This window comes from Actinoplanes sp. NPDC049802 (genome assembly GCF_040656595.1).
Taxonomy (GTDB): domain Bacteria; phylum Actinomycetota; class Actinomycetes; order Mycobacteriales; family Micromonosporaceae; genus Actinoplanes.
In genome coordinates this window covers 1-56,231 of the sequence record NZ_JBFAMR010000006.1, presented here as the reverse complement: position 1 = coordinate 56,231, position 56,231 = coordinate 1, and the positions used below count along the sequence as shown (strand labels likewise).

Sequence of the window (56,231 nt, the reverse complement as noted above, 5' to 3'; positions counted from 1 at the left end):
GTTCCGATCGGGCGCGCAAGCACCCGCTTCAACCATGAAGCCGGACACTTGTGTTGTACTGGGACATCGGCCCGTACGATGCCGGTGGTTGCGCTCTCAGCCTTGCTGATACAGTGCTCCGCTGGCGGCCTCTACGGCTGCCCAATGATGTGTGCCCGAAGTTCCGGGATACCGCAACCCAGAGTGTGGCGACCACGCAGGAGGATCAGTTGTTGTCCGCCTTCTCGAGCGCGCTTCGGACGCCTGACCTGCGGAAGAAGCTACTTTTCACGGTAGCGATTGTGGGGATCTACCGGCTCGGTGCCACATTGCCCAGCCCGGGCGTGTCCTACGCCAACGTTCAGGCATGTCTCAAGCTCACCGAGTCCGACACGAACGGCGTCCTCAACCTGCTGAACCTCTTCAGCGGTGGCGCGCTCCTACAGTTGTCCGTGTTCGCGCTCGGCATCATGCCCTACATCACGGCGTCGATCATCCTGCAGCTGCTCACCGTGGTGATCCCGCGGCTGGAGCAGCTCCGCAAGGAGGGTCAGTCCGGTCAGGCGAAGATCACGCAGTACACGCGTTACCTGACGCTCGGCCTCGCCGTGCTCCAGGCCTCGGCGTTCGTGGCCCTCGCCCGTACCGGTCAGCTGTTCAACAACATGTGCGACCAGGACGACCCGGCGTACCAGATCATCCCCGAGAACACCGGCATCCCGATGTGGCTCACCCTGAGCCTCCTCGTGATGACGATGACGGCCGGCACCGGCGTGGTCATGTGGCTCGGCGAGCTGATCACCGACCGTGGCGTCGGCAACGGCATGTCCGTCCTGATCTTCACCTCGATCGCGGCCCGCCTTCCCGGTGAGGGCTGGAGCATCAAGGAGACCAGCGGCACCGCCAAGTTCATGCTGGTGATCGGCCTGGTCCTGGTCATCATCGCGCTCGTCGTCTTCATCGAGCAGGCGCAGCGCCGGATCCCGGTGCAGTACGCGAAGCGCATGATCGGCCGGCGCATGTACGGCGGCACGTCCACCTACATCCCGCTCAAGGTGAACCAGGCGGGTGTCGTCCCGGTCATCTTCGCCTCCTCGCTGCTCTACCTGCCGCAGCTGTACCTGCAGTTCTTCGACCAGAACAACCTCAAGGACTACCAGGTCTGGATCCAGAACTATCTGGCGAACCCGACCCACTGGCTGTACATCGCGGTCTACTTCCTCCTGATCATCTTCTTCACGTACTTCTACGTGTCGATCACGTTCAACCCGACTGAGGTCGCGGACAACATGAAGAAGTACGGTGGTTTCGTTCCGGGTATCCGCCCGGGCAAGCCGACCGCCGACTACCTGGACTTCATCCTCAGCCGGATCACCCTGCCGGGTGCGCTGTACCTTGGCCTGATCTCGGTCCTGCCGAACTTCTTCTTCATCTGGCTCAACCAGGCTCAGTACCAGAACTTCCCGTTCGGTGGTACAGCGGTGCTGATCATGGTGGGTGTGGGTCTGGAGACGGTGAAGCAGATCGAGAGCCAACTCATGCAGCGGAACTACGAAGGGTTCCTCCGGTAGTGGGTACGCGGAGCCGGAGGGCTCTGGCGTCGGTGGGCGTGGTTTCTCAGGACCGAAGCGAGGCGATGTAGGTGCGGCTGGTACTGGTGGGCCCTCCAGGGGCCGGCAAGGGGACCCAGGCAGAGTTCATCGCCGCCCATCTCGCCGTACCGAAGATCTCGACCGGGGACATCTTCCGGGCGAACGTGTCGCAGGGGACGCCGCTGGGTGTCGAGGCCAAGCGCTACATGGACGCCGGGCAGCTGGTCCCGGACGAAGTGACCATCAACATGGTGCGCGACCGGCTCGCCGAGCCGGACGCGAGCGACGGCTTCCTGCTGGACGGCTTCCCGCGTACCGTGCCGCAGGCCTCCGCGCTGGACAAGCTCCTCGCGGACCTGGGCACGGCGCTGGACATCGTGATGGAGCTCGTGGTCGACGACGACGAGGTCATCCGGCGGCTGTCCGGACGGCGTACCTGCCGGGGCTGCGGGAAGATCTGGCACGTGGAGTTCGACCCGACGAGCAAGCCGGACACCTGCGACCGCTGCGGCAGCGAGCTGTTCCAGCGCGACGACGACAAGGCCGAGACGATCGCCAACCGCCTCGTCGAGTACGCGGACAAGACCGCGCCCCTGGTCGACTTCTACGGCGCCCAGGGCAAGCTGGTGGGCATCGACGCCACCGGGCCGGTGGAGGACGTCACCGTGCGCGCGATCGACGCTCTCCGGTCCTACGGCGGCTGATCCGCCGACCGAGTCACCGAGCCGCCCCGGGGCCTCCCGGGGCGGCGCCATTTTCAGAACAAGAAGGTTAGGCTCACCGCCATGCGCCGCCAAGAGCTGAAGATTCAGCTGAAGACTCCCGAGCAGATCGAGAAGATGCGGGCGGCCGGTCTGGTCGTCGCCGCGGCTCTGGACGCGATGCGCGCAGCGGTCGCTCCGGGCGTCTCCACCGCCGATCTGGACGCCATCGCGGAGAAGACGATCCGGGACGCGGGGGCCGTCCCGTCGTTCAAGGGCTACCACGGCTTCCCGGCGTCGATCTGCGCGTCGGTGAACGAGCAGGTGGTGCACGGCATCCCGAGCGCGGGCCAGGTGCTCCGGGAGGGTGACCTGATCTCTCTGGACTGCGGTGCGATCCTGGACGGCTGGCACGGCGACTCGGCGATCACGGTCGGGGTCGGCGAGACGGACCCGGCGCTGCTGCGGATGGCCGAGGTGGCCGAGGACGCGATGTGGGCCGGGATCGCGGCGGCGGCGCGCGGAGTCGCCAACGGCCGGGGCCGGCTGACCGACATCTCGTTCAACATCGAGCGGTCGATCCGCAAGGCGGGCCGGTACGGGATCGTCGACGGTTACGGCGGCCACGGCATCGGTACCGAGATGCACCAGGACCCGCACGTGCTGAACCACGGCAAGCCGGGTCGCGGCATCCGGCTCGAGGTGGGCCTGGCGCTGGCGATCGAACCGATGATCACGATGGGCTCGCCGCGGACCGCGGAGCTGGAGGACGGCTGGACCGTGGTGACCCGGGACGGGTCCCGCGCGGCGCACGTCGAGCACACCATGGCGCTGCTGGCGGACGGCGTCTGGGTGACCACGGCGCCGGACGGCGGCCGGGCCCGTCTGGGTGAATTGGTGACCGCCCGCCAGCCGTAGGACCGGTGGCCGCCGCCTGCCATGCTGGGACGCATGGGGTACAAGGGGATGCGGGCCGGGGACGGCGACCGTCAGAAGGTCGCGGACCAGCTGAAGGCGGCGCTCGAGGAGGGCCGGCTGGACCTGAGCGAGTACGACGAGCGCGTCCAGCGGGCCTATGCGGCGAAGACCTACGGTGATCTGGACGGCCTCCTCGACGACCTGCCCGGCACTGTCCCGGTGGAGAAGTCGCAGGTCGTACCCCGGCAGAAGGTTTCCGCGCCGGCTGGGAAGCCGGGCAGGAAGCATGACGACCGGCCCGGTTATGTGGGCATGCTCGGGGTTTTCGTGGTCTGCACCCTGGTCTGGGCGATGGGCAGCCTGGGCTCGGGTGATCTCCAGTACTTCTGGCCGGGCTGGGTGCTGATCCCGGTCGTGTTCTCCTTCTTCGCGCACTTCGGCAAACGCCGCCCCTGAGGCGATATGGTCGAGTTGTCCGTCGCGAACACGCCCGACAGCGGGTTACGCAACCCTCGGTTTGGCGTCGCTGTTACGGGCGCGTAGACTGGCTCGCTGGCGCGTAGCGTCTACTCACTCATGTCCTCAAGCGCTTCGAGGACGGGGGGAGCCGCGGCTGGTTCGGGTCGTCATGACCCGGATACGACGTTACGAAAGCCTGCCCCAAGAACCCGATGTCAGGTAGCGGAGGACATGCCTAAGAAAGACGGAGCCATCGAGATTGAAGGCCGAGTGATCGAGCCCCTGCCGAACGCCATGTTCCGCGTTGAGCTCGCCAATGGTCACAAGGTTCTGGCACACATCTCTGGGAAGATGCGCCAGCACTACATCCGCATCCTTCCCGAGGACAGGGTCGTCGTCGAGCTTTCGCCGTACGACCTCACCCGTGGGCGCATCGTCTACCGCTACAAGTAACCGAGGGTCACGGGGTTTCCCAACCCGTCTGACTGAGAGTTAAGGCAAACCGTGAAGGTCAAGCCGAGCGTCAAGCGGATCTGCAACAACTGCCGGGTCATCCGGCGGCACGGCCGGGTCATGGTCATCTGCTCCACCGACCCGCGTCACAAGCAGCGCCAGGGCTGAGTCCAGCGCAGGATCCGCACCACTGAAGAAGCTCGTCCCAGTCGTGGTCGACCACGACTGCACCCCCGGTCGGAGGCCGGGGCCCGCCCGGGCAGGTGGGGTGGGACGGGCACAGACCTCCGCGATCACAACGAGGAGTACGCCCAGTAATGGCTCGTCTCGTCGGCGTCGATCTTCCCCGCGAAAAGCGGATGGAGATCGCGCTCACTTACATCTACGGCATCGGCCGTACCCGTGCCGTCGAGGCACTGACCGCTACCGCGATTGACCTGAACAAGCGCGCCAAGGACCTCACGGACGAGGAGCTGGTCCAGCTCCGCGACTACATCGAGGCCAACTTCAAGGTTGAGGGCGACCTGCGCCGCGAGGTCGCCGCGGACATCCGCCGCAAGGTCGAGATCGGCTGCTACGCCGGTATCCGCCACCGCAAGGGTCTGCCCGTCCGGGGCCAGCGGACCCGTACCAACGCTCGTACCCGCAAGGGCCCGAAGCGCACGGTCGCCGGTAAGAAGAAGCCCGGTCGGAAGTAATAGGAGCGCACTGACTTATGCCACCGAAGGCACGCGCTGGGGCCGCTGTAAAGAAGGTCCGGCGCAAGGAACGCAAGAACGTCGCCCACGGGCAGGCGCACATCAAGAGCACCTTCAACAACACCATCGTGTCGATCACCGACCCGACCGGTGCGGTCATCTCCTGGGCGTCTTCCGGGCAGGTCGGCTTCAAGGGCTCGCGCAAGTCGACCCCGTTCGCCGCGCAGCTCGCGGCGGAAGCGGCCGCCCGTCGCGCCATGGAGCACGGCATGCGCAAGGTCGACGTGTTCGTCAAGGGTCCCGGTTCCGGCCGGGAGACCGCCATCCGTTCGCTGCAGGCCGCCGGCCTTGAGGTCGGGCAGATCTCCGACGTCACGCCGCAGCCGCACAACGGCTGCCGCCCGCCGAAGCGTCGCCGGGTCTGAGGAGGATCTGACATGGCTCGCTACACCGGAGCGGACTGCAAGCGGTGCCGCCGCGAGAAGATGAAGTTGTTCCTCAAGGGCAGCAAGTGCGACGGGCCGAAGTGCCCGTTCGAGTCGCGTCCCTTCCCGCCCGGCCAGCACGGCCGTGGCCGGACCAAGGAGACCGAGTACCTGCTCCAGCACCGCGAGAAGCAGAAGGCCCGTCGTGCGTACGGCGTGCTGGAGAAGCAGTTCCGCGGTTACTACGAGGAGGCCGTCACCAAGCCCGGCAAGACCGGTGAGGTGCTCCTCCAGATCCTCGAGTCCCGTCTCGACAACGTCGTCTACCGGGCCGGCTACGCCGCGTCCCGCGACATGGCCCGGCAGCTGGTCAAGCACGGCCACTTCCTGGTCAACGGCGTCAAGGTCGACATCCCGTCGTACCGGGTGAAGGAGAAGGACATCGTCACCCTGCGCGAGAAGTCGAAGGAGCTCACGCCCTTCGTCGTCGCGCAGGCGCAGGCGGGTTCCCGCCCGGTGCCGGCGTGGCTCGAGCCGATCCCCAGCGAGATGAAGATCCTGGTCCACACGCTTCCGGCGCGCGGTGTCATCGACACCCAGGTCCAGGAGCAGCTGATCGTGGAGCTCTACTCCAAGTAACAGGGTTGCCCGGCGCCTCACCCAGGCGCCGGGCAAGACGGACGGCCATCAAATAGCGGGTGGCCCGACAGAAAGAAGAACAGCGTGCTCATCAGCCAGCGGCCGACCCTCTCGGAGGAGTCGCTCAGCGAGACCCGCTCCCGGTTCACCATCGAGCCTCTGGAGCCGGGCTTCGGCTACACCCTCGGTAACTCACTGCGGCGGACCCTGCTGTCGTCCATCCCGGGCGCGGCGGTCACCAGCATCAAGATCGACGGCGTGCTGCACGAGTTCACCACGATCCCCGGTGTCAAGGAGGACGTGGTCGAGCTGGTCATGAACGTCAAGGAACTGACCGTCAGCTCCGAGCACGACGAGCCGGTCAGCATGTACCTGCGCAAGCAGGGCCCCGGTGACGTGACCGCCGGAGACATCCAGCCCCCGGCCGGTGTCTCGGTGCACAACCCGGATCTGAAGCTGGCGACCCTGAACAGCAAGGGCCGGCTGGACATGGAGCTGACCGTCGAGCGCGGTCGTGGCTATGTCACCGCGGCGCAGAACAAGAACGCCGGCGCCGAGATCGGCCGCATCCCGGTCGACTCGATCTACTCGCCGGTGCTCAAGGTCACCTACCGCGTCGAGGCGACCCGTGTCGAGCAGCGCACCGACTTCGACCGCCTGATCATCGACGTCGAGTCGAAGGCGTCGATCTCCCCCCGGACCGCGCTGGCCTCGGCCGGCTCGACCCTCGTCGAGCTCTTCGGCCTGTGCCGTGAGCTGGACGAGACCGCCGAGGGCATCGACATCGGCCCGTCGCCGCAGGACGCGCAGCTCGCTGCCGACCTGGCCCTTCCGATTGAGGAGCTGGACCTCACCGTCCGGTCGTACAACTGCCTCAAGCGTGAGGGCATCAACTCGGTGGGCGAATTGATAGGGCGTACCGAGGCCGACCTTCTTGACATCCGGAACTTCGGTCAGAAGTCGATCGACGAGGTCAAGATGAAGCTCGCCGGAATGGGCCTGGGCCTGAAGGACAGCGCGCCGTCCTTCGACCCCGCGCACGTGGTCGACTCGTTCGGCGACGTGGACTACGACACCGACGACTACCGCGAGACCGAGCAGCTCTAAGAGCTCGGCTGCGCCACATTTCAAGGAGCATCGGAAATGCCCACGCCCACCAAGGGTGCCCGCCTCGGCGGCAGCCCGGCTCACGAGAAGCTCATCCTGGCCAACCTGGCCACCGAGCTCTTCCGGCACGGGAAGATCAAGACCACCGAGTCCAAGGCCCGGCGGCTTCGCCCTCTGGCTGAGCAGCTGGTCACGAAGGCCAAGCGCGGCGACCTGCACGCCCGTCGCCGGGTGCTGACCGTCGTGAAGGACAAGGACGTCGTGTACGCCCTGTTCGAGCAGATCGCTCCGCGGTACTCCAACCGCCCCGGTGGGTACACCCGCATCACCAAGATCGGCCCGCGCAAGGGTGACGCCGCTCCCATGGCCGTCATCGAGCTGGTCGAGGAGCTGCAGGTCGCGGCCACCACCTCCGGCCCGTCGAAGGAGGCCCGCAAGGCCGCCGCGCAGCAGGCCAAGGTCGAGGCTCTCGCGCCCGAGGAGGAGGTGCCCGCCGGCACCGACGCCGACCAGGACGCCGAGCCGCCGGTCTCCGCCTCCGGTGACAAGGGCGCCGAGGGAGACAAGGCCGAGGGCGACGAGCCCAAGGCCTGAGTTCGATCACCGAGAAGCCCGGCACCCCCTCTGGGTGCCGGGCTTTCTCACTGCAAGACCATTCATTCGTACGGGCGAGGACGGAAATGACGGAGACGATTCGGCTGCGCCTGGACGTGTCGTACGACGGCGCCGATTTCTCCGGCTGGGCCGCCCAGCCTTCACGGCGTACCGTGGCCGGGGTTTTGACCGAGGCCTTCGCCCGCCTGCTGGGGCCGGAGACGCCGCTCGGGCTCACCGTGGCCGGCCGCACCGACGCCGGCGTGCACGCCACCGGCCAGGTCTGCCACGTGGATCTGCCGCTCGAACGCTGGACCGAGCTGTCGGCGTCGCTGCTGCGGCGGCTCGCCGCGCTGATGCCGCCGGATGCCCGGGTGCGGGCGCTGGCGCCGGCCCCGGACACCTTCGACGCCAGGTTCTCGGCCACCTTCCGGCGCTACGAGTACCGCGTCTCGGACACCCCGTGGGGGCCGGAGCCGCTGCGCCGCCACGACACCCTCGGCTGGGTGCGGCCGCTCGACGTGGACCGGCTCAACGCCGCGGCGGCCGGGCTGGTGGGCGAGCACGACTTCGCGGCGTTCTGCAAGCGCAAGGAGCACGCCACCACGATCCGGGCGATCAACCGGCTGGACTGGCGCCGCGACCCGGACGGGATCTGTGTGGCGACCGTGCAGGCGGACGCGTTCTGTCAGGCGATGGTGCGCAGCCTGGTCGGGGCGATGCTGACGGTGGGGGACGGGCGCCGCGACCCGGAGTGGCCGGCGAAGCTGCTCACGCTGCGGCAGCGCTCCAGCGACGTGGTGGTCGCACCTGCGCACGGGCTCACATTGGTGGCGGTCGGCTACCCGGACGAGTCGGAGTACGCGGCCCGCGCCGAAGCCACCCGTCGCCTGCGCGCGTGAGAACCCCCGGCTGGTGGTGAGCGCTGTGGCCAACTGTTGTTTTCGTGCGTGATTTCCCGGCCGGCTTTCAGTGTTCTCTCGCGGGGTTTGAGGCAGTTCGGAGGGGCCGGCTGAAGGGGGTCACGTGGCTCGGCGGGACACCACGGTCTCGCTCAGGTGAACGTCCAGGAGGTCGTGGGTGAGCCGGTCGACCTGCGGCTCGTCGGCGGCGACCAACGCGCCGACCGGGCCGGTGATCACGCAATACATCAGGTAGTGGCCGCGGGTGCGCCACACCACCGGGGTGCCCGCGCCGGCCGGTTCGCCGGACATCTGCGCGAACCCGCCGTCACCCGACTCGACCAGCTGACGGACCTGGTCGCCGACCGCCGACGCGCTCGCGGCGTCGGGCAGGTTCAGCATGCCGGCGGTCACCCGGTAGTCGGCGTAGGGAACGGTGAGATCGGCCCGGACCGCTTGCGCGCATCCGTACCGCAGCAGGGTGGAGCGCAGGGCGCCGGTGGCCGCGAGTGTGCAGTCGGCGGTGAGGCCGGTCTCCCGCACGCCGAAGGCGGTGGAGCCGGTGGGGAAGACCTCGGCTTCGGAGAGCGGTTCCGGATCCACCGTGCGCGAGGCGATGAGCTGGTCGATCTCGGCGGCGGCGAGGCGGCGTGGGGTGGAGTCACGGTCGTCGGCGACGAACAGGACGCCCAGCATCACGCAGATGCCGAGCACGATGAGCGCGGCCAGACCGCGGGTCACCAGGTGAGCGGTCCGATACGGATCATGCCAGGCGTGCCGCCGGAGCCGGGCCGGCCGTCGATGCCGGCTCGGCCCGGGAAGCCGTGTCAGGCCGGGGGTGGCGTGCCGCATCCGCCCAAGCTAGGCGCGCGAGCTGATCCATTGACGCACAGTGCGTCCGTCACCCTGTCTGCCCCGGTTCGTTGTGTCGATTTCGGGTGCGGAGCGAACCCGAGGTTCACACACGGAACCCCGGCGAGCGGGTGGTCACCCGTCGGCGGGAGACTTGGCCGGTGAGCGCCGACCACTACTTCTCCGCCGAGCCCGACACGCCGATGCGACGGGGCGAGATCGAGTTCAACGTCGCCGGCCGGGACTACCGGCTGGCCGTCGCCTCCGGGGTGTTCTCGGCCGGACGGCTCGACCCGGGCACCGCGGTCCTGCTGCGCAAGGCCGGCCTGCCCGGCGCCGCCACCGAGGGGACACTGCTCGACCTCGGCTGCGGTTACGGCCCGATCGCCTGCGTGCTGGCCAGTGAGGCGCCCCGGACCACCGTCTACGCCGTCGACGTCAACGCCCGGGCCCGTGACCTGGCAGCCGAGAACGCCGAGCGGCTCAGTCTCGCCGACCGGGTGCTGGTGCGGGCGCCGGACGAGGTGCCGGACGACGTCACCTTCACCGAGATCTGGAGCAACCCGCCCACCCACATCGGCAAGGCCGGGCTGCACGCGCTGCTGGAACGCTGGCTGCCCCGGCTCGCGCCGGACGGCGTCGCCTGGCTCGTGATCAACCGGAACCTCGGCGGCGACTCGCTGCACGCCTGGCTCACCGGGCTCGGCTGGACGGTCGAGCGGACGGCCAGCCAGAAGGGGTTCCGGGTGCTCCGGGTCACCGGAAAATCGGGAGACTGAACCGAGGTCGCACAGGGAGGATGCCCGGCATGGGTTACGTGGATGTCGCCGGCGCCGGTTTCGTGCTCCCGGACGGGCGGGAGCTCTTCACCGACGTGTCGTTCCGGGTCGGCGAGGGCGCGAAGGTGGCGCTCGTCGGGCCCAACGGCGCCGGCAAGACCACCCTCATGCGGATGGTGGCCGGAGACATCCCGGTGCAGAGCGGCGTCGTCGCCCGATCCGGTGGGCTCGGTGTGATGCGGCAGTTCATCGGGATGATCGGCGATGACCGTACCCTGGAGGATCTTGCGCTTTCCCTGGTGCAACCGGCGCTCCGCGCGGCGGGCGAGCGACTGCGCACGGCCACCGCGGCCCTCGACGAGACCGAGAAGACCCAGATCGCGTACGCGAACGCGCTCGCCGGCTGGGGCGAGGCCGGCGGATACGACGCCGAGGTGCTGTTCGATACGGTCGCGGTGTCCATTCTCGGCAAGCCGTGGGAGGAGACGCGGCACCGGATCGTGCGGACCCTCTCCGGCGGCGAGCAGAAACGGTTCGCCCTCGACCTGCTGCTGCGCGGCTCCGACGAGGTGCTGCTGCTCGACGAGCCGGACAACTTCCTCGACGTGCCCGCCAAACGCTGGCTGGAGCAGCGGCTGCGCGAGTCGCCGAAATCGGTGCTCTACGTGTCGCACGACCGGGAGCTGCTGGCCCAGACCGCGGACCGGGTCGTCGCCGTCGAGGGCGGCGGCGCGTGGACGCATCCGGCCGGGTTCGCCTCCTGGCACGAGGCCCGGGGGCACCGGCACGAGCGGCTCGAGGAGAACCGGCGGCGCTGGGACGAGGAGCACGAGAAGCTCAAGGAGCTCGTGCTCACGCTGCGGAACAAGGCCGCCTTCAACGACGGTCTGGCGTCGCGGTATCAGGCCGCGCAGACCCGGCTCCGCAAGTTCGAGGAGGCGGGGCCGCCGCCGCTGCCGCCCAAGGACCAGGCTGTCAAGATGAACCTGCGCGGAGGGCGGACCGGCAAGCGGGCGGTCATCTGCGAGCAGCTCGAGCTGGAGAATCTGACGTTCCCGTTCGACCTGGAGATCTGGTACGGCGACCGGGTGGCGGTGCTGGGCGCCAACGGCACCGGCAAGTCGCACTTCCTGCGTCTGCTCGCGGCCGGCGGCAGCGACCCGGATCTGGAGCACAAGCCGGTCGACGGGGCGCCGCTGGCGTATGTGGCGCACGACGGGGTGGCACGGCTCGGCGCGCGGGTCCGGCCGGGGCACTTCTCGCAGACCCACGACCGGCCGGAGCTGCTGGAGAAGACGCTCGTCGAGATCCTGTGGCGCGGTGACGAGCACCGGTCCGGGATGGACCGGGCCGGCGCGATGAAATCCCTCAACCGGTACGAGCTGGCGGCGCAGGGCGACCAGCGGTTCGGCACGCTGTCCGGTGGGCAGCAGGCCCGGTTCCTGGTGCTGCTGCTGGAGCTGTCGGGGGCGACCCTGCTGCTGCTCGACGAGCCGACCGACAACCTGGACCTGGCGTCGGCGGAGGCGCTGGAAGAGGGACTGAAAGCGTTCGACGGCACCGTGATAGCCGTCACCCACGACCGCTGGTTCACCCGGTCCTTCGACCGCTTCGTGCTCTTCCGCGGCGACAGCGAGGTCGTCGAGGTGCCGGAACCCGTCTGGGACGTGCGGTGACGCCGGGACCACGGTGACCGGTGGGACACAGGAGTCTTATCTCACCATCGACGTCCGGTAGCGCGGAACGTCACGGACCGGTTAGGGTCCGGTTACAACCAACCCCACGGGAGTCCGGGCACCGGGCTGAGAGGGGGGCTGACGCCGCCCCCGACCGTCGAACCTGATCCGGGTAATGCCGGCGCAGGGAGGAGTGCTTCGTGCACACTTCGTTTCCTCGCATCCATGTCATCACCGACTCGATCGACGTCGTCCGCGGCGTCGCGGGACAGCCGGAGATCGCTGTCCAGATCCGGGTCAAGAGCAACGACGCCGAGGCGTACGCGCTGACCGTCGCGGCCATCGACGTCTGCCGGCCGATGGGCACGATCGTCCTGGTCAACGACCGGGCCGGGGTCGCGCTGGCGGCCGGCGCCGACGGCGTCCACGTGGGCGCCGACGATCTGCCGGTCGAGGCCGCCCGGCGGGTGCTCGGGCCAGCCGCGATCCTCGGCGCCACCTGCCGGAACCCGGAGGCGGCCCGGGCGGCCGTGCGGGACGGCGCCGGCTATCTGGGCGCCGGCCCGGTCTTCGCGACCGCCACGAAGGACGGGCTGCCACCACCGCTCGGCCCGGCCGCGATCGCCGCCGTCGCCGCGGCGGTTCCCGGCACACCGGTCCTCGCGATTGGCGGCGTCACCGCGGAGAGGGTGCCGCTGCTCGCCGCGCACGGTGTCGCGGCGGTCTCCGCCTTCGCGGCGGACCCGAAGGGTGCGGCCGCCGCGTTCCTGGAGGCCCTGCGATGAGCATCGCGATCGTCGGTGGCGGCATCATCGGGCTCGCCATCGCTCACGAACTGCGTCGGCGCGGCGCCGACTGCACCGTCTACGACGCCTCCACACCGGAGTCCGAGGGCGCCTGGCACGTGTCCGGGGGGATGATCGCCGCGGGCCGGGAGTCGGCCTTCGAACACCCACAGCTGGCCGGCCTGCTCGCGGCCTCGTCCGGTCTCTGGCCGGAGTTCGCCGCCGCGCTCGGCCCGGGCATCGGCTACGACGAGGCAGGCTCGCTCGGGGTGGCGCTGACCGCGGACGACGTCGCCGTCGCCCAGCGTGTCTGGCGCGTCCAGCAGGTGCCGGTGCTGCGCGGCAGCCGGCTGCGGGAGCTGGAACCGGCGCTGTCCCCACGGATACGTGCCGGCGTGCACGCCCCGGCCGAGCGGCAGGTCGACCCGCGCCGGGTGATGGCCGTGCTCCGCTCCCGGCTGGCGAACCGGATCGTGCCGAAGCGGATCACCACAGTGGACGAGGTCGACGCGGACACCGTCGTGGTGGCGGCCGGCTGTGACACCGCGGCCCTCACCGGGCTGCCGATCCGCCCGATCAAGGGTCAGGTGCTGCGGCTGCGGGGTGAACCCGGTCTGCTGCGGCACGTGGTGACCGGTTTCGCGGACGGGCGATTCGTCTACCTGGTGCCGCGGGACACCGGCGAGGTGGTGGTCGGCGCCACCCAGGAGGAGCTGGCCGACACCACCGTCACCGCCGGCGGGGTGCACGACCTGCTGCGGGCGGCCCTCGACCTGGTGCCCGGCCTGTCCGACCACGAGCTGGCCGAGACCGCCGCCGGACACCGCCCCGGCACCCCCGACAACGCACCGATCCTGGGCCGGCTCGACGGTGACCGGCGGATCGTCGTGGCGTCCGGTCACCACCGCAGCGGGATCCTGCTCGCCCCGATCACCGCTCGACTCATCGCCGACCTGGTGCTCACCGGCTCGGCGGATCCCCTGCTGGAAGCGTTCGCACCCGGGAGGTTCGGATGAAGCTGACGATCAACGGAGAGACGCGGGACCGGTCCGGCGCCTGCTCGGTGGCGACCCTGGTCGCCGAGATCATCGCGGCCCAGCGTGGGGTCGCCGTGGCCGTCAACGGAACGGTCGTGCCACGGTCCTCGTGGGCGCAGGTCGACCTGGCGGACGGGGACCGGATCGAGGTCCTCACCGCGGCGCAGGGAGGATGACGATGTTCCTGCCGGAGAACGGGCTGATCCTCGGCACGGGCGGGGCGCACAGCCTCGCCGCGCTGGAGGAGGCCGTCGTCGCGTCCGAGACCACACTGGTCACCGTGGCGCTGCGCCGGGTCGACGCGGCCGGGCCCGGACTGCTGCCGATGCTTGACCGGCTCGGCGTGCGGGTGCTGCCGAACACGGCCGGCTGCTACACCTCCGGGGACGCGGTCAAGACCGCCCAGATGGCCCGGGAGGCGTTCGAGACCGACCTGATCAAACTCGAGGTGATCGGCGACGAGCGGACCCTGCTTCCGGACGGCGTCGAACTGCTGAAGGCCGCCGAGATCCTGGTGGCGGACGGGTTCACGGTCCTGCCGTACACCAGCGACGACCCGATCCTGGCCCGCCGCCTCGCCGACGCCGGATGCGCCGCCGTCATGCCGGCCGGATCGCCGATCGGCTCCGGTCTGGGAGTCTCCAATCCGCACCACATCGAACTGATCGTGCAGAGCGTCGACGTGCCGGTGGTCCTCGACGCCGGCATCGGCACCGCCTCGGACGCCGCCCTCGCCATGGAACTCGGCTGCGACGCGGTCCTGATCGCCAGCGCCATCACCCGCTCCGACGATCCGGCCGCGATGGCCGCGGCGATGCGGCACGCCGTCACCGCCGGCCGTCTCGCCCGCGCCGCCGGGCGGATCCCACGCCGCTTCCACGCGCTGGCGTCCACCCAGGACGACGGGCTCGCCGAGTGGTGACCCCCGGCGGGCTCGTCGTGCTCACCGATCGGCGGTCCGCCGCCGGGCCGTTGCCGCAGGTGGTCGCGGCGGCGGTTCGCGGCGGCGCGGCGTGGGTCGTTCTTCGTGAGCGCGATCTTCCGTACGCCGAACGCGCGGCCCTGGCCACCGAGTTGCGATCGCTGCTGCCCCCGGGCCGGTTGATCGTGGCCGGGCCCGACCCGCTCGGCGGCACGGCCGTGCACCTGTCCGCGGCCGATCCCCGCCCGGCCGGGATCCCGCTGGCCGGCCGCTCGTGGCACGGGACCGAACCACTGTCGGATGTGGACTACGTCACGTTGTCGCCGGTCTATCCGACCGCCACCAAACCCGGCTACGGGCCGCCGCTCGGCCCGGCCGGTGCGGCCGCCCTGATCGCCGCCGTGCCGGGTTCCCCGCCCCTGCCATGGCTGGCGCTCGGTGGCATCGACTCGGCCGAACGGGCCGCCGAGTGCGCGGCCGCCGGGGCCGAGGGGATCGCGGTGCTCGGCGCCGTGATGCGGGCCGCCAACCCGGAACAGGTCGCCCGCCAGTTGGCGGGAGCGTTCGCGGCGGCGCAACGGAAGGCGAGCGGCCGTCCGGGCGCGAGGGCCCCACGGTCGGGTGCCGGCGGCGGCCCGGTCGCGGGTGTGGGTTTCGTGCAGTCGAGTGCCGGCGGTCGTCCGGTTGCGGCGCAGTCCGCCGGAGTGGGGGCCGTCGACCGCGGCGCCCGCACGGGGGCCGGACGGCCGGAGCCGCAGCCGGGCGCCCGTCACCTGATATCGACCGGCCGTCGATTCGAGGAGACGATCCGATGACGCCGCCGGTGGTGCTGACGATCGCGGGCTCGGACTCCGGCGGGGGCGCCGGGATCCAGGCCGACCTGAAGACGTTCGCGGCGCTCGGCGCCTTCGGGACGTCGGTGATCACGGCGATCACCGCGCAGAACACGCTCGGCGTCACGGCCATCCATCCGGTGCCGGCGGAGATCGTGGCGGCGCAACTCGACGCGGTGCTGTCGGATCTGCCGGTGGCCGCCGTGAAAGTCGGGATGATCTCCGATCCGGACGTGGCGAAGGTGATCGCCGCCCGCTCGGCGCAACTGCCCAACCTCGTCGTCGACCCGGTGCTCGTGGCCACCGCGGGCAGCCGGCTCGGGGAGGTGGGGGTCGTCGGGGTGCTCACCGCGTACCCCTGCGTCTTGACACCGAACCGGCACGAGGCCGGCGCCCTTCTGGGACGGGTGATCGAGACGGCCGAGGAGATGATCTCGGCGGCGGCCGAACTCGCGGCGCGCGGACCGCGTGCCGTCGTGGTGACCGGGAGTGAGCTGGCGCTCGACGTCCTGCATCACGCGGGGGAGATCACGCTGCTGCGCGGCGAGCCGGTGGCGACCGTGAACAACCACGGCTCGGGCTGCACGTTCTCGTCGGCGATCGCGGTGCGGCTGGCGGCCGGCGACCCGGTTCCGGAGGCGGTCGCGGCGGCCAAGGAGTACGTGAACCGCGGTCTGCGTGGTGGCGCTCAGTGGCGGCTCGGGTCGGGTCCCGGGCCGCTGGATCACTTCGGCTGGTCCGTCTAGATCTTCCCGGCGGGGCGGCTTCCGTGGATGCCCGCTGCCATCTGCCGCCGGTTTCGTCCTACTTTGGGAGGTATCGTGAGGCGTAAGGTCTACGTGGAAGGGACCCGCCCGGACATCCGGGTGCCGTTCACCGAGGTGGTGCTCACCGGCGACCATCCGCCGGTGCGGCTCTACGACACATCCGGCCCCGGCAGCGAACCCGCCGTCGGACTGCCGCCGCTCCGGAAACCCTGGCAGACCGGCCGCACCCAGCTCGCCGACGCGCGAGCCGGGATCATCACACCCGAGATGGAATACGTCGCGGTCCGCGAAGGCGTCTCACCCGAGACCGTCCGCGACGAGATCGCGGCCGGCCGGGCCGTGCTGCCGGCCAACAAGAACCACCCCGAATCCGAGCCGATGATCATCGGGTCGCGGTTCCTCGTGAAGGTCAACGCCAACATCGGCACCTCGGCCGTCACCTCGTCCATCGACGAGGAGGTGGAGAAACTCACCTGGGCCACCCGATGGGGCGCCGACACCGTCATGGACCTCTCCACCGGGCCGCACATCCACGAGACCCGCGAGGCGATCGTACGGAACTCGCCCGTGCCCATCGGGACCGTGCCGCTCTACCAGGCGCTCGAGAAGGTCAAAGGCGACCCGCTCCGGCTGTCGTGGGAGATCTTCCGGGAAACCGTCATCGAACAGGCCGAGCAGGGCGTCGACTACATGACGATCCATGCGGGCGTGCTTCTGGAGTACGTGCCGCTCGCCGCCGAACGGGTCACCGGGATCGTCTCCCGGGGCGGGTCGATCATGGCGGCCTGGTGCCTCGCCGAACACCGGGAGAACTTCCTCTACACCCACTTCCGGGAGCTGTGCGAGATCTTCCGGGAGTACGACATCACGTTCTCCCTCGGCGACGGGCTGCGACCCGGGTCGATCGCCGACGCCAACGACGAGGCACAGTTCGCGGAACTGCGGACACTCGGAGAACTGACGTACATCGCGTGGGAGTACGACGTACAGGTGATGGTCGAAGGGCCCGGGCACGTGCCCATGCACAAGATCAAGGAGAACGTGGATCTCCAGCAGGAGCTGTGCTCGGGGGCGCCGTTCTACACCCTCGGGCCGCTGGCCACCGACATCGCGCCCGCCTACGACCACATCACCTCCGCCATCGGGGCGGCGATGATCGGCATGTTCGGCACGGCGATGCTCTGCTACGTCACACCCAAGGAACACCTCGGGCTGCCCAACAAGGAAGACGTCAAAGCCGGGATGATCGCCTACAAGATCGCGGCGCACTCGGCTGACCTGGCGAAAGGGCATGCCGGGGCTCAGGAGTGGGATGACGCGCTGTCCCGGGCCCGATTCGACTTCCGGTGGGAGGACCAGTTCGAGTTGGCGCTCGACCCTGATACGGCCCGCTCCTACCACGATGAGACGCTGCCGGCGGCGCCCGCCAAGACGGCGCACTTCTGCTCCATGTGCGGGCCCAAGTTCTGCTCCATGCGGATCAGCCACGAGATCCGGGCGGCGGGCATGAAGGCCAAATCCGAGGAGTTCGTGGAGGCCGGTGGGCGGGTCTATCTGCCGGTCACGCCTACGGTCTAGCCCGTCCGGTCCGCCGGGTCTGCTTCGGGTGCGCACGGTCGGCGGTTCGTGTGCGCCGACTGGGGACATGCCCCTGGCCCGGGCGCACGGTGTCGTTTCCGTGCGCGCCCGTCAGGCGTCCTCGTCGTAGTTCTGGAGGCGCTTGTTCGCCGGCAGGAAGTCGTAGATCGGCTCCCGCGGCGGCTCGGGTGGTTTCACGGCCTCGTTACGGGCCGCCAGGTCCTCCATGGCGGCCCGTTCGGCCACCGCCTTTCGCCTGGAGCGCTTCTGTGCGGTGCGTTTCTGCGGGGTCCGCTTCTTCGGCTCCGGCTCCGGCTCGGCGTCAGCTTCGGACGGCTGTTCGGGCGCTGGCTCCGGGGTATGCAGCGTCTCGGACGCGGCTTCCTGCGCCGCCGGCCCGGCGTCCGGCTCGACAGTGTGTTCCTTGTCGGCTGTGGGTTCTTCCCCGGGCGGCGGGGCTGCCGCGGCTCCGATCTCGGCCGGTGGTTCGCTCGATTCCGGCCAATGCTCCCTCAGGGCCGGGAGACCCTCGTTCTCGGCCGATTCGATCGCGGCGGTGAGCATCGCGGCATGGGCGGCGGCGGACGGGTGCTCGATCGTCGGCTCGGGAAGTTGAGCCTCGGTGGGCGGGATCTCGACCGTTTCCGGCGTTACTTCCCCGGTCGGCTCCGCGGGCGGCTCCGGCTCGGGGGCGGGCTTCGGCCTGGCGCGGCTCGCTCGCTTGGCGGGGGCCTTCTTCGCGGCGATCGTCGCCGGGGCGGCTTTCGGGGCGCGCTTTCGCGGGGTGGCGGCCTTCTTCGCGGCCATGACCGGCTCGGGCGCGTCCGTGGTCGCGGCTTCGGTCGTGAGTTCGACCGGCTCGTCGTCGGGGACCTGCGTCGCTTCCGGTTCAGGTTCGGCTAGGGCCGGGCGCTTTGTGGCCTGTGTGGATTTCGGTGCTGGTGAGGGTTCTGGGGCGGCGTCCGGGGGCAGGATCCGGTAGCGGTAGAGGATGCCCTCGTCGCGGACCACGAAATCGTCGGCGCCGTCGGGGCGGGTCCAGGTGAGGATCATCTGGCCGTACTTCTCGGCCAGCTTCACCAGCGCGGGGAAGGTGTCGACCACGACGACGGGCTTGCCGGGCGGGCTGGCCATCGGCTCCACCGGAACGATCAGATGCGGGTAGCGGCGCTGGATCTGGGCGCGAGTACGAAGAGGGACATGGCCGAGCGCCATCCACGCGACCATGCCGGCGCTGACGAGGGTGACGAGGAGTAGATACACGGCGTACTTACGAGCCTGTGCCGCCGTCATCACGTCGTGCCCGAAGGCGCCGATCCGCCGATCCTGCACCGAGGTGCCCACGGGCTTACTGGATTGATCGACTACCAGGCTCTCCGGTCCGCTTGCCAGCGACATCTGGAGCGGGGCCAGGCTGAGGGCGAGCTGCGGCTCGAACAGAGTTCCGTCGCTGTGCCGAACTTGCGTGGTGATCGTGAGCGTAATGACGCCCAGGTCAGCGCCGATCGCCTCCTGCGCGGCCTTCACGCGTTGCTCAAGCGTGTCCAGATCGAGCTGGACGAGACCGGTGTAGCTGTCGGCGGTGAACTGCTGCGGCCGGGACAATTGCAGTGTCTGGTGCCAACCGGCCTGGGAAGACAGCCTGGCGCTGACCTGTATGCGCCCCGGCTCGCCTCGATAACTGAAGTGAAGGTCTACGAGGTTGGCGAGCTTGCGGAAGATCGGGTCCGGAGAATAGGCGATGGTGCCGTCGTAAGCGGCGGAACGGGGAACCTCCGCCGTATAGGAGAAGGTCATCGACTCGCCCGCCTTGCCGGCGCTCGTCACGGACTCGGTGGTCGGCTTCATCCACCCGAGCACCCCGAGGGCCAGCCCTAGGACGCCGCAGACCGCGGTGACGAGAGCCAGCACCCGAAGGGCGGGATGCAGACGGCTGACCGCTTTGAAGACGGCCGCCGCGGTAGCCCATGAGCCGCCTCCGCCAGACATGCGCTTCACTCTTTTCTTACGTCGGCCGCGAGCGATGTCCCTTCGGCTTTTCGCCACGCTCGCCCCGCCGCCCGCGACAAGGAACCCGAGCATTCCCAGACCGGTGGGGCTGAGTACCGGCTGAAGCCATGTGCCCCCATTCGGGATATGCAGGATCGCCTGGCCGATCAGTTCATCGGCGGTCGGCTCGAACGGATCGATGAAATCGTTGTTGTCACCCTGCAACACATAGCCGGCATCAGCGTCGCCGCCGGTGATGCGGTGCAGTACGTCGATGCCAGCGCTCGGACTATGGTATGCCGCGATCTGACCGACTTCGTAGGAATCGGCTTTCGTGAGGAAAACCAGGTCACCAGCGTGATAAAGGGGCTGCATGCTGGCGCCATGCGTTATGACGTATGAGATGCGACCGGTGCTGATGGCCCACGCACCGATGGCCGCCATCATTGCGATGGCGGCCACGGCGATGCGTCGAACCTTGACGGGAATGACTACTCAGCCCCTGAACCTCGGCTGAAGGGTGCTCCCGTCATGTGTAGCGCGAGTTAGACGACGGAAATGTCCAATCGAGTGAGCTGGCCGTCGAAGGTTCCCGCGCTGGGGGTGCAGTTCGAAGTGAAGGCGGTCGCGTGGATGGCGGCACAGGTGAAGGTGGCGCCTCCGGACGACGCAACGAGGCCGTTCAGCGTGACGGTGGGCGTCTTCCCCGCAGTGGCGTCAGCGAAGGTGAGGAGGAGGCTGCTGAGCTTGGTGTTGGTGCCGTCGGCCACCCAGGTGTAGGCGATGTCCGTGACCGTTGCTCCGCTCACCGTCTGAGAAGCGGCGCCGCCGATGAACTTGGTCGTGGTGGCGCCGTTGGCGCCGCCGAGAGCGACACCCCCACCAGCCGTGAAGGCGGTGGCTCCGGCGGCGACGGCACCGGCGACGGCGACGCCGCCGACCAGCTGAACGATATTGCGCATATGTGTGGTTCTCCCCTTGGTCGGTGGCCCAGCCGGCCTCGTAGGCCCTGTGGCTTTGCGTCCCCGGCTTGCGTCGGGTTTGCGTTTGTCGGCCGAGCGGATGCTCGAGTCTCGCTTGTGCCAGGTTTGTTCGGTCGTGAGCGAGGGCGGCTAAGCGTTAGGGCCGACTTTTCCGAGGGGGTTCCGCGCTTTCCGCACTTGAGCTCCGGTGCGGTGCTACCGGGTAGCGGGACGGTCTTCGAGAACGGGACGCCGACGCCCGTCCCGGGCTGAAGCACGGCGCGGCGGCCGCCTTGGGACGGTCGCCGCGCGTACCCGGAATGGGGTTTAAAGCTTGTAGAAGGTGACGTAGTGGTCGGGGGTGAAGTAGGCGACGCGGGTGCTGCGGTTGACGACGATGCGGTAGGCGTCGCGGGCGGCGCCGCGGTTGCGGGAGTAGACGTCGTATTCGCTGTACGTGGCGGACGGGAGCTGGCCCTCGCGGTTGTAGAACCGGCCGCCGGTGTAGTTGTAGTTGCCGTACGGCCAGGAGTACCAGCCGGCGGTCGTGGGCAAGCCCAGCGACTGCCAGCCGGTGAACGCTGTGCGGGCGGCCGAGCAGCGGCTGATGGTGCAGCTGTTGTAGACGGCGGCGTGGGCCGCGTCGGTCGTGGTGGGGGCCACTACCGCGGGGGCTACCAGGGCGGTGCCGGCCAGGGCGAAGACCAGGGCGAGGTTGGAGAAGAGCCGGCCGATGCGGGTGATCATGATCGGACTCCGATACCGTCGAGGGGGAACCGGGACATCGATCATCGTTACCGCTCGGTAGTGGTGGCGGTACCTCCCAAACCCATCATTTCATCGGTGTTGGCCGATGTTTTACGGGGCGGAAACCCAGCTTGACAGGGTTTACCGCGGCGAAACCGCAACCGGCCGCCGGGCATCCCTCTCGGTCAGGGCGGGTCAGTTGCCGAGACCGTTCACCCAGTCGACGTAGTCCTCTTCCCGGCTACCCTGCCGGCCGCGCTGAGCGGGCGCGGGCGCGACCGGCGGCGGGGCGATCGGCTGCGGGTGCGGCAGCGGGGCGCTGATCGGGGTCGGCTCGGGGGTCAGCGGGGCGCGGGACGCCACCCGGGGGTGCTCGGCGGTGTCGATGCCGACCCGGGGACCAGGCTGACCGGTCGTGAAACCGTTGAACGAGCCGCTGTCGCCGGTCAGCGCGGCGGACGCGGAGGTGGCCGCCACGGGTGCTGCGGTGGCGTCTCGCCGCGTTCGCCAACCGCGCCGGAGGCCGGCGCCCACGCCGCCTTTCGCCGGCTCCTGCCCGGAGAAACGGGGCTCGCCGATCGGGTGAGCGGCCGTGTCGGCGGCCGGTGCGGGGACCGCGGGGGAGGGTGCCGACGCGCGCCCGGCGACCGGCGGCTGCGGCTGGCCCTGGCCGAACGGCGACCCGGTGCCGGAGGTGAACGGTGAGGCGGCCGTGCCCGCGGCGGCGAGATCCCGCAGCGGGTGCGGCCGGTCGTCCACCGCGACCGAGAACACCCCGGTGTCGGACGGCCGCAGCTGGTCCTCGGGCCGCTGGGCGGCGGCCGCCGCGGCTGCCGCGATGGCGGACTGGACCGGCACGTCGCGGCGGGGGAGGCTGGCGCGGCCGGAGGCGGGTTCCGGCTTGGCGTCGGTGGGGGAGTCGTCGGTGGGCGACTCCGGTTCCGCCGGGCGGGCCGGTTCGGGGGCGCTGCGGATGATGGCGGCCAGGACCGAGCCGAGCACGCCGGCGCCGGCCGCGGTCATCGCCGCCCAGTACGGGCTGAGCTCGAACCCGGCGGCCGTGCCGGGGCCGGCGATCAGGTAGGCGACGGTCAGCAGGGCCGGACCGGCCAGGCCGCTGAGCGCCACCGCGAGGGTGGGCAGTCCGCGGCCGCGGGCCACCCAGCCGAGGATCAGGCCGGTGAGCAGCGCGATCACGGGCATCGTGACGAAGGGCGTGTGCTCGGTGACGGCGGCCGGGAGGAGGGCGCCCTCGAGCACGCCGAGGCGGGCCGCCACCGGGGTCTTGTCGGGCAGCAGGGACGGCACGACCGAGATCAGCGCGACGGTCCAGACGATGAGGCTGAGGGTGGTGACGCTCCAGCGGGCCACCGCCTTCGCGGCGGCCGCGGCCGCCGCGAAGATGCCGACCGCGGCGGCGAGGGCGGCGCAGATGCCGATGACGAGGACCGCGTCCACGCCGGCTATCTGGGCGGCCCGGGCCGGCTGCATGGTCAGCGGCAGCACGGCGAGGGCGCCGACCCCGGCGGCCAGGCCCATGGCGAGGGCGCCCCCGGCGCCGACCGGGCGGGGCGACCAGCGGGGGCGCAGGCCGGTGGCGACGACGGCTCCGATGGCGGCGGCGGTCATGGTCATCCACGCGACCCAGGCGAGTTGTGCTGTCCACTGATCACGCTGAGTGATGCCTAGGGTCTGGTCGAGCTGCACCATGCCGAGCCCGTAAGCGATGCCGAGTTGGCCGGCGCCGACGACGGCGGTGGCCGTGGTGGTGGCGGCCAACAGCTTCAGCCAGCTCCGAAATGCCATGCTGCGCACGTTACGGAATGTTCCGCAGGATGCGCCAGTCCAGGGCTCGCTTCTTAAGGCAGCCTAAAGTCCCGTCCGCCAATGATTGACGAGTATCGATGTTCAAATGGTCACCCACGGTGATCTCGATGCAACGTACGGGCCACTTGCCAGAACAACAGTCCGGAGTGGACACTGTCGCGCACCGGACAACGAGTCCGTCGTGTCGTGCCAAACCTTGCCACCGTGGTCGCGGGACGAAACTCCCAGATAGTGGTTGGAACGAATATCGTGTCCGGTGACCGCTACCTCACGGATGGTTACGTGTGACGCATTCGTGCACGTCAGTGCCGATGGAGAGGTTGGTGCACAGGTTTCACCCGGACGGGCGGGTCCGTTCCGAAAGACCCCACGCTTCCCAAACGACCCGGCGTTCTGGTGAAATCGCCGCCGGGCCGGAAACGCGGGCGCCGGACGGGGCCGGACCGCGACCGCCGATTGGCCGGCTCCAACCGTGGTGCGGAGCGGTGACGACCGCGAAGGAGATGTCGTGAGCACGGGATCCTCGACCCTGGCTGCGCGACGTGGTGGCTTTCTCGGCCTGCGTAACGCCCGGCTCCGCGCGAAACTCGCCGGACTGCTCGTCATCCCGCTGACCGCGGTTCTCGCGCTCGGGACCGTACGGCTCATGGAGGTCGGCGAACGGGCGAACGACGCCGCACGGGTGGCCCAGCTCGCCGACCTGGGCAGCGGCCTCGCCAACGTGGCCCGGGCGCTGCACGACGAGCGGATGGCCGCCGTCGAGTACCTGTCCGGGCCGGACGCACCCGTGACCGGCTACCGCGAGGCAATCAAGGCGGTGGACTCGCAGACCCGGATCCTCCGGAACGACCGCGCCGAGATCACCGAGGTGCCGGCCCGGGTCGGTGACCGTCTCGACCGGATCGACGGCCACCTGAGCGGGCTGGCCGAACTACGAGCCGCGATCAGTGGGCGTACCGGGGTGGATCCGGCCGGCGCCAACCAGCGTTACGGCGAGGCCCTGGCCCTGCTGGCCGGCTACGAGTCGCTGCTCGGCCAGGTCGCGGAGCCGGGACCGGTCGCCGACGGGCTGCGCTCGCTCGCCGCCTTCACCGACCTGGAGACCGCCGTCGCCGAGCAGGCCGCGGTGGCGTACCTGGCACGCGCCTCCGGGGTCCTCGACGCCGACCGGCAGCGGGCGATCACCGCGGCCCAGGTGAACCGGGCCGAAGCGCTCGCCGAATTCCGCGAGATCGCCGGCCGAAAACAGATCGCCCTGGCCGAGTCGGCCCTCGGCGACGAGGCGGTGACCCGCGCCGACGAACTGTCCACCCGGCTGACCGGCCCCCAGGCCGCCGGCCTGGCCGAGGTCGGCGAGACCTTCGGCGACGTGACCGAGCTGCTGCGCGCCGCCGACCGGCAACTGGAGGAACAGGTCGTCGCGGTCGCCGAGGACGAGAGCGAGAGCACCGGCCGGCGGGCGACGATCGAGTTCGTCGTGGTGCTGCTGGTCGTGATCGCGGCCGTAGCCCTCGCCGTCTACCTGGGCCGCTCGCTCCTGCTGTCGGTCCGCCGCCTGCGGGAGGGCGCCCTCGCCGTCGCGCACCGGGACCTGCCGGAGGCGGTGACCCGGCTGCACGACGCCGAGAACCTCGGCGAGGGCGGCGTCGACCGGATCCTGACGCAGACCCGGGACCCCATCGAGATGCCCGAGCAGGACGAGTTCGGCCAGGTCGCCGAGGCGTTCAACATGGTGCACCGGGAGGCCGTACGGGTGGCCGCCGAACAAGCCGCGCTCCGCACCAGCGTCTCGACCATGTTCCTGAGCCTGGCCCGGCGCAGCCAGTCCCTGGTCGACCGGATGATCGGCGAACTCGACCAGATCGAGCGGATGGAGGAGGACCCGAAGCGGCTCGCCCGCCTCTTCGAACTGGACCACCTCGCCACCCGGATGCGCCGCAACGACGAGAACCTGCTGGTGCTGGCCGGCGCCGAGGTGGGGGCCCCGCGCCGAGAGGACGCGCTGCTGATCGACACGCTCCGGGCCGCCCAGTCCGAGGTCGAGCTCTACCACCGGATCGAGTTCGGCTCGATCGACACCGACGTGCTGGTCACCGCGGCCGCCGTCAACGACGTGGTACGCCTGATCGCCGAACTCCTCGACAACGCCACCCGATTCTCCCCGCCGAGCACCGTGGTGGTGGCGCACGGCTGCCGTGCCGGCGATCACGCCGTGATCCAGGTGGAGGACCGTGGCCTGGGCATCTCCGCCGATCAGCTGGAGCAGCTCAACCGGCGGCTCACCGAACCGTCCGAGGTGGACGTCGCCGCCTTCCGCCTGATGGGCTTCGCGGTGATCGGGCGCCTCGCGTCCCGGCACGGCATCCAGGTGGAACTGCGGCCCGGCCCCGAGGGCGGCACGGTCGCCGAGGTGACCCTGCCGGCCGACGTCGTGGTGCTGCCCGGCGTCCCGGCGGCCCCGCCGTCGCGGGCCGCGAGCTGGACCCGGCCGGGCCCGCCGCCGCAGCCGCCCGCCGGCATGCCACGCACCGTGGAGAGCCGGCCACCGATCCGGACCGCCGCGCCCGCCACCCCGGCCACGCCCCCGGCCCGGCCGGTGCCCGCCGCACCGTCCGATCCGGACTTCGAGCCGACCCCCGACCGGCCGCCGCTGCCGACCCGGGTGCCCCGGCCCGCCTCCGGCGAGCCGGCGGAGACACCCGCGGAGCTGCCGCTGGCGCCGGCCGGCACCACCGCCCCCGGTTGGGGCGCCGCGATGGCCGCGTTGCCGCCTCCCCCACCGGCCGGCCCGGCGGTCGCACCCACGGCCGATACGCCGGCTGGTTCGACGGTCGCACCCACGGCCGATACGCCGGCTGGTTCGACGGTCGCACCCACGGCCGATACGCCGGCTGGTTCGATGGCCGCACCCACGGCCGATACGCCGGCTGGTTCGATGGCCGCACCCACGGCCGATACGCCGACTGGTTCGACGGTCGCACCCAACGCTGATACGCCGGCGGATTCGGCGGTTGCCGCCGCGACGTCCGGGCCCGCGCCGATCCGGATGGAGGTCCAGCACAGCTGGTTCACCGGCGAGGCACCCGCGGTGAACCAGCACGGGATGCCGACGGCCGGCTACGCGCCACCGCCGACCGCGGTGCCGGTGAAGTCCGAGCCGGCCGAGGCGACCATGCCGAAGCCGCGCTCGTCGTCCGAGGACCGCTGGCGCACCGCGGCCGACGAGGGCTGGCAGCGGGCCCTGGAGGCGGCTGCCCCGAAGGACGCCGGCACCACCCGGTCCGGCCTTCCGAAGCGGGTGCCACAGGCGCAACTCGTACCCGGCGGGGTGCAGGAGATTCCGCGGGTGCAACATCGTCGCAGTCCCGATGAGGTCCGCGGCCTGCTTTCCGCGTATCACAGGGGAGTGCAACGAGGGCGGACGGACGGCGTTGCCGAAACCGCCGCCGCCGCAAAACAGGCTCCTAAGGAGAGGGAACAGTGACCAGGCCCCCCACCATGCAGGACATGGGCTGGCTGCTCAGCAACTTCGCCGACAGCGTCGCCGGCATCGCACACGTGGTGGCGGTCTCGGCGGACGGGATTCTGCTGGCCTCGTCCCGGGATCTGCCACCGGACCGGGCCGACCAGCTGGCCGCGATCACCTCCGGCGTCGTCAGCCTCACCGACGGCGCGTCGCGGATGTTCAGCGCCGGCGCGGTGCAACAGACCATCATCGAAATGGAGAGCGGCTATCTTTTCCTGATGTCCATCAGCGACGGTTCCTCGATGGCCGTTCTGGCGGCGCGCAACTGCGACGTCGGCCAGGTCGGTTACGAGATGGCCCTGCTGGTGGAACGCGTCGGCGCGGCTCTGTCGCCGGCGCCCCGCGAGGCCGTCAGCTACTAGCGCCGGGTCCGACCGACCCGGCGGAGACGAGGTGACCGCGACATGACACAGCCGCATGATCCCCGGGGCAACCTGGTGCGGCCGTACGCGGTCACCCGTGGCCGGACCGAACCGATCCGGGACATCCCGATCGAGGCGGTCCTGATCGCCAGTCCGGAGGCCGTGCAGGAGGCACGGTTCGCCGGACACGACAAGTACCGCATCGCCGTGCTGTGTGAGCCGAAAGCGCTGTCGCTCGCCGAACTCGCGGCGCTCACCCGGTTGCCGTTGGGGGTGACCCGGGTGCTCGTCGCCGACATGGTGGCCGACGGGCTGCTGCAGCTGCACAGTGCCGCTCCCAGGACGGGGTTCACGGAGCGGATGGACCTGCTGGGAAGGGTGTTGGGTGGACTTCGCAAGCTCTGAGCGGACGCGGCCGCATCCCGCCGAGATCACCTCCGCGAAGATCGTCGTCGCGGGCGGGTTCGGTGTGGGAAAGACGACCTTGGTCGGGGCGGTCTCCGAGATCGAGCCACTGACCACCGAGGCGGTGATGACCGTGGCCGGTGCCGGCATCGACGACGCGTCGAAGGTGCCGGGGAAGGAGAGCACCACGGTCGCGATGGACTTCGGCCGCATCACCATGGCCGACGACCTGATCCTCTACCTCTTCGGAACCCCGGGCCAGACGCGCTTCTGGTTCATGTGGGACGAGCTGATCCGGGGCGCTGTCGGCGCCGCGGTGCTGGTCGACACCCGCAGGCTCACCGACGCGTTCGCGCCGCTGGACTACTTCGAGAACCGGCATCTGCCGTACCTCGTGGCGGTCAACTGCTTCGACGGCGCGCCACGTTACGAGCTCGAGGAGGTGCGTGAGGCGCTCGCCATCCCGGCGCGGGTACCGCTGCTGATGTGCGACGCGCGGCATCGCGAATCGGTCAAGGCCGTGCTGATCGGGGTGGTCGAGCACGCGATGGCGACCCTGGTCGCCGAACACGAGCAGGCCACGCCGGTCGGCTGACCACGCCGGGCGCTCCGGGAGACGAGCGACCCGGACGACGACACCCCTGAGGATCAAAATCAGGATGTCGCATCTCGGTGGGTGGTGCGGACCGTCGCTCCCGCCGAGGGCGCGGGGCGACTCGCTGGCCGCTGGCGCGTCCAGAACGCTCCCCGCCCCGCGCGACGTGCGTGAGCGGTCACCCTCACCCCGAAACACCGGTACCGCGCACGGGTTTTCGAGAGTGACCACTCACGCACGCCGCCCGGGGTGGCCCGCGTTCTGGACGCGCCAGCGGCCAGCGGGACGCGCCGGGCCCTCGGCGGGAGCGACGGTCCGCACCACCCACCCCGCTACGACCTCGGGATTTTGATCCTCTGTCAGACGGGGAGCCGGTAGCCGCGCTTGACCACCGTCTGAATCACGCCGGGAAGGGCGAGGCCGACGCGAAGGCGGGCGACGGCCATCTCGACCGCGTGCTCGTCGGCGCCGCGAGGGAGCGCCTGGAGGAGGGCGGCGCGGGAGAGGACGCGACCGGGGGAGTTCGCCAGGGCGCGCAGCACCGCCATCGGGGCGGGAGCGAGCTGGCGCAGCTCGCCGTCGACGATCGCGGCGTGGCCGCGCAGGGTGAGCGAGTGGCCGGCGACCTGCAGGGTGACGGCGCGTTTGGGCAGTTCGTCGACGATGGTGCGGACCAGCGAGTTGAGCCGGGCGCGCCCGGGAGTGGCCACCGGGATGCCGTGCCGGCGCAGCGGGGCCGAGGTGACCGGACCCACACAGGCGGCCAGCACGTCGTCGCGGAGGGCGTCGAGCAGGGCGTCCGCGCCGGTGCCGGCGGCGCGCAGCACGGCCTGGACGGCAGCGGCCGAGGTGAACGTCACGGCGTCGACCAGGCGGGCGATGATCAGGTCGACCAGGCGGTGCAGCGGCGCCGGGTCGGTGGGCGGGGCCCAGCGATAGACCGGCAGCTCGATGACGCGTGCGCCGGCCGACACCAGGGCCTCGGTGTACTCCGGCTGGCTTTCGCCGTGCAGCTGCATCGCCACGGTCCGGCCCTCGATGCCACGGGCGACCAGGTGCTCGACGACCTCCTCGTAGCCCTCGCCCTCCGGCGACCAGTCGTCGTGCAGGCCGGCGGAGCGGACCGCGGCCTTCGCCTTCGGGCCGCGGGCGACCAGGTAGGCGGTGGTCAGCACGGCGTGCAGTGGCTCGGCCAGGCCCCAGCCCTCGGCGGCCTCCAGCCAGCCGCGCATGCCGATGCCGGTGTTGACCAGCACGACGTCGGGCGGGGTGTCCAGGCAGGCGCGGGTGGCGGCGCGCAGCTCGGCGTCGTCGGAGATCGGGACGATGCGCAGCGCGGGCGCCACCACGACGCGGGCGCCACGCGCCTCCAGCAGGGTGGACAGCTCGTCCTGGCGGCGGTCGGCGGTCACGCCGACGGTGTAGCCGGACAGTGCCGCGGCCGGCTCCGCCAGTGCGGCAGCCGTCAGTGCCGCCCGCCGGGCGCCCGGGGTGCGGTCGGTCATCCGATCCCCGGGCCGAGAAGTCGCGGCGTGGCCGAACGGTCCACCGAAGGGCACGCTCGAAGCCCGCCGTCCTCGGCGTAGACCCGCTCCCATGTCACGCCTGCGGTCCTCGCCATGCCTCCGTCCGGGGCACGCCGCGACTCCTCCTCGCCGATCCGGGCAACCGGTCCGGCGAACACCGTCAGGTCCGTCCTCAACCCTGACAGTGGTCTCTCCATGGTGCGCCCGCGAGCGCGGCTTCGGCCACTGCCGGGCCGCGTCGTCGGAACCTGCGCGCCATTGGCCATGAGGGGAAGCGTGCCGGGGGGGAATTTCGGTGAAGCGTCCCGTTTGTTTCAGGCCTGCTAAGTCGGCCGTGCGGTCGGACACACCACCCGCTTCGGGTGTGTCCGCGGCGCGGAGTATGCTAGCCATGCTTGGGGTTCCACAGGGCTGAGTGTCTGCAACCAGGATGCTCGCCGGTTGGTTGGTGCCCTGAACACCGCCTGTTTTGACCGCTCGCCGCGTAGCCGGGTATTGTTGCCTGCTGTTGTGCGACTGTTGCGAGTGGTCCCTGTGTGGGGTCGCTTGACGCATCTGTCCGATGCGACCAGCGCGCGCCCCCAGACCGACGACGAGACAAGGTAATTCTGTGCGTACGTACAGCCCGAAGCCGGGTGAGATCGAGCGTCAGTGGCACATTATCGACGCTTCTGACGTCGTTCTGGGCCGCCTGGCTACCCACACCGCGACCCTTCTGCGTGGTAAGCACAAGCCGACGTTCGCCCCGCATGTCGACACCGGCGACTTCGTGGTGATCATCAACGCTGGCAAGGTGGCGCTGACCGGTAACAAGCGCCAGACCAAGGTCGCCTACCGCCACTCGGGTTACCCCGGTGGTCTGAAGCAGGTCGGCTACGAAGAGCTCCTGGCCAAGCGCCCGGAGAAGGCGATCGAGCTGGCCGTCAAGGGCATGCTCCCGCACAACAAGCTCGCGCGGCAGATCATCAAGAAGCTGAAGGTTTACCCGGGCGCCGAGCACCCGCACGCCGCTCAGCAGCCGCAGCCGTTCGAAATCAAGCAGATCGCGCAGTGAGCGCGGGAGAAGGCAGCAGCATGTCCGACATCATCGAGCCCGAGGTCGTCGAGACCGTCGAGGAGCCCGCTGAGACGGTCGTCGTCGTCGAGACGCCCGCGCCGGCCTCGGTCCGCGCCCCGCGTCCCGGTGACCGTCCGGTCCAGACCGTCGGCCGCCGCAAGGAGGCCATCGTCCGGGTGCGTCTCGTCCCCGGCACCGGCAAGATCACCTGCAACGGCCGTGACCTGGAGAACTACTTCCCCAGCAAGGTCAACCAGCAGCTCATCCGCGAGCCGCTCGTCACCGCCGAGCGCGCCGAGCAGTTCGACGTGATCGCCAACCTGCGTGGCGGCGGCATCACCGGCCAGGCCGGTGCGCTGCGACTCGCCATCGCACGTGCGCTCATCACCGTCGAGCCCGACGACCGCCCCGCCCTGAAGAAGGCCGGCTTCCTGACCCGTGACGCCCGGGTCAAGGAAAGCAAGAAGTACGGTCTCAAGAAGGCCCGTAAGGCTCCGCAGTACTCGAAGCGCTGATTTCACTGCGCCACGTCTGATGCGACGGCCGAGTGTGTCCCCCATTCGGGGATGTGCTCGGCCGTCGATGTTTCTTCTACCTCCCCTCTCTCCCCAACTAGCCGTTCCGGTACTCCTGACCAGCCGATCGCTGATGCAGGCTTGAGGCCACGTTTACCGGCGAAAGGAAGCCGCCATGGGGCGACTCTTCGGCACCGACGGCGTTCGCGGTCTCGCGAACGGCGATCTGCTCACCCCCGAACTGGCCCTCTCGGTCGCGGTCGCGGCCGCCCGGGTACTGGTCGAGACCGACAGCAGCCACCGGCCGCTCGCCATCGTGGGGCGCGACCCCCGGGCCAGCGGCGAGATGCTGGAAGCCGCTGTCGTCGCGGGGCTGACGAGTGCCGGGGCCAACGTGGTACGGGTCGGCGTGCTGCCCACGCCGGCGGTCGCGTACCTCGTCGGGCAGACCAACGCCGACCTCGGTGTGATGCTGTCGGCATCGCACAACCCCATGCCGGACAACGGCATCAAACTGTTCGCGGCCGGCGGCACCAAGCTTCCCGACGAGCTCGAGGAGCGCATCGAGAAGGCGATCGAGGACGGGCACGGGCTGGTCGGCCGTCCCACCGGCGCGGGAATCGGCCGCGTCCACGACCTGCTCGACGGGGCCGAGCACTACATCAAACACCTGGTCGAGTCGATCCCGCACCGGCTCGACGGGATCAAAGTGGTGGTCGACTGCGCCAACGGGGCGGCCAGTGAAGCCGGGCCGGTGGCGTACCGGGAGGCGGGGGCCGAGGTCATCGCCATCCACGCCGAGCCGGACGGGCTCAACATCAACGAGGAGTGCGGCTCCACCCACCTCGACAAGGTCATCGAGGCCGTGCTGCGCGAAGGCGCCGACCTCGGCCTGGCACACGACGGCGACGCCGACCGCTGCCTGGCCGTCACCGCGGCCGGCGAAGTCGTCGACGGCGACCAGATCATGGCCATCCTGGCGCTGGCCATGCGCGACAACGGCACCCTCACCGACGACACCCTGGTCGCCACCGTCATGAGCAACCTCGGGCTGCGGATCGCGATGAAGCAGGCCGGGATCAAGCTGCTGGAGACCAAGGTCGGCGACCGGTACGTGCTGGAGGAACTCCAGAACGGCGGCCTCGCCCTCGGCGGCGAACAGTCCGGCCACATCGTGATGCCGGCCTTCGCCACCACCGGCGACGGCGTGCTCACCGGGCTGCACCTGATGGCGCAGATCGCGGCCAGCGGCAAGTCGCTGGCCGACCTGGCCGCGGTCCTGCACAAGCTGCCGCAGGTCCTGATCAACGTGCGGGTCGGAGACCGGGACGCCGGCGCCGCCGCCCCGACCGTGCAGGCCGCGGTGGCCCTCGCCGAGAACGAGCTGGGCGAGACCGGCCGGGTGCTGCTGCGACCCTCCGGCACCGAGCCGCTCGTACGGGTCATGGTGGAGGCCGCCACCGAGGAGACCGCCCGGACCGTGGCCGAGCGGATCGCCGACGAGGTGCGGGCAGCCAGCCCCGCCTAGGCTTCCGCCGCGTGATCCGCGCTAGGCCTTGAGCCGTCGCACCGCCTCGTCGATGACCTCGAGGCGTTTGCAGAAGGCGAAACGGATGAGGTGCCGACCCGCTTCCTGATGGTCGTAGAAGACCTGGGTCGGCACCGCCACCACCCCGCTGCGACCGGGCAGCGCGCGGCAGAACTCGATGCCGTCCGTCCCACCCAGCGGCCGGATGTCGGCGGTCACGAAATAGGTGCCCTCGGACGGCAGGACGGTCAGGCCCGCCTCGGTCAGCCCGGCCACCAGGCGGTCCCGGCGGTCTCGCAAACCGGCCGTGAAACCGGCGAAGTAGGAGTCCGGCAGGTTCAGCGCCACGGCCACCGCCGGCTGCAGCGGCGCGCCGTTGACGAACGTCAGGAACTGCTTGACCCGCAGGATCGCGGAGACCAGGCGGGCCGGGCCGGTGGCCCAGCCGATCTTCCACCCGGTGCAGGAGAAGGTCTTGCCCGCCGACGAGATCCGCAGGGTGCGCTCCGGCATGCCCGGCAGCGTGGCGAGCGGGACGTGCGGCGCAGCCGCGTCCGGGAAGACCAGATGCTCGTAGACCTCATCGGTGACCGCGAACACGTCGTGCTCCCGGCACAGGCCGGCGATCAACTCCAACTCGGCCGGGGTGAACACCTTGCCGGTCGGGTTGTGCGGCGAGTTGAGCAGCACCAGACGGGTCCGCGGGCCGAACGCCTTCCGCAGCTCCTCCGGATCGAACTCGAACCGGCCGGCGGCGCCGGGGCGCAGCGTCACCGGACGGCGGACCGCCCCGGCGAGGGTGATCGAAGCGGCGTACGAGTCGTAGTACGGCTCGAAGCACACCACCTCGTCGCCCGGCTCACAAAGCGCCAGGATCGACGCGGCGATCGCCTCGGTGGCGCCCGCCGTGACGGCGACCTCGCCGTCCGGGTCCCGGCTCAGGCCCCAGAACCGCTGCTCGTGGGCGGCGATCGCGGACCGCAGCACCGGGATGCCGGGCAGTGGAGGGTACTGATTGGCACCACCGGCCAGCGCCTCGGCGGCCGCGGCCAGCATCTCGGCGGGACCGTCGGTGTCCGGGAAGCCCTGTCCCAGGTTGACCGCGCCGGTCCGGGCGGCCAGCGCCGACATCTCGGTGAAGATCGTGGTGCCGAACGGGCGCATCCGCTCGACCAGCGGCTCCCGGATCAATTGACCACCAGCTTGTAGCAGCTCGCGGTGGCCAGGCCGCCCTCGGCGTTCTGCTTCACGATCTCCTCGCCGTCCACACTGGCCCGGCAACTGATCTTCCCGGCGCCGGTGCCGGTGCGCACGGCGACCACGGAGACCAGCGAGGTGCCCTTCATCGAGGTGGTGATCTTCCACGGCAACTTGGCGTTCGCCACCCGCTTCGGGGCCGTACCGAGCTGCTCGACGTAGATGATCTCGGCCGGGCCGTCCCCGGTCACCTCGTAGGTGACCTCGATCTCCTTGCCCTCGCCGATGCCCGGAAGCTCGGTCGGGAGATCGGTGGGCAGGCCGGGCAGCTCCGGGAAATCGGTCGGCAGGCCGGGGAACTCGGGCGCCTCGCTGGGCAGGCTCGGCAGCGTCGGCTCGAGAATCGGCTCGGCCAGTTCCTCGGCCTTGTCGGCGGCGCGCTGCACCAGGATCACCGCGGTGGTCACCACGCCGCCGCAGAGCAGCAGGGTGACGGCCAGGATGAGGGCGATCAGCGGGGCGTTGCTCCGCTTGGGCGGAGGTGGGCCCGGCTGGGGGTAACCGGCCGGCGGGTAGCCGGCGGGTGGATAGCCGCTCGTCGGGTCCGGCGGCGGGTAGGCGCCGTAGTCCGGGGGATAGCCGGGCGGCGCGAAGTTGACCGGTGGGAACTCCGACGTCGGTGGGTTGTCGTCCGGCCGCGGCGGCTGGGCGTGCCCGGGAATGAACTGAGGCGGTCGTGGCGGTTGTCGGGGCTCGCTCGGATCGCTCAACTTTCCTCCCGGTAGGGGCACCGCTCCCGACGGTACGCCAGTGCCGCACGTCCGGATCACTCACCCGTACGGGCACCGATTACCGCCAAAGAGCTCCGATCACATCGGATGCTCATAACGGCGGGTACCGAGCATGACGTTTGAGCGAACGTCGGCTACGCTGCCTCCTCATGTGTGGGATCGTGGGTTATGTAGGAAACCGTCCGGCGCTCAGCATCGTCATCGACGGTCTCCGGCGTCTCGAGTACCGCGGATACGACTCCGCCGGCGTCGCCATCATCGACAGTGAGCTGATCAGCACCGAGAAGAAGGCGGGCAAGCTCGCCAACCTGGAGAAGGCGCTCGCCGAGCGAGGCGGTGACGGGATCGCGGTCGGCACCACCGGCATCGGGCACACCCGCTGGGCCACCCACGGCGGTCCCACCGACCGCAACGCCCACCCGCATCTCTCCGCAGACGGCCGGGTCGCCGTCATCCACAACGGCATCATCGAGAACTTCGCCCGCCTGCGTGCCGAGCTGGAGGCGACCGGCGTCGAGTTCCGTAGCGACACCGACACCGAATGCGCCGCCCACCTGCTCGCCGCCGAGATGCGCGCGCTGCGTGAAGCCGGTGGTGAGGTCGGCCCGGCCCTGCTCGCCGAGGGTATGCGCCGCGCCGTCCGGCGTCTGGAGGGGGCCTTCACCCTGCTCGCCATCGACGTCGAGGTGCCCGACGCGGTCGTCGCCGCACGGCGCAACTCGCCGCTCGTGGTCGGCCGTGGAGAGGGGGAGAACTTCCTGGCCAGCGACGTCTCCGCCTTCATCGAGCACACCCGCGAAGCGGTCGAGCTGGGTCAGGACCAGGTCGTCCTGATCACCCCGGACGGCATCGAGATCACCGGTTTCGACGGGGCGCCGGCCCTGGGCACCGAGTTCCACATCGACTGGGACGCCTCGGCCGCGGAGAAGGGCGGCTACGACTACTTCATGCTCAAGGAGATCGCCGAGCAGCCGCAGGCGATCGCCGAAACCCTGCTCGGCCGTCTCTCCGAGCGTGGCGAGATCATTCTCGACGAGGTCCGTCTCACCGACCAGGACCTGCGGGACGTGGACAAGGTCTTCATCGTGGCCTGCGGCACCGCCTACCACGCCGGAATGGTCGCGAAGTACGCCATCGAGCACTGGGTGCGCATCCCCTGCGAGGTGGAGCTGGCCAGCGAGTTCCGTTACCGGGACCCGATCCTGGACCGGTCCACACTGGTGATCGCGATCAGCCAGTCCGGCGAGACCATGGACACCCTGATGGCGATCCGGCACGCCAAGGACCAGAAGGCCCGGGTCCTCGCCATCTGCAACACCAACGGATCCACCATCCCGCGTGAGTCGGACGCCGTCCTGTACACCCACGGCGGCCCGGAGATCGCGGTGGCCTCCACCAAGGCCTTCCTCACCATGCTGGTCGCCTGTTATCTGATCGGCCTGCACCTGGCCCAGATCCGCGGAGTGATGTACGCCGACGAGGTCGCCGCCGTGGTGTCGCGACTGCGCCAGACCCCGGACAGCCTGCGTGAGCTGCTCGGCCGGATGGAGGAGGTGCGGGCCCTGGGCCGGGATCTCAAGACGGCGTCGACGATGCTCTTCATCGGCCGGCACGTCGGCTTCCCGGTGGCACTGGAGGGCGCGCTCAAGCTCAAGGAACTCGCCTACATCCACGCCGAGGGCTTCGCCGCCGGTGAGCTCAAGCACGGCCCGATCGCGCTGATCGACGAGGGCACCCCGGTGGTGTGCGTGGTGCCGTCGCCGGCCGGCCGCGGTGTGATGCGCGACAAGGTCGTCTCGAACATCCAGGAGGTGCGGGCCCGTGGCGCCCGGACCATCGTGATCGCCGAGGAGGGTGACGAGGACGTCCGTCAGTTCGCCGATCACCTGATCCCGGTGCCGCACACCCCGACCCTGCTCGCCCCGCTGATGACCACGGTGCCGCTGCAGATCCTCGCGTGCGAGATCGCCTCGGCCCGCGGTTACGACGTGGACCAGCCGCGCAACCTGGCCAAGTCGGTCACCGTCGAGTAGCACCGCGCTCACGGCCTCTCTCCCAGGGTGAGCCGGGCCAGCGCGTCCAGAGCGGGCCGGCCCGGCTCCCAGTAACCCAGGTGGCCGGCGTCGAACTGGCTCGCGAAGACCCGGCCACCGAAGCCGGCGTCCGACGGGCTCCGGCCGAACCACAGGTCGTGCGACCGGCCCGGCAGGCCGAGATCCGGGACGAGCAGCTCACGCGGGGACACTGCGGCGTACTGGATCACGTCGGTGCGCGACGTCGTGGACCAGATCTGATCGGCGGGCACCCGCAGCTCGGCGGCAGAGTCCACACCGACGCCAGGGGAGCCGACGAAGACCAGCCGATCGGCGGCCAGCCCTTCGGAGACCGCCGCGCGGCCCACCACGAGTGAGCCGTAACTGTGCCCCAGCAGAGTCTGATGCGCGGCCGGGCCGTCGTGGGTGACCCGCAGGCTCTCCTGGAACCGGCGCAGGCCCGCCGAACCGTCGACGGCCTGCCGGGCCGAATGCGCCTCGTGCAGGAAGTCCGGCGCGTCGTAGCCCAGCCACAGCACGGCGCTCGTCGTGCGCGCCGGGTCGATCTCCCCGGCGCGCACCGCGACCCGCTCGGCACGGGTCAGCTCGCCACTGAGCGAACTCAGGTCCGACGTCATGCCGGGCACGTGGGTGAGGATGTGTGACGCCCGGTCCGGGTCGCCGAGTGCCACCACCGCCCGGCCGTCGCCGTCCAACCCGAGATCGACCAGGTAGGCGCGGGGGCCGGAGTCGTCGGCCAACCGGGCCCGCAGCCGGTCGAGGCCCTCCCCGTGCCGGCCGTCGAGCAGAAGCCGGTTGGCGATGTCCCGGTCGGCGACCGGGATCCCGTCGGCGCCGGCGAACGCGGCCGGGTCGGTGACCAGCAACCAGTTTCGTTCGGCCGGGGTCCAGCCGGCCCACCAGCGTGCCACCTCCTCCGGGGTGGCGGTGCAGGCCGGGAACGACGTGGCGACCGGGGTGGGCGGCACATCGGCCGGCCCGTCCAGCCGGGACGCGGCGGCCGCGTCGGCGCCCGCCGCCATCTCCAGCGCGGTGGCCAGCTCGGCGGCCACCGACCGGGCCACCTCCTGCTCGGCCGGGCGGCCCCGCACCACACCGGAATCGTCGACGACCAGACCGGCCCGCCGGGCTCGGGCGAGCGCCCGGTCGAGCAGCGCGCGAGCCCGGCCGAGGGTCGCCGCGAACTCGCTCAGCGCCTGGTCGGCCCGCCAGCAGAGCACCCGGAACAGGGTGAGACGGCGGCGCAGGCCGTCGAGCCGGCTGACGGCGGCGTCGGCGGCTGCGCCCGACCAGGACGCCCGGAGTCTCGCCGGGAGCAGGCCCAGCTCGGCACCGAGAACCCCGGCCAGGGCTGCCCACCGCCGCCAGGCGAGCGCGGTGGCCGACCAGCGGGACGGGTCGGTGTTGCGCAGCCGGGCATAGGTGACCGCGAGCTCGCTCATCGCGCCGCCCACGGCGCGCCGGCCGGCCCGCTCACGGTGGCGCTCATCTGGTCTGCCGGAATCGTCCGGCGGCGCGGTGGTCGGCATCCTCGTAGGCGGCGGCGGCCGCCCGGATCCGCCCGGCTGTGCCGGACACCTCCTCGCCGAGCTGCCGGAGCAGACTCCCGGCGGCGTCGGCCGCCTGGACCGCGGCGGTGGTGGTGGCCCAGCGCGGAGCCGGATCCGGCGCGGGAACGGCACCGCCCGCACCGGTCACCCGGGTGGCCACCTCGTGCACCGCGGTGGCGGCACGACGCAGGCCCTCGGCGTCGACCTCGAGATCGGGATTCATCAGGCAACCTCCAAGCGGGACAGCGGGATGCGCCGACGTTAGAGGCCCACGGAGATCACCGGGCCCGCCTGTGGACAACCCGTCCACAGGCCTTGCGGCCGCGCTGAGCTTCCGGTAAAGAGCCCAGGGGCTGGGCTGACCTGGGAAAGCCGCCCGCGGCACCGCTAGGGTGACCGTTGTGATCGTGTCTGTCGGCATCGACGTCGTCCTGGTGGAGCGCTTCGCCCGCGCGCTGGAGCGGACCCCGCTGCTCGGGGACCGGCTCTTCACCGAACCGGAGCGGCTGACCTCGTCCGGGAACCCACGGTCCGCCGAGTCGCTGGCCGCCCGCTTCGCGGCCAAGGAGGCCGTCGCCAAGGCACTCGGAGCGCCGGTCGGACTGCGGTGGCACGACTGCGAGATCGTCACCGACCCGGACGGGCGGCCGTGGTTGACCGTTTCCGGTACGGTCGCCGCCGCAGCGACCGAGCGGGGCATCGCCCGATGGCACCTGTCGCTGTCACACGACGGCGGCATCGCGTCCGCGATGGTGGTGGCCGAAGCCGCGGCTTGATCAGGAGGACACATGCGTCAGGCATGGCGGGTGACCGATGTGCGGGCGGCCGAGAAGACACTGATGGCGACACTGCCCGAGGGCACGCTGATGCAGCGGGCCGCGGCGGGCCTGGCACGGCGCTGCGCCCTGCTGCTGGAGGAGAGCGGTGGGGTCTACGGCTCCCGGGTGCTGCTGCTGGTCGGCAGCGGCGACAACGGCGGCGACACCCTCTACGCCGGCGCCGCCCTGGCCCGGCGGGGCGCCCAGGTCCGGGCGCTGCTGCTCACCCCGGAGCGGGTGCATCTGGCCGGACTGGCCGCGCTGCGCCAAGCCGGCGGCTTCACCACCCGTGACCTGCCCACCCGTGCCGACCTCATCCTCGACGGCATCGTCGGGATCGGGGCGAGCGGAGGCCTGCGGCCCGAGGCCACGGCGATCGTGCGCCGGCTCGGAGCACTTCGCGGGCGTACGGGCGACCGGGCGCTGGTGGTGGCCGTGGACGTGCCGAGCGGAGTGACCGTGGACACCGGCGACGTGCCCGGCGAGTCGGTGACCGCCGACGTCACGGTCACCTTCGGATGCCTCAAACCGGCCCACGTGCTCGGTCCGGCCACCACCCGCTGCGGCCACGTGGATCTCGTCGACATCGGCCTCGGCCCGGTCCTGCACGCCGACCCGGCGGTCCGGGTTCCGCAAGCCGCCGACATCGCCGCCTGGTGGCCACGATCCGGCGCGACCTCCGACAAGTACACGCGTGGGGTGGTGGGCCTGGCCACCGGTTCGGACCGCTATCCGGGCGCCGCCCTGCTCTCCACCGCCGGCGCGCTGGCCGGCCCGGCCGGAATGGTGCGGTACGCGGGATCCGCCCGGCACGACGTGGTTCGCGCGTACCCGTCGGTGATCGCGGTGCGCCGGGTGGCCGAGGCGGGCCGGGTGCAGGCGTGGGTCTGTGGTTCGGGGCTGGGCACCGGTCACGACGCGCGTACCGAGCTGCGCAGTGTCCTGGCCACCCCGCTGCCGGTGCTGCTCGACGCGGACGCGATCAGCCTGCTGGTCGGCGGTGAGCACGCGGAGGACCTGCGCCGGGACGCGCCACTGGTGATCACCCCGCATGACGGCGAGTTCAAGCGGCTGGCCGGGGAGGCGCCCGGTGCGGACCGGGCCGGCGCGGCCGCCCGGCTGGCCGCGTGGACCAACGCGGTGGTGCTGCTCAAGGGTGACCGGACGATCGTCGCCACCCCGGCGGGGGAGATCTGGGCCAATCCCACCGGTTCGCCGGCGCTGGCCACCGCGGGCACCGGGGACGTGCTGGCCGGGTTGCTCGGTTCGCTGCTCGCGGCCGGTGTGCCGACGGTGCGGGCGGCGGTGGCGGCCGCCTACGTGCACGGCCTCGCCGGGCGACGGGCCGCCGCTGAGGGGCCGGTCACCTCGGCGGACGTGGCAGCCGCCCTCCGGCCGGTGCTGGCGGACCTGCTGGGTTGAGGGAGGTGTAACGCGCGGACGCTTCCGTGAAGGCCCTCGCCGAGGCGTGCCCGACGGTGTCGGGGAGGCGGACGCGGAGATGTCCACGATGGGGTCTCGAAGGCGAGGACCGGCCGCGCCGGTGATCCGGTGGACCGGTCCCGGGCCGGGCGGGAGACCCGGTGCCGATCATCTCGTGGGCTGAGCGGAAGGAAATGTCATACGCCTCAGTAGGGTGGATGGCATGTGGCAGGCCGAAGTCCGCGTCGATCTGGACGCGATCCGGGACAACGTCGCTTCGCTGCGCGCCCGCACCTCCGCCGAGGTGCTGGTCGCGGTCAAGGCGGACGGCTACGGGCACGGCATGGTCCCGGCCGCCCGGGCCGCACTCGCCGGCGGCGCCACCTGGCTGGGTGTCGCCACGCTCGGCGAGGCGCTGGCGCTGCGCCGTGCGGGGGTCGCGGCGCCCGTCCTGGCCTGGCTGCTCACCCCTGGGCTCGACCTGCACGAGGGGGTGGCGGCCGGGGTCGACCTGAGCGCCGCGACCACGGCCATGCTCGACGAGCTGGTGGTGGCCGCCCGCCGGGCCGGCCGCCCGGCCCACGTGCACCTCAAGCTCGACACCGGGCTGGCCCGGGGCGGCGCGGTGCCCGGCGAGTGGCCGGCGCTGTTCGAGGCGGCCGCCAAGGCACAGGCCGGCGGCGACATCGAGGTGGCCGGCGTGTGGAGCCATCTCGCCTGCGCGGACGAGCCCGGCCACGAGTCGGTCGACCGGCAGCTCGCCGCCTTCCACGAGGGTCTGGCCCTGGCCGCGACGGTCGGGATCAGCCCGCGTTACCGGCACATCGCCAATTCGGCGGGCCTGCTCACCCGGCCGGACGCGCACTTCGACCTGGTGCGGGTGGGCATCGCGGCATATGGGTTGTCACCCCTCCCCGGAGAGACGTATGGTCTGCGCCCGGCCATGACGGCCCGCGCCCGGGTGATGCTGACCAAGCGGGTCCCGGCCGGTCAGGGCGTGTCGTACGGGTTGACCTACACGACGTCCCGGGAGACCACCCTTGCCGTGGTGCCGCTGGGTTACGGCGACGGGGTGCCCCGGCACGCTTCCAGCAGCGGCCCGGTGCGGGTGGGTGGCGTCACGGCGCCGATCGCCGGGCGGGTGTGCATGGACCAGCTGGTGGTGGACGTGGGTGACGAGCCGGTGGTGGCCGGTGACGTGGCGGTGCTGTTCGGGCCGGGCGACGACGGCGAGCCGACCGCCGACGACTGGGCCGCCGCGACCGGCACGATCAACTACGAGATCGTCACCCGGTTCGGCAGCAGCCGGATCCCACGGCATTACGACGGGGAGGTCACCTGGTGAAGCGGTCCCGGGCCGCCAAGCGGGCGGGCATTTTCGGAGCCGCGGTCGGTGTGGCCGCGGCCGGTCTGGCGACGGCGTTCGCCGTGGAGCGGGCGCTGGTGCGGCGTTCGGTCAACGCGCCCGGCGACCCCTATGTGGATGAGCCGTTCGGCGACCAGCCCTGCGACCGGTCACTGACGGTGACCGCAGCCGACGGCACCGACCTGCACGTGGAGATCATCGAGCCGGAGGGCGCGAGTTCCGAGCCGACGATCGTCTTCGTCCACGGGTTCGCGCTGGACATGGGCACCTTCTACTTCCAGCGCAAGGAGCTGGCCGGGCGCGGCACCCACCGGTTGGTCTTCTACGACCAGCCCGGTCACGGCCGGTCCAGCAAGCTCAAATCGGGGACGTATGATCTGGCAGCCCTCGGCCGCTCACTGGCCGCCGTGCTGGAGGAGACCGTGCCGGAGGGCCGGATAATCCTGGTCGGCCATTCGATGGGCGGGATGACCATCATGGCGTTCGCCGAGCAGTTCCCGGCCTGGTTCGGCAACCGGGTCACCGGTGTGGTGCTGATCTCCACCTCGGCCGGGCTGTTCGACAAGGCGAAGCTCGGCATCACCAACATGGTGGCCCGGGTCAGCGCCCCGTTCTTCCCGCTGTGGGACAAGGCGGCCCAGCTCGGTGGCGGCACCATCGACCGGGCCCGGGTGGCCTCCTCCGATCTGGCGTGGCTGCTCACCCGGCGGTACGGCTTCGGTGAGTCGAGGCCCAGCCCGTCGCTCGTCACCTTCGTCGAGAGCATGAATTCGAAGACGTCGGCGGAGACGCTCACCAAGTACCTGCAGACGCTCTACACGCACAATCGCATCCCGGCGCTGTCCGCGCTGCGCGGCGTCCCGGTGCTGGTGGTGGTCGGCGACCGGGACTATCTGACTCCGGTCACCCACTCGGAGCAGATCATCGAGAACCTGCCGGAGGCCGAGCTGTTGAAGATCGAGCACAGCGGCCATGTGGTGATGCTGGAGAAGGCCGATCAGGTCAACGCCGCGCTGATCCCTTTCCTGGAGAAACTCACGTGAAGCTGAAGACGGTCGACGACACCCGGGAGTTCGGGCGGCGGCTGGCCGGCGTGCTGCGGCCCGGTGACCTGGTGCTGCTCACCGGACCGCTGGGCGCCGGCAAGACGGCCCTGGCCCAGGGGATCGGCGCCGGTCTGGGCGTGGAGGGGCCGATCACCTCACCCACGTTCGTGATCGCCCGGGTGTATCGCGGCCCGGTGCCGCTGGTGCACGCCGACGCCTATCGGCTGGGCGACCGGCCGGACCCTCGCGCCGAGATCGACGACCTCGACCTGGACGCCTCGGCCGACGACGCGGTGACCGTCGTCGAGTGGGGTGTCGGCCTCGTGGAACAGCTCAACGACGAATACCTGCAGGTCCGCCTGGACCGGCTGGATGACGACACCCGCATCGTCGAGTTGTCGCCGCACGGCGGCGACTGGGCACACCGACTGGAGAGCCTGTGAACCTGACCGAGCTGCTGCCCGCCGAGTGGCGTGCCGAGCTGACCCCCCACCTCGACGCCGCCGCGACCGTCGCTCTGGGCGAGTGGGTGGCGGAGGAGTATGCGACGCAGACTGTCTACCCACCGGTGGAGGACCTGTTCGCGGCGTACCGGCTGTGTTCCCCGGAGCAGACCCGGGTGCTGATCCTGGGGCAGGACCCGTACCACGGTCCGGGCCAGGCGCACGGTCTCAGCTTCAGCGTGCGCGACGGGGTTCGCCGGCCGCCGTCACTGAGCAACATCTTCAAGGAGCTCAACGAGGACCTGAACGTGCCGAAGCCCGCGGGTGGAGATCTGACCGGGTGGGCGCGGCAGGGGGTGCTGCTGCTCAACGCGGTTCTGACGGTCCGGGCGGGCAAGGCCGGATCGCACGGCAACAAGGGCTGGGAGGCGTTCACCGACGCCACCATCAAGGCTCTCAACGAGCGTGACGAGCGGATCGTCTTCATGCTCTGGGGCAGTTACGCGAAGAAGAAGGCGGCGCTGGTCACCAATCCGGCGCACGCGATCCTGGAGGCCGGGCACCCGAGCCCGCTGAACCGGGTCGGTTTCCTGGGCAGCCGTCCGTTCAGCGCGGCCAACAAGGCTCTCGCCGACGGTGGGCGGCCGGTCATCGACTGGGACCCGCGGGCCACCGTCTAGGGTCACCCTGTGCTGGTACTGGCTCTGGACACCGCAACCCCCGCCTCGACGGCCGCCCTCGTCGAGGTGACCGTGGACGGTCTGACCGGGGTGGCGGAGCGGCGCACCGTCGATCCGCGCGCCCACGGGGAGAAACTGGCCCCGGAGATCGCCGCCGTTCTCGCCGACGCCGGGGTGCGGCCCCGGGATCTCACGGCGATCGTGGCCGGGGTCGGGCCGGGCCCGTTCACCGGCCTGCGGGTCGGGCTGGCCACCGCGGCGAGCATGGGGCAGGCGCTGGGCATCCCGACGTACGGGGTGTGTTCGCTGGACGCCCTGGGCCGTGCCGCGGGGCCGGGCCGGGTGCTGGTCGCCACCGACGCGCGCCGCCGCGAGGTGTATTTCGCGACGTTCGCGGACGGCGAGCGGATGACCGGCCCGGAGGTGGCCAAGCCGGCCGACGTGGCCGCCCTGGTGCGCGGCGCCACCGGCGGCTCGCTGCCGGCCGGGGTGCTGGTCGGCGCCGAGGAGGCCGGCGGTGGGACGTCGATGGCCGGGCTGGTCGAGCGAGCGGCCGGGGAAGGTGCCTTGAAGTACGGCGACGTGTTCGGCGTGCCGGTGGAGGAGCATCTGCTCTATCCGCCGGGGGCGGCGCTGGTGGCGATCGCGGCGCCGCGGATCCGGGCGGGTGCGCCGAGCGAGGTGCTGACGCCGCTCTACCTGCGCCGCCCCGACGCGGTGGAGCCGTCGGCCCGCAAGGCGGTGCTGACCTGATGACCGCCGAAAACCCGGCGACCACGAGCGCGGCGGCCACGAGCGCGGGCGGGAGCGCGGCCACGAGCGCGGGCGGGAGCGCGGCCACGAGCGCGGCCACGAGCGCGGCCACGAGCGCGGGCGGGAGCGCGGCCACGAGCGCGGCCACGAGCGCGGCCACGAGCGCGGCCACGAGCGCGGCCACGAGCGCGGGCGGGAGCGCGGCCACGAGCGCGGGCGGGAGCACGGCCGCGGCGAGCGCCGAACAGCCGGCGACCACAAGCGCGGCCGCGAAGGACGCGAACGCGGACCGGGCGGACACGACGCCGGACTGTGTCATCGAACGTTTCCGCTGGTGGCACATCGACGAGGTCCTGCCGATCGAGGAGGACCTCTTCGGCCCGGAGAAGTGGTCCGCCGCCATGTTCTGGAACGAGCTGGCCACCCGGCAGTTCTACCTGGTCGCCACGGATGCCGGTGCGGTCGCCGGATACGCCGGCCTGTCCGTCGTGGACGACGACGAGTCGTGGGTGCAGAACATCGCGGTCCGCCGGGACGCCCAGCGGCGCGGCATCGGCCGGATCCTGTTGGAGGCGCTGCTCGCCGAGGCCGCCCGGCGCGGCGCCCGGAAGACGCTGCTCGAGGTGGCGGTCGACAACGCGGCGGCCCAGCGGCTCTACGCCAGCTATGACTTCGAGCCGGTCGGGATCCGGCGCGGCTACTACCAACCCAGCAACACGGACGCCCTGGTGATGATGCGCGATGCGTGACGAACCCCTGGTCCTCGGGATCGAGACCTCCTGCGACGAGACCGGTGTCGGCATCGTGCGCGGCCACACCCTGCTCGCCGACGCGCTGGCGTCCAGCGTGGACCAGCATGCCCGGTTCGGTGGGGTGGTGCCGGAGGTGGCCAGCCGCGCCCACCTGGAGGCGCTGGTCCCGACCATGCAACGGGCTCTCGACGAGGCCGGCGTGACCCTCGCCGACATCGACGCGATCGCCGTCACCAGCGGCCCGGGCCTGGCCGGGGCGCTGTTGGTCGGCGTGGCCGCCGCGAAGGGGTACGCTCTCGCCGCCGAGAAGCCGATTTACGGCGTCAACCATCTGGCCGCGCACGTGGCGGTGGACACGCTGGAGCACGGCCCGCTGCCCGAGCCCGCGGTGGCGATGCTCGTCTCCGGGGGCCATTCGTCGTTGCTGCTGGTCGACGATCTGACGGCGGGTGTGACCCCGCTCGGCGCCACCATCGACGACGCGGCGGGTGAGGCTTTCGACAAGGTGGCCCGGCTGCTCGGGCTCGGCTTCCCGGGTGGGCCGATCATCGACCGGGCGGCTCGTGAGGGCGACCCGGCGTCGATCGCGTTTCCGCGCGGGCTGACGGCGGCGAAGGATCTGGCGGCGCACCGGTTCGACTTCTCGTTCTCGGGGCTCAAGACGGCCGTGGCCCGCTGGGTGGAGAGCCGGGAACGCGCCGGTGAGCCGGTGCCGGTGGCGGACGTGTCGGCGAGTTTCCAGGAGGCGGTCTGCGACGTGCTCACCGCCAAGGCGATCGACGCCTGCCGGACGAACGGGGTGGGCACGCTGGTCATCGGTGGCGGGGTGGCGGCCAACTCGCGACTGCGGGTGCTCGCCGAGGAGCGTGCGGCCCGACACGGGATCGCGGTCCGCGTACCCCGGCCTGGTCTTTGCACCGACAACGGCGCGATGGTCGCGGCACTCGGCTCGCATCTCGTCGCGGCCGGCGTGGCCCCGAGCCGGCTGGATCTTCCGGCCGATTCCGCGATGAGTTTGACCTCGGTCAGTGTGCCGGGGTAGGAAGCGTTCATGATCGCGCGGATGTGGGAGGTGCGGGCCTCGCGCAGTGGCTTCGACGAGCTGCTGGCCTGGGTCTGCGACACGGCGGTGCCGGCTCTGGAGGTGCTGCCACAACATGTGTCGAGTGACGTCTATTCGTCCACCGATCATCGCATCGTCGTCATCACCAAATGGCGCAATACCCCGGAGAGCCTGCTGACGCCACCGGAGAACCTGGTGGCACGCGCTCCGCACGTCTGGGATTTCAACCCGGTCGATCGCTGACCCTCGCCGTCGGCGCGCCCCGGCACTTACCGTCGGGGCCTGATGCGAAGACTGCCCGTCACCGATCCCGGCACTCCCGACTCCCGGTCCGCCACTCGATACCTGTTCTGGCTGGTCCGGCGTTCCTGGCTGACGGTCGCGGCGGCGGCACTGCTGGCGATCGCCTGGATGGGCTGTCAGGCGCTGGTGCCGGCGATGGTCGGCCGGGCCGTGGACGCCGTCGTGGCCCGCGACGCCGCCGCGCTGGTGGCCTGGGCGCTGCTGCTGCTCGGCGCCGGGGTGGTGCAGGCGCTGACCGGCATCTCCCGGCACCGGTTCGCGGTCACCAACTGGCTGGGCGCCGCGTTCCGGACCGTGCAGGTGGTGGTCCGGCAGGCGAACCGGCTCGGCTCCACCCTGCCGCGCCGCCTGGACGCGGGCGAGGTGGTCGCGATCGGCACCTCGGACATCACCCACATCGGCGGCGCCGTCGACATCACCTCGCGTGGCATCGGCTCGCTGCTGGCGGTCGCCACGATCACCGTGGTGCTGCTGCGCACGTCGGTGCCGCTGGGTCTGATCGTGCTGGTCGGGGTGCCGCTGTTGATGCTGGTGGTGGGCGTGCTGATCCGCCCGCTGCACGAGCGGCAGCGGGCGTACCGGGAGAGTCAGGGACGGCTGACCGGCCGGGCCGCGGATCTGGTCGGCGGGCTGCGGGTGCTGCGCGGCGTGGGTGGGGAGCCGGCCTTGGCGGCGCGCTACCGCGCCGAGTCTCAGGCGCTGCGCGCGGCGGGCGTACGCACCGCGCGCGTCGAGTCCCTGCTGGAGGCGGCCCAGGTGCTGCTGCCGGGCGCTTTCCTGGTGCTGGTCACCTGGCTGGGCGCGCGGTTCGCGGCGGACGGGCGGCTGACCGTGGGGCAGTTGGTGTCGTTCTACGCGTACGCCGCTTTCCTGGTCGCCCCGCTGCGCCAGCTCACCGAGGCGATCGACAAGATGACCCGGGGACACGTGTCGAGCCGCCGGGTGGTGGCGATGCTCCGGGTGTCCGGCCACCTGCCCGACCCGCCGGATCCGGTCCCGCTGCCGGTCGGTGAGCTGGCCGACCCGGAGTCCGGGGTGCGGGTCCCGCCCGGCCTTCTGACCGCGATCGTGGCGGCCACGCCGGCTGACGCGGCCCGGATCGCCGACCGCCTGGGCCGGTACGAGGAAGGCGCCACCGCCGGCGGAGTCCCACTCTCCGCGGCCGCCCTGTCCGAGGTACGCGACCGGATCCTGGTCGTCGACAACGACGCCCGCCTCTTCTCCGGCCGGCTGGGCTCCGACCTGGATCCGGGCGGCCGTGGCGACGTACCGGGAGCGCTGGCCGCGGCCGCCGCCACCGACATCGTCGACGGGCTGCCGGACGGCACGGACACCGTGGTCGCCGACCGTGGCCGGACCTTCTCCGGTGGCCAGCAGCAGCGGCTGCGTCTGGCCCGCGCGCTGCTCGCCGATCCGGAGGTGCTGATCCTGGTGGAGCCGACGAACGCGGTGGACGCGCACACCGAGGCCCGGATCGCGGAGCGGCTGCGCATCGCCCGCGGTGGGCGGACCACGGTGGTCTGCACGTCGAGCCCGCTGATGCTGAGCCGCGCCGACCACGTCTGCTACGTCGAGGACGGCCGGGTGGTGGCCGCCGGCCGGCATCCGGATCTGTTGCGCGGCGAGCCCGGATACGCCCGGATGGTGCTGCGCGAGGAGAAGCAGTGACCCGCCTGTTGCCGGTGGCGGGCGCCGCACAGGTCCGCCGGTACGCCCGTGACCTGATCCGCGACCACCCGGCCATGTTCCGCGCCACGGTCGGCCTGCACGTGGCCGCCGCCCTGGCCGGGCTGGCCGGTCCCCGGCTGCTCGGTGACATGGTGCAGGGCATCCACGACGGGGTCCCGGTGCGTGAGCTGGACCGGCTGGCACTGATGATCGCCGGGTTCGTGCTGGCACAGGCGGTGCTGATCCGGTTCGCGCACCTGGCCTCGGCCCGGCTGGGCGAGCGGGTGCTGGCCCGGCTGCGGGAGGAGTTCGTGACCCGGGTGCTGGCCATGCCGCTGTCCACGGTGGAGGCGGCCGGTTCCGGTGACCTGTTGACCCGGGCCACCCGGGACGTCGACGCGCTGTCCAAATGCGTCCGCTTCGCCGTGCCGGAGACGCTCATCGCGGTGGTCACCCTGTTCCTCGTGGTCGGGGCGCTGGTGCTGGTCAGCCCGGTGTTCGCGGTGCCGCTGCTGATCGGGGCGCCGATCATGACGGCCGGCACCCGGTGGTACCTGCGCCGGGCGCCACGCGGCTACCTGCGGCAGAACGCCGCCTACTCGGACGTGACCGAGGGGCTCACCGAGACGGTCGAGGGCGCGCGGACCGTCGAGGCGCTGCGACGGCAACGGCAGCGGGTCGGGCGTACCGACGCCGACCTGCGGAGATCCTGGCGGGCCGAGCGGTACACGCTGCGCCTGCGAACGGTCTGGTGGCCGGTCATCGAGATCAGCTACGTCCTGCCGATGGTGCTCACCCTGCTCGCCGGCGGCTGGCTCTACCTGCGGTCCGCCGTGACCCTGGGCGCGCTGACCGCGGCGGTGATCTACGTGCAGCAGCTGGTCGACCCCCTGGACCGGCTGGTCGGCTGGCTCGACGAACTGGAGGTGGGCGCGGCCGCGCTGGCCCGGCTGCTCGGCGTCACCGCGGGACCGGCGCCCCGGCCGGTCCACGCCGCCGAACCGGCCGGAACCCGGATCGAGGTGCGCGGGGTGCGGTTCGGCTACCAGCCCGGCCGGGAGGTGCTGCACGGCGTCGACCTGGTCCTGGAACCGGGCGAGCGGCTCGCCGTCGTAGGTGTCTCCGGTGCCGGCAAGTCCACCCTCGGCCGTCTGCTCGCCGGAGTGCACCAGCCCACCTCCGGCAGCGTCACGGTCGGCGGGACGCCCCTCGCGGCGCTGCCGCCGGAGCGGCTGCGTGCCGAGGTCGCGCTGGTCACCCAGGAGCATCACGTCTTCATCGGCACGCTTCGCGACAACGTCGCCCTGGTGCGTCCCGGCGTCCCCGATCCAGAGGTACGGGCAGCGCTGACCGCCGTACAGGCCCTGCACTGGGCGGACGCGCTGCCGGACGGGCTGGACACGGTCGTCGGCGCCGGCGGGCATCCGCTCTCCCCGGCGCAGGCGCAGCAGGTGGCCCTGGCCCGGCTGGTCATCGCCGACCCGCACACCCTGGTGCTCGACGAGGCCACCGCGATGCTGGACCCGCGTGCCGCCCGGGACCTGGAACGTTCGCTGGCCGCGGTGGTCAGCGGGCGGACCGTGGTGGCCATCGCGCACCGGCTCTTCTCAGCGCACGACGCGGACCGGGTCGCCGTGATGGAGGACGGCCGGATCGTCGAGCTGGGGTCGCACGACGAGCTGGTGGCGGCCGGCGGGGCTTATGCGGCGCTGTGGCGTTCCTGGCAGGGCGGCACCGAACCGGCCGAGATGTCCGAACGCACGTAGCGCCCGCCGCGCGGCACCGGCCCCGGCAGGGCGCGCGCCCTGCCGGGGCGCGGCACGGGCAGGCGCTGCCGGGTCGTCCCGGCGGTTCGGGTAAGAGCCTGCGGCACACGACACGCAGGCATCGCCGGGTGCCGCCCCGATCCGCGGCGGCCTGCAAACCGGCGTGTGGAGTTCGGGTGCGCTACGCGCCCGAACTCCACACGCCGGGCTCTCGGCGTACCCGGAAAAAGGGAAAGGGCGCGCTCGTCGGAGCGCGCCCTTCACATCGAAGCCCGGCTGGTCAGAAGCCCGGACCGTGCTGGTGGCCGTGCCCGTGCCCGTGGCTGTGGCCGTGACCGGCCGCGGCCGGCGCCGACTCGGCCGGCTTCTCCACCACGAGGCTCTCGGTGGTCAGCAGGAGCCCGGCGATCGAGACGGCGTTGGAGACCGCGTTGCGGGTCACCTTCACCGGGTCGATGATGCCGGCCGCGGCCAGGTCGACGTATTCGTCGGTGGCCGCGTTGAGGCCGTGGCCCCAGCCCAGCTCGGCGACCTTGCCCACCACGACGTAGCCGTCGTGGCCGGCGTTCTGCGCGATCCAGCGCAGCGGCTCGACCAGCGCCTTGCGGACGATGCCGACGCCGAGCGCCTCCTCGCCGGTCAGGCCCAGGTTGCCCTCGAGCTCCTTGGAGACCTGCGCGAGCGCGGCGCCGCCGCCCGGGACGGTGCCCTCCTCGACGGCCGCCTTGGTCGCCGAGATCGCGTCCTCGATGCGGTGCTTGCGCTCCTTCATCTCGACCTCGGTGGCCGCGCCGACCTTGATCACCGCGATGCCGCCGGAGAGCTTGGCCAGCCGCTCCTGGAGCTTCTCGCGGTCCCAGTCGGAGTCGGACGCCTCGATCTCCTTGCGGATCTGCGCGACCCGGTCGGCGACGTCGGCGGAGTTGCCGCCACCGTCGACGATCGTGGTGTTCTCCTTGTCGACGACGATCCGCCGGGCGCTGCCCAGCGACTCGACGCCGACCTGGTCGAGCTTGTAGCCCAGCTCGGGCGCGATCAGCTCGCCACCGGTGGCGATCGCCAGGTCCTGCAGGATCGCCTTGCGGCGGTCACCGAAACCGGGCGCCTTCACCGCGGCGACCTTGACGGTCTTGCGCAGCGCGTTGACCACCAGGGTGGACAGGGCCTGGCCCTCGACGTCCTCCGCGACGATCAGCAGCGGCTTGCCGGTCTGCAGCACCTTCTCCAGCAGCGGGAGCAGCTCCTCGATGCTGGAGATCTTCTGGGTGGTGATGAGGATGTGGGCGTCCTCGAGCACCGCCTCCTGCGACTCGGCGTCGGTCACGAAGTTCGGCGAGATGAAGCCCTTGTCGAACTGGAGACCCTCGGTCACCTCGAGTTCGGTCTGCAGCGCCGAGCCCTCCTCGACGGTGATGACACCGTCGCGGCCGACCCGGTCCATCGCGTCGGCGATCAGCTCGCCGATGTTCGCGTCCTGCGCCGAGATGGTGGCGACGTTGGCGATCGCCTTGTGGTCGGCGACCTCGACGGCCTTGCTCAGCAGCGCCTTGGAGACGGCCTCGGCGGCCAGGTCCATGCCCCGCTTGAGGCCGATCGGGTTGGCGCCCGCGGTCACGTTGCGCAGGCCCTCGCGGACCAGCGCCTGCGCGAGCACGGTCGCGGTGGTGGTCCCGTCACCGGCGACGTCGTTGGTCTTGGTCGCCACCTCCTTGACGAGCTGCGCGCCGAGGTTCTCGTACGGGTCGGTGAGCTCGATCTCCTTGGCGATGGTGACACCGTCGTTGGTGATCGTGGGAGCGCCGAACTTCTTGTCCAGGACGACGTTGCGGCCGCGCGGGCCCAGGGTGACCTTGACCGTGTCGGCGAGCGTGTTGACGCCGTGTTCGAGCAGGTGCCGGGCGTCGTCGGAGAAACTCAGGATCTTCGCCATGAATGGTCCCTTCACGCACTACCGCCCCGGTCCGGGCGAACCCGAACCGAGGCGGTCAGCACTGTCAGTAGGTCACTTCTCGATGACCGCGAGGACGTCACGGGCGGAGAGCACCAGGTACTCCTCGCCGGCGTACTTGACCTCAGTGCCGCCGTACTTCGAGTAGAGGACCACGTCGCCGACCTTGACGTCGAGCGGAACGCGGTTGCCCTTGTCGTCGATCCGGCCGGGGCCGACGGCGAGGACGGTGCCCTCCTGGGGCTTCTCCTTGGCGGTGTCGGGGATCACGATGCCGGACGCGGTGGTGGTCTCGGCCTCGTTCGCCTGGACCACGATGCGGTCCTCGAGCGGCTTGATCGCAACCTTGGTCGCGGTAGTCACGGGCATACCCTCCTGGGTACAGGTTTCGCCGGCCTTGAACCAGGCCGGTCAATGCCTCATGCCACCGGGCGGGGCCGTCGTCGCGGGTGCCGGTCCGCCTGGTGCCTAACCGCACGGACGGGCCGGGCGGCTGGCACCCTCATGGTGAGAGTGCTAACCGGAGACTATGCCGGAACTAGCACTCCGTCAACCAGAGTGCCAACCTGTCACGCCAGGGAGAATGCTTGACGTGATGCTGGAGACGCTGCGGATGTTGCGGACCCCGGAGGGGTCGAAAGCCCTGGCCGTGGCGGCCGAGGTGGCCGGCGGGGAGCCGCTCGCCGCGGCCTCGGCCCTGCGGGCCAGGGGCTTCGGCGCGGAGCTGTCCGCGGCCGCCTTGACCCAGGCTAGTTTGCGGGAGCGCGCCGCAGGCAAGTTCGGCGTGGACGCCGCCGGGATGTTCTTCACCCGGCCCGGCCTGGAGCAGGCCACCCGGGCCGCGGTCGCCGACCGGCGGGCCGCGCGGCTCGCCGCCGCCGGCGTGCGGACCCTCGCCGATCTGGGGTGCGGGCTGGGCTCCGACGCGCTGGCCGCGGCCCGGCACGGCATCTCGGTGTACGCCGTGGACGCCGACCCGCTGACCGCCGCCATGGCCGCCGCGAACGCCGAGGTCGCCGGCCTGTCCGACCGGATCGTGGTGGAGTGCGCGGACGCCACGTCGGTGCCGGTGGAGCGGTACGACGCGGTCTTCGCCGATCCGGCCCGCCGCCAGGCCGGGCGGGGCCGGGTGTTCGACCCGAAGGCGTACTCGCCGCCGTGGGACTTCATCGCCGGCCTGTCTGGGCGGGTGCCTCGGACGGTGCTGAAACTGGCGCCCGGCATCGATCACGGGCTGCTGCCGCCGGGCGCCGAGGGGGAGTGGGTCAGTGTCGGCGGCGACCTGGTCGAGGCGGCGTTCTGGTGTGGGCCGCTGGCCTCGGCGGAGCGCCGGGCGACCCTGATCGGGGACCGGGCGGTGGCGGAGCTGACCGGCTCGGGACTGCGGCGGGCGCCGGCCGGACCGGTCGGCGCCTGGTTCTACGACCCCGATCCGGCGGTGGTCCGTTCGCACCTGGTGGCCGAGTTCGCGGCGAGCGTAGGCGGGCGGCTGGCCGACCCGGAGATCGCGTACGTCTACACCGACGATCCGGCGGACACGCCGTTCGCCCGCCGGCTGGAGGTGACCGACGTGCTGCCGTTCTCGCTGAAGCGGCTGCGGGCGCTGCTGCGTGAGCGGGGCGTGGGGGTGCTGGAGATCCGCAAACGGGGATCGGCGCTGGTTCCCGACCAGTTGCGCAAGGACCTCAAGCTGTCCGGGCCGAACTCGGCGGGCCTGGTGCTGACCCGGGTGGACGGGGCGCCGGCCGTGCTCATCACGACAACGGCGTAACGGGCCGGAATCGGGCGTGCGCGAGGATCCGCCGCGGTAGTAGCGTGCCGCTCATGGCCAAGAAAGCGGCCGGCACCCCGGCCACCGCCTTGCTCGCCGCGGAGCGTGTGGCGCACACCCTGCATCCGTACGACGTGTCACCGGACGCCCCCGACTACGGCGCTCTGGTGGCGGAGGCCCTGGGGGTGGAGCCGCACCGGGTGTTCAAGACCCTGGTGGCCGAGGTGGACGGCCGGCTCGTGGTCGGGGTGGTGCCGGTGACCGGCGATCTCGACCTCAAGGCGCTGGCGTCGGCGTCCGGCGGCAAGCGCGCGACTCTGGCCGACCGGGCCGCGGCCGAGCGCAGCAGCGGTTACGTGCGCGGCGGGATCAGCCCGCTCGGCCAGCGCAAACGGCTTCCCACGGTGATCGACGACTCGGCCACCGGGCTGACGGCGATGTATGTCTCGGCCGGCCGCCGCGGGCTGCAGGTGGCACTGGCGCCGGTCGATCTGATCCGCCTGACCGGCGCGACGGTCGTGCCGATCCGGGCGGCCGGATCTTAGTGCCTTCCGCGGTTCTTCGAGGTTCCGCGTCCGATCGGGAGAAAACTACCTAGCGTTACGGTATGTGGATCTCGAAGCGACCTTCGCCGGTGAAATCGTGCCCTGGTGGCACTGGCGTGTTGCCGGATTGTTATCCCTCGTTACGAGATAGACGGTCGTTGCGGCTTGTGTTCTCGGCCACGATGGGAATACGTTGCCGGACACAACAAACCGGTTCCTGAACCATCGGCGCTACCCAGAGACGCGATGCTCCCAGGCACTCGGGTCTCTGAAAAATCCGAACCCAAGGCCCCGGATTCACCCCCCGAAAGGACATAAGGGATGCGTAAGGGACTGTTCGCCCTTGCCGCGGTCGGCCTCATGGCCACCAGCATCGCCGCTTGCGGCACCGAAGAGGACGGCGACACCGACACCGGCACCGGCAGCGGCACCAGCTCCGCGGGCAAGGTCGGCGTGATCCTGCCCGACACCAAGAGCTCGGCCCGCTGGGCGACCGCCGACTTCAAGTACCTGACCGAGGCGTTCAAGGCGGCCGGTGTCGAGGCCGACATCCAGAACGCCGAGGGTGACAAGACCCGGTTCACCACGATCGCCGACGGCATGATCGCCAGCGGCGTCAAGGTCCTGGTCATCGTCAACCTGGACTCCGGCACCGGCAAGTCCGTCCTGGAGAAGGCCAAGGCCGCGGGCATCGCGACCATCGACTACGACCGCCTCACCCTCGGCGGCGGCGCGAACTACTACGTGTCGTTCGACAACACCGAGGTCGGCAAGCTCCAGGGCCAGGGCCTGGTCGACTGCCTCACCGAGAAGAAGGCGACCAAGCCGGTCGTGGCGTACCTCAACGGCTCGCCGACCGACAACAACGCCACCCTCTTCAAGCAGGGCTACGACTCGGTCCTCAAGCCGAAGTTCGACGCCGGCGAGTACACCAAGGGCCCGGACCAGGACGTTCCGGACTGGGACAACGCCCAGGGCGGCACGATCTTCGAGCAGATGCTGACCCAGAACAAGGCGATCGCCGGTGTCCTGGCCGCCAACGACGGCCTGGGCAACGCCGCGATCCAGGTGCTCAAGAAGAACAAGCTGAACGGCAAGGTCCCGGTGACCGGCCAGGACGCCACCGTTCAGGGCCTGCAGAACATCCTCGCGGGTGACCAGTGCATGACGGTCTACAAGGCCATCAAGAAGGAGGCCGACGCGGCCGCCGAGCTGGCCATCGCACTGGCCAAGCAGGAGACCCCGAGCACCGCCACCAAGACGGTCACCGACCCGGAGACCAAGGCGGACGTCAAGTCGGTCCTGCTCACCCCGCAGTCGATCACTGCGGCCAACGTGAAGGACGTCGTCGCTGACGGCTTCGTCACCAAGGAAGAGCTCTGCACCGCCGACTTCGCCGAGGCCTGCACCAAGGCCGGCATCAGCTGATCATCGGCTGACCACCGAAGCCGCACCGAACGGCTGATGCACGGAACGGGGCGCGGCTCTTCACCGGCGACAAAGACATGCTAGCGGGCGGTGAAGTGCCGAAGGCGTTGTCGGGCTTCCACTCGCCTCCCA

55 protein-coding genes, 1 pseudogene and 2 riboswitches are annotated in these 56,231 nt (G+C 71.1%); of the genes and pseudogenes, 44 read left to right on the top strand and 12 right to left on the bottom strand.

Features of this window, described 5'->3' with window-relative positions; translation table 11 throughout:
* Positions 1 to 209 precede the first annotated feature (209 nt).
* From secY to truA, 12 genes are all read left to right on the top strand, one after another.
* Entirely contained in the window at positions 210 to 1,550 is a 1,341-nt protein-coding gene (gene secY / locus AB0I88_RS06185; protein WP_361019069.1) for a preprotein translocase subunit SecY, read from the top strand.
* Between the two features lie 71 nt (positions 1,551 to 1,621).
* A complete protein-coding gene (locus AB0I88_RS06180) occupies positions 1,622 to 2,275 on the top strand; it encodes an adenylate kinase (protein ID WP_361019066.1) in 654 nt (217 codons plus the stop codon).
* Between the two features lie 81 nt (positions 2,276 to 2,356).
* Positions 2,357 to 3,190, top strand: coding sequence for a type I methionyl aminopeptidase (gene map, locus AB0I88_RS06175; RefSeq protein WP_361019063.1), 834 nt, complete (start codon positions 2,357 to 2,359; stop codon positions 3,188 to 3,190).
* 33 nt (positions 3,191 to 3,223) lie between these two features.
* Entirely contained in the window at positions 3,224 to 3,646 is a 423-nt protein-coding gene (locus AB0I88_RS06170; RefSeq protein ID WP_361019059.1) for a DUF1707 domain-containing protein, read from the top strand.
* Positions 3,647 to 3,880: 234 nt separating this feature from the next.
* On the top strand, positions 3,881 to 4,102 hold the full coding sequence (gene infA, locus AB0I88_RS06165; protein ID WP_007073013.1) for a translation initiation factor IF-1: 222 nt from the start codon (positions 3,881 to 3,883) through the stop codon (positions 4,100 to 4,102).
* 51 nt (positions 4,103 to 4,153) lie between these two features.
* Positions 4,154 to 4,270, top strand: a complete 117-nt coding sequence (gene rpmJ, locus AB0I88_RS06160; protein ID WP_014440745.1) for a 50S ribosomal protein L36 — start codon at positions 4,154 to 4,156, stop codon at positions 4,268 to 4,270.
* Between the two features lie 149 nt (positions 4,271 to 4,419).
* On the top strand, positions 4,420 to 4,800 hold the full coding sequence (gene rpsM / locus AB0I88_RS06155) for a 30S ribosomal protein S13 (protein WP_361019056.1): 381 nt from the start codon (positions 4,420 to 4,422) through the stop codon (positions 4,798 to 4,800).
* Positions 4,801 to 4,817: 17 nt separating this feature from the next.
* Complete coding sequence (gene rpsK, locus AB0I88_RS06150; RefSeq protein WP_014440747.1) at positions 4,818 to 5,225, top strand: 30S ribosomal protein S11; 408 nt, start codon at positions 4,818 to 4,820, stop codon at positions 5,223 to 5,225.
* Between the two features lie 12 nt (positions 5,226 to 5,237).
* A complete protein-coding gene (gene rpsD, locus AB0I88_RS06145; RefSeq protein WP_183222847.1) occupies positions 5,238 to 5,864 on the top strand; it encodes a 30S ribosomal protein S4 in 627 nt (208 codons plus the stop codon).
* Positions 5,865 to 5,948: 84 nt separating this feature from the next.
* A complete protein-coding gene (locus AB0I88_RS06140) occupies positions 5,949 to 6,971 on the top strand; it encodes a DNA-directed RNA polymerase subunit alpha (protein WP_093618743.1) in 1,023 nt (340 codons plus the stop codon).
* Positions 6,972 to 7,007: 36 nt separating this feature from the next.
* Positions 7,008 to 7,565, top strand: coding sequence for a 50S ribosomal protein L17 (gene rplQ / locus AB0I88_RS06135; RefSeq protein WP_361019052.1), 558 nt, complete (start codon positions 7,008 to 7,010; stop codon positions 7,563 to 7,565).
* An 86-nt stretch (positions 7,566 to 7,651) separates the two neighbouring features.
* Complete coding sequence (gene truA / locus AB0I88_RS06130) at positions 7,652 to 8,467, top strand: tRNA pseudouridine(38-40) synthase TruA (protein WP_361019049.1); 816 nt, start codon at positions 7,652 to 7,654, stop codon at positions 8,465 to 8,467.
* 120 nt (positions 8,468 to 8,587) lie between these two features.
* Here the strand turns inward: truA and AB0I88_RS06125 are convergent, their stop codons facing one another.
* On the bottom strand, positions 8,588 to 9,319 hold the full coding sequence (locus AB0I88_RS06125) for a hypothetical protein (protein WP_361019046.1): 732 nt from the start codon (positions 9,317 to 9,319) through the stop codon (positions 8,588 to 8,590).
* A 161-nt stretch (positions 9,320 to 9,480) separates the two neighbouring features.
* On the opposite strand from AB0I88_RS06125, the gene AB0I88_RS06120 reads away from it, so the two are divergent.
* From AB0I88_RS06120 to thiC, 9 genes and pseudogenes are all read left to right on the top strand, one after another.
* Positions 9,481 to 10,098, top strand: coding sequence for a methyltransferase (locus AB0I88_RS06120; protein ID WP_361019043.1), 618 nt, complete (start codon positions 9,481 to 9,483; stop codon positions 10,096 to 10,098).
* Positions 10,099 to 10,127: 29 nt separating this feature from the next.
* On the top strand, positions 10,128 to 11,774 hold the full coding sequence (locus AB0I88_RS06115; RefSeq protein ID WP_361019040.1) for an ATP-binding cassette domain-containing protein: 1,647 nt from the start codon (positions 10,128 to 10,130) through the stop codon (positions 11,772 to 11,774).
* A 96-nt stretch (positions 11,775 to 11,870) separates the two neighbouring features.
* Positions 11,871 to 11,981: riboswitch (TPP riboswitch) on the top strand.
* The gene (locus AB0I88_RS06110) at positions 11,975 to 12,559 is read left to right on the top strand and encodes a thiamine phosphate synthase (protein WP_361019037.1); all 585 of its coding nucleotides are present in this window, start codon (positions 11,975 to 11,977) and stop codon (positions 12,557 to 12,559) included. (Overlaps the previous riboswitch by 7 nt.)
* A complete protein-coding gene (gene thiO, locus AB0I88_RS06105; RefSeq protein ID WP_361019035.1) occupies positions 12,556 to 13,575 on the top strand; it encodes a glycine oxidase ThiO in 1,020 nt (339 codons plus the stop codon). The genes AB0I88_RS06110 and thiO overlap by 4 nt, the downstream gene beginning before the upstream one ends.
* Positions 13,572 to 13,772: a sulfur carrier protein ThiS gene (gene thiS / locus AB0I88_RS06100; RefSeq protein ID WP_361019032.1), complete on the top strand. Its 201-nt coding sequence runs from the start codon at positions 13,572 to 13,574 to the stop codon at positions 13,770 to 13,772. The genes thiO and thiS overlap by 4 nt, the downstream gene beginning before the upstream one ends.
* On the top strand, positions 13,769 to 14,518 hold the full coding sequence (locus tag AB0I88_RS06095; RefSeq protein ID WP_361019029.1) for a thiazole synthase: 750 nt from the start codon (positions 13,769 to 13,771) through the stop codon (positions 14,516 to 14,518). The genes thiS and AB0I88_RS06095 overlap by 4 nt, the downstream gene beginning before the upstream one ends.
* A pseudogene (locus tag AB0I88_RS06090) lies at positions 14,512 to 15,051 on the top strand (thiamine phosphate synthase); the annotation flags it as partial. The gene AB0I88_RS06095 and the pseudogene AB0I88_RS06090, both read left to right, overlap by 7 nt.
* Positions 15,052 to 15,329: 278 nt before the next feature.
* Positions 15,330 to 16,097: a bifunctional hydroxymethylpyrimidine kinase/phosphomethylpyrimidine kinase gene (thiD, locus tag AB0I88_RS06085; protein ID WP_361019027.1), complete on the top strand. Its 768-nt coding sequence runs from the start codon at positions 15,330 to 15,332 to the stop codon at positions 16,095 to 16,097.
* Positions 16,098 to 16,172: 75 nt separating this feature from the next.
* The gene (gene thiC, locus AB0I88_RS06080; protein ID WP_361019024.1) at positions 16,173 to 17,696 is read left to right on the top strand and encodes a phosphomethylpyrimidine synthase ThiC; all 1,524 of its coding nucleotides are present in this window, start codon (positions 16,173 to 16,175) and stop codon (positions 17,694 to 17,696) included.
* 111 nt (positions 17,697 to 17,807) lie between these two features.
* Here thiC and AB0I88_RS06075 read toward each other — a convergent pair whose 3' ends face one another.
* From AB0I88_RS06075 to AB0I88_RS06060, 4 genes are all read right to left on the bottom strand, one after another.
* A complete protein-coding gene (locus AB0I88_RS06075) occupies positions 17,808 to 20,147 on the bottom strand; it encodes a hypothetical protein (RefSeq protein WP_361019021.1) in 2,340 nt (779 codons plus the stop codon).
* A gap of 83 nt (positions 20,148 to 20,230) precedes the next feature.
* On the bottom strand, positions 20,231 to 20,647 hold the full coding sequence (locus AB0I88_RS06070; protein WP_361019018.1) for a hypothetical protein: 417 nt from the start codon (positions 20,645 to 20,647) through the stop codon (positions 20,231 to 20,233).
* 19 nt (positions 20,648 to 20,666) lie between these two features.
* Positions 20,667 to 20,741, bottom strand: a riboswitch (cyclic di-GMP riboswitch).
* A 233-nt stretch (positions 20,742 to 20,974) separates the two neighbouring features.
* Positions 20,975 to 21,394, bottom strand: coding sequence for a ribonuclease domain-containing protein (locus AB0I88_RS06065; protein ID WP_361019015.1), 420 nt, complete (start codon positions 21,392 to 21,394; stop codon positions 20,975 to 20,977).
* A 195-nt stretch (positions 21,395 to 21,589) separates the two neighbouring features.
* The gene (locus tag AB0I88_RS06060; RefSeq protein ID WP_361019012.1) at positions 21,590 to 23,200 is read right to left on the bottom strand and encodes a hypothetical protein; all 1,611 of its coding nucleotides are present in this window, start codon (positions 23,198 to 23,200) and stop codon (positions 21,590 to 21,592) included.
* A gap of 529 nt (positions 23,201 to 23,729) precedes the next feature.
* On the opposite strand from AB0I88_RS06060, the gene AB0I88_RS06055 reads away from it, so the two are divergent.
* From AB0I88_RS06055 to AB0I88_RS06040, 4 genes are read left to right on the top strand one after another with little or no spacing between them, the layout of a single operon-like run.
* On the top strand, positions 23,730 to 26,705 hold the full coding sequence (locus tag AB0I88_RS06055; protein WP_361019010.1) for a nitrate- and nitrite sensing domain-containing protein: 2,976 nt from the start codon (positions 23,730 to 23,732) through the stop codon (positions 26,703 to 26,705).
* Complete coding sequence (locus AB0I88_RS06050; RefSeq protein WP_361019007.1) at positions 26,702 to 27,109, top strand: roadblock/LC7 domain-containing protein; 408 nt, start codon at positions 26,702 to 26,704, stop codon at positions 27,107 to 27,109. Before AB0I88_RS06055 ends, AB0I88_RS06050 begins: the two co-directional genes overlap by 4 nt.
* 42 nt (positions 27,110 to 27,151) lie before the next feature.
* Entirely contained in the window at positions 27,152 to 27,514 is a 363-nt protein-coding gene (locus tag AB0I88_RS06045) for a DUF742 domain-containing protein (RefSeq protein ID WP_361019005.1), read from the top strand.
* On the top strand, positions 27,495 to 28,109 hold the full coding sequence (locus tag AB0I88_RS06040; protein ID WP_361019002.1) for an ATP/GTP-binding protein: 615 nt from the start codon (positions 27,495 to 27,497) through the stop codon (positions 28,107 to 28,109). Before AB0I88_RS06045 ends, AB0I88_RS06040 begins: the two co-directional genes overlap by 20 nt.
* Before the next feature lie 359 nt (positions 28,110 to 28,468).
* On the opposite strand, the gene AB0I88_RS06035 is transcribed toward AB0I88_RS06040, so the two are convergent.
* The gene (locus AB0I88_RS06035) at positions 28,469 to 29,614 is read right to left on the bottom strand and encodes a uroporphyrinogen-III synthase (RefSeq protein WP_361018999.1); all 1,146 of its coding nucleotides are present in this window, start codon (positions 29,612 to 29,614) and stop codon (positions 28,469 to 28,471) included.
* 631 nt (positions 29,615 to 30,245) lie between these two features.
* On the opposite strand from AB0I88_RS06035, the gene rplM reads away from it, so the two are divergent.
* The 3 genes from rplM (at position 30,246) to glmM (ending at position 32,735) form a co-directional block, all read left to right on the top strand.
* Positions 30,246 to 30,689 carry a 50S ribosomal protein L13 gene (rplM, locus tag AB0I88_RS06030; RefSeq protein ID WP_361018996.1) on the top strand — a complete coding sequence of 148 codons (444 nt, stop codon included), beginning with the start codon at positions 30,246 to 30,248 and terminating at the stop codon, positions 30,687 to 30,689.
* Positions 30,690 to 30,709: 20 nt separating this feature from the next.
* Positions 30,710 to 31,207, top strand: a complete 498-nt coding sequence (gene rpsI / locus AB0I88_RS06025) for a 30S ribosomal protein S9 (protein WP_361018993.1) — start codon at positions 30,710 to 30,712, stop codon at positions 31,205 to 31,207.
* Positions 31,208 to 31,382: 175 nt separating this feature from the next.
* Positions 31,383 to 32,735 (top strand): phosphoglucosamine mutase, encoded by a 1,353-nt coding sequence (gene glmM, locus AB0I88_RS06020; RefSeq protein WP_361018990.1) that lies wholly within the window; start codon positions 31,383 to 31,385, stop codon positions 32,733 to 32,735.
* A gap of 21 nt (positions 32,736 to 32,756) precedes the next feature.
* Here the strand turns inward: glmM and AB0I88_RS06015 are convergent, their stop codons facing one another.
* Together AB0I88_RS06015 and AB0I88_RS06010 are read right to left on the bottom strand one after the other, a co-directional pair.
* Entirely contained in the window at positions 32,757 to 33,926 is a 1,170-nt protein-coding gene (locus AB0I88_RS06015) for a pyridoxal phosphate-dependent aminotransferase (protein ID WP_361018987.1), read from the bottom strand.
* Positions 33,923 to 34,702: an MmpS family transport accessory protein gene (locus AB0I88_RS06010; RefSeq protein ID WP_361018984.1), complete on the bottom strand. Its 780-nt coding sequence runs from the start codon at positions 34,700 to 34,702 to the stop codon at positions 33,923 to 33,925. Before AB0I88_RS06010 ends, AB0I88_RS06015 begins: the two co-directional genes overlap by 4 nt.
* A gap of 170 nt (positions 34,703 to 34,872) precedes the next feature.
* Here AB0I88_RS06010 and glmS point away from each other — a divergent pair, with 170 nt between their 5' ends.
* On the top strand, positions 34,873 to 36,756 hold the full coding sequence (glmS, locus tag AB0I88_RS06005) for a glutamine--fructose-6-phosphate transaminase (isomerizing) (RefSeq protein WP_361018981.1): 1,884 nt from the start codon (positions 34,873 to 34,875) through the stop codon (positions 36,754 to 36,756).
* An 8-nt stretch (positions 36,757 to 36,764) separates the two neighbouring features.
* Here the strand turns inward: glmS and AB0I88_RS06000 are convergent, their stop codons facing one another.
* Both AB0I88_RS06000 and AB0I88_RS05995 read right to left on the bottom strand, forming a co-directional pair.
* On the bottom strand, positions 36,765 to 38,219 hold the full coding sequence (locus AB0I88_RS06000; RefSeq protein ID WP_361018978.1) for an alpha/beta hydrolase: 1,455 nt from the start codon (positions 38,217 to 38,219) through the stop codon (positions 36,765 to 36,767).
* 43 nt (positions 38,220 to 38,262) lie between these two features.
* Complete coding sequence (locus AB0I88_RS05995; RefSeq protein ID WP_361018975.1) at positions 38,263 to 38,550, bottom strand: type VII secretion target; 288 nt, start codon at positions 38,548 to 38,550, stop codon at positions 38,263 to 38,265.
* 178 nt (positions 38,551 to 38,728) lie between these two features.
* Here AB0I88_RS05995 and AB0I88_RS05990 point away from each other — a divergent pair, with 178 nt between their 5' ends.
* The 12 genes from AB0I88_RS05990 to AB0I88_RS05935 all read left to right on the top strand — a co-directional run bounded on the left by AB0I88_RS05990 (position 38,729) and on the right by AB0I88_RS05935 (position 50,407).
* Entirely contained in the window at positions 38,729 to 39,103 is a 375-nt protein-coding gene (locus tag AB0I88_RS05990; protein ID WP_361018972.1) for a holo-ACP synthase, read from the top strand.
* Between the two features lie 12 nt (positions 39,104 to 39,115).
* Entirely contained in the window at positions 39,116 to 40,567 is a 1,452-nt protein-coding gene (locus AB0I88_RS05985) for an NAD(P)H-hydrate dehydratase (protein ID WP_361018969.1), read from the top strand.
* Between the two features lie 223 nt (positions 40,568 to 40,790).
* Positions 40,791 to 41,912 (top strand): alanine racemase, encoded by a 1,122-nt coding sequence (alr, locus tag AB0I88_RS05980; RefSeq protein WP_361018966.1) that lies wholly within the window; start codon positions 40,791 to 40,793, stop codon positions 41,910 to 41,912.
* A complete protein-coding gene (locus AB0I88_RS05975; protein ID WP_361018963.1) occupies positions 41,909 to 42,976 on the top strand; it encodes an alpha/beta hydrolase in 1,068 nt (355 codons plus the stop codon). Before alr ends, AB0I88_RS05975 begins: the two co-directional genes overlap by 4 nt.
* On the top strand, positions 42,973 to 43,422 hold the full coding sequence (tsaE, locus tag AB0I88_RS05970) for a tRNA (adenosine(37)-N6)-threonylcarbamoyltransferase complex ATPase subunit type 1 TsaE (protein ID WP_361018960.1): 450 nt from the start codon (positions 42,973 to 42,975) through the stop codon (positions 43,420 to 43,422). The genes AB0I88_RS05975 and tsaE overlap by 4 nt, the downstream gene beginning before the upstream one ends.
* Complete coding sequence (gene ung / locus AB0I88_RS05965; RefSeq protein WP_361018958.1) at positions 43,419 to 44,102, top strand: uracil-DNA glycosylase; 684 nt, start codon at positions 43,419 to 43,421, stop codon at positions 44,100 to 44,102. Before tsaE ends, ung begins: the two co-directional genes overlap by 4 nt.
* Positions 44,103 to 44,111: 9 nt before the next feature.
* Positions 44,112 to 44,855, top strand: coding sequence for a tRNA (adenosine(37)-N6)-threonylcarbamoyltransferase complex dimerization subunit type 1 TsaB (tsaB, locus tag AB0I88_RS05960; protein ID WP_361018955.1), 744 nt, complete (start codon positions 44,112 to 44,114; stop codon positions 44,853 to 44,855).
* Between the two features lie 317 nt (positions 44,856 to 45,172).
* Positions 45,173 to 45,604 carry a ribosomal protein S18-alanine N-acetyltransferase gene (rimI, locus tag AB0I88_RS05955; RefSeq protein ID WP_361019428.1) on the top strand — a complete coding sequence of 144 codons (432 nt, stop codon included), beginning with the start codon at positions 45,173 to 45,175 and terminating at the stop codon, positions 45,602 to 45,604.
* Entirely contained in the window at positions 45,597 to 46,649 is a 1,053-nt protein-coding gene (tsaD, locus tag AB0I88_RS05950; protein WP_361018953.1) for a tRNA (adenosine(37)-N6)-threonylcarbamoyltransferase complex transferase subunit TsaD, read from the top strand. The genes rimI and tsaD overlap by 8 nt, the downstream gene beginning before the upstream one ends.
* 9 nt (positions 46,650 to 46,658) lie before the next feature.
* The gene (locus tag AB0I88_RS05945) at positions 46,659 to 46,913 is read left to right on the top strand and encodes a hypothetical protein (RefSeq protein WP_361018950.1); all 255 of its coding nucleotides are present in this window, start codon (positions 46,659 to 46,661) and stop codon (positions 46,911 to 46,913) included.
* A 42-nt stretch (positions 46,914 to 46,955) separates the two neighbouring features.
* Positions 46,956 to 48,641, top strand: coding sequence for an ABC transporter ATP-binding protein (locus AB0I88_RS05940; RefSeq protein ID WP_361018947.1), 1,686 nt, complete (start codon positions 46,956 to 46,958; stop codon positions 48,639 to 48,641).
* Positions 48,638 to 50,407, top strand: a complete 1,770-nt coding sequence (locus tag AB0I88_RS05935) for an ABC transporter ATP-binding protein (protein ID WP_361018944.1) — start codon at positions 48,638 to 48,640, stop codon at positions 50,405 to 50,407. The genes AB0I88_RS05940 and AB0I88_RS05935 overlap by 4 nt, the downstream gene beginning before the upstream one ends.
* Before the next feature lie 280 nt (positions 50,408 to 50,687).
* Here AB0I88_RS05935 and groL read toward each other — a convergent pair whose 3' ends face one another.
* A complete protein-coding gene (groL, locus tag AB0I88_RS05930) occupies positions 50,688 to 52,337 on the bottom strand; it encodes a chaperonin GroEL (protein ID WP_361018941.1) in 1,650 nt (549 codons plus the stop codon).
* A 72-nt stretch (positions 52,338 to 52,409) separates the two neighbouring features.
* A complete protein-coding gene (gene groES, locus AB0I88_RS05925; RefSeq protein ID WP_014440794.1) occupies positions 52,410 to 52,724 on the bottom strand; it encodes a co-chaperone GroES in 315 nt (104 codons plus the stop codon).
* Between the two features lie 214 nt (positions 52,725 to 52,938).
* Here groES and AB0I88_RS05920 point away from each other — a divergent pair, with 214 nt between their 5' ends.
* The 3 genes from AB0I88_RS05920 (at position 52,939) to AB0I88_RS05910 (ending at position 56,099) form a co-directional block, all read left to right on the top strand.
* Entirely contained in the window at positions 52,939 to 54,126 is a 1,188-nt protein-coding gene (locus AB0I88_RS05920) for a class I SAM-dependent methyltransferase (protein WP_361018938.1), read from the top strand.
* Positions 54,127 to 54,179: 53 nt separating this feature from the next.
* Complete coding sequence (gene ybaK, locus AB0I88_RS05915; RefSeq protein WP_361018935.1) at positions 54,180 to 54,671, top strand: Cys-tRNA(Pro) deacylase; 492 nt, start codon at positions 54,180 to 54,182, stop codon at positions 54,669 to 54,671.
* A 321-nt stretch (positions 54,672 to 54,992) separates the two neighbouring features.
* On the top strand, positions 54,993 to 56,099 hold the full coding sequence (locus AB0I88_RS05910) for a substrate-binding domain-containing protein (RefSeq protein WP_361018932.1): 1,107 nt from the start codon (positions 54,993 to 54,995) through the stop codon (positions 56,097 to 56,099).
* The last annotated feature ends 132 nt before the right edge of the window (positions 56,100 to 56,231 follow it).

Coding starts and splice junctions, on each gene's coding strand:
- glmS (WP_361018981.1), top strand. CDS start 34,873: ATGTGTGGGATCGTGGGTTATGTAGGAAACCGTCCGGCGCTCAGCATC.
- AB0I88_RS06045 (WP_361019005.1), top strand. CDS start 27,152: ATGACACAGCCGCATGATCCCCGGGGCAACCTGGTGCGGCCGTACGCG.
- rpsM (WP_361019056.1), top strand. CDS start 4,420: ATGGCTCGTCTCGTCGGCGTCGATCTTCCCCGCGAAAAGCGGATGGAG.
- groES (WP_014440794.1), bottom strand. CDS start 52,724: ATGCCCGTGACTACCGCGACCAAGGTTGCGATCAAGCCGCTCGAGGAC.
- AB0I88_RS05945 (WP_361018950.1), top strand. CDS start 46,659: ATGATCGCGCGGATGTGGGAGGTGCGGGCCTCGCGCAGTGGCTTCGAC.
- infA (WP_007073013.1), top strand. CDS start 3,881: ATGCCTAAGAAAGACGGAGCCATCGAGATTGAAGGCCGAGTGATCGAG.
- map (WP_361019063.1), top strand. CDS start 2,357: ATGCGCCGCCAAGAGCTGAAGATTCAGCTGAAGACTCCCGAGCAGATC.
- AB0I88_RS06070 (WP_361019018.1), bottom strand. CDS start 20,647: ATGCGCAATATCGTTCAGCTGGTCGGCGGCGTCGCCGTCGCCGGTGCC.
- AB0I88_RS06060 (WP_361019012.1), bottom strand. CDS start 23,200: ATGGCATTTCGGAGCTGGCTGAAGCTGTTGGCCGCCACCACCACGGCC.
- alr (WP_361018966.1), top strand. CDS start 40,791: ATGTGGCAGGCCGAAGTCCGCGTCGATCTGGACGCGATCCGGGACAAC.
- AB0I88_RS06065 (WP_361019015.1), bottom strand. CDS start 21,394: ATGATCACCCGCATCGGCCGGCTCTTCTCCAACCTCGCCCTGGTCTTC.
- thiD (WP_361019027.1), top strand. CDS start 15,330: ATGACGCCGCCGGTGGTGCTGACGATCGCGGGCTCGGACTCCGGCGGG.
- AB0I88_RS05995 (WP_361018975.1), bottom strand. CDS start 38,550: ATGAATCCCGATCTCGAGGTCGACGCCGAGGGCCTGCGTCGTGCCGCC.
- tsaD (WP_361018953.1), top strand. CDS start 45,597: ATGCGTGACGAACCCCTGGTCCTCGGGATCGAGACCTCCTGCGACGAG.
- truA (WP_361019049.1), top strand. CDS start 7,652: ATGACGGAGACGATTCGGCTGCGCCTGGACGTGTCGTACGACGGCGCC.
- groL (WP_361018941.1), bottom strand. CDS start 52,337: ATGGCGAAGATCCTGAGTTTCTCCGACGACGCCCGGCACCTGCTCGAA.
- AB0I88_RS06170 (WP_361019059.1), top strand. CDS start 3,224: ATGGGGTACAAGGGGATGCGGGCCGGGGACGGCGACCGTCAGAAGGTC.
- AB0I88_RS06035 (WP_361018999.1), bottom strand. CDS start 29,614: ATGACCGACCGCACCCCGGGCGCCCGGCGGGCGGCACTGACGGCTGCC.
- AB0I88_RS06095 (WP_361019029.1), top strand. CDS start 13,769: ATGACGATGTTCCTGCCGGAGAACGGGCTGATCCTCGGCACGGGCGGG.
- thiO (WP_361019035.1), top strand. CDS start 12,556: ATGAGCATCGCGATCGTCGGTGGCGGCATCATCGGGCTCGCCATCGCT.
- glmM (WP_361018990.1), top strand. CDS start 31,383: ATGGGGCGACTCTTCGGCACCGACGGCGTTCGCGGTCTCGCGAACGGC.
- AB0I88_RS05940 (WP_361018947.1), top strand. CDS start 46,956: ATGCGAAGACTGCCCGTCACCGATCCCGGCACTCCCGACTCCCGGTCC.
- AB0I88_RS06000 (WP_361018978.1), bottom strand. CDS start 38,219: ATGAGCGAGCTCGCGGTCACCTATGCCCGGCTGCGCAACACCGACCCG.
- AB0I88_RS05910 (WP_361018932.1), top strand. CDS start 54,993: ATGCGTAAGGGACTGTTCGCCCTTGCCGCGGTCGGCCTCATGGCCACC.
- rplQ (WP_361019052.1), top strand. CDS start 7,008: ATGCCCACGCCCACCAAGGGTGCCCGCCTCGGCGGCAGCCCGGCTCAC.
- rpsD (WP_183222847.1), top strand. CDS start 5,238: ATGGCTCGCTACACCGGAGCGGACTGCAAGCGGTGCCGCCGCGAGAAG.
- rpsI (WP_361018993.1), top strand. CDS start 30,710: ATGTCCGACATCATCGAGCCCGAGGTCGTCGAGACCGTCGAGGAGCCC.
- AB0I88_RS06125 (WP_361019046.1), bottom strand. CDS start 9,319: ATGCGGCACGCCACCCCCGGCCTGACACGGCTTCCCGGGCCGAGCCGG.
- ybaK (WP_361018935.1), top strand. CDS start 54,180: ATGGCCAAGAAAGCGGCCGGCACCCCGGCCACCGCCTTGCTCGCCGCG.
- AB0I88_RS05920 (WP_361018938.1), top strand. CDS start 52,939: ATGCTTGACGTGATGCTGGAGACGCTGCGGATGTTGCGGACCCCGGAG.
- AB0I88_RS06115 (WP_361019040.1), top strand. CDS start 10,128: ATGGGTTACGTGGATGTCGCCGGCGCCGGTTTCGTGCTCCCGGACGGG.
- rpsK (WP_014440747.1), top strand. CDS start 4,818: ATGCCACCGAAGGCACGCGCTGGGGCCGCTGTAAAGAAGGTCCGGCGC.
- thiS (WP_361019032.1), top strand. CDS start 13,572: ATGAAGCTGACGATCAACGGAGAGACGCGGGACCGGTCCGGCGCCTGC.
- AB0I88_RS05985 (WP_361018969.1), top strand. CDS start 39,116: ATGCGTCAGGCATGGCGGGTGACCGATGTGCGGGCGGCCGAGAAGACA.